Annotated in this window: 49 protein-coding genes and 1 pseudogene (2 of these 50 cut by a window edge); 29 read left to right on the top strand and 21 right to left on the bottom strand. The window is 34.3% G+C overall.

Going from position 1 to position 57,671, the window contains the following annotated elements; translation table 11 throughout:
* The 10 genes from ribA to MKS83_RS05995 all read left to right on the top strand — a co-directional run.
* Positions 1-420, top strand: the 3' portion of a protein-coding gene (gene ribA, locus MKS83_RS06040) for a GTP cyclohydrolase II (protein ID WP_240582420.1). 171 nt of this gene lie to the left of the window's left edge; the window shows 420 of its 591 coding nt (coding positions 172-591); its start codon lies beyond the left edge, outside the window; its stop codon occupies positions 418-420.
* Between the two features lie 37 nt (positions 421-457).
* A complete protein-coding gene (locus MKS83_RS06035) occupies positions 458-1,891 on the top strand; it encodes an SDR family oxidoreductase (RefSeq protein ID WP_240582419.1) in 1,434 nt (477 codons plus the stop codon).
* A gap of 865 nt (positions 1,892-2,756) precedes the next feature.
* On the top strand, positions 2,757-3,290 hold the full coding sequence (locus MKS83_RS06030) for a hypothetical protein (protein WP_240582418.1): 534 nt from the start codon (positions 2,757-2,759) through the stop codon (positions 3,288-3,290).
* Positions 3,291-3,602: 312 nt separating this feature from the next.
* Entirely contained in the window at positions 3,603-4,076 is a 474-nt protein-coding gene (locus MKS83_RS06025) for a hypothetical protein (protein ID WP_240582417.1), read from the top strand.
* A gap of 30 nt (positions 4,077-4,106) precedes the next feature.
* Positions 4,107-4,259, top strand: a complete 153-nt coding sequence (locus MKS83_RS06020) for a hypothetical protein (protein WP_240582416.1) — start codon at positions 4,107-4,109, stop codon at positions 4,257-4,259.
* A gap of 551 nt (positions 4,260-4,810) precedes the next feature.
* Positions 4,811-5,524 carry a hypothetical protein gene (locus MKS83_RS06015; RefSeq protein ID WP_240582415.1) on the top strand — a complete coding sequence of 238 codons (714 nt, stop codon included), beginning with the start codon at positions 4,811-4,813 and terminating at the stop codon, positions 5,522-5,524.
* Positions 5,525-5,759: 235 nt separating this feature from the next.
* Complete coding sequence (locus MKS83_RS06010) at positions 5,760-6,602, top strand: hypothetical protein (protein ID WP_240582414.1); 843 nt, start codon at positions 5,760-5,762, stop codon at positions 6,600-6,602.
* 75 nt (positions 6,603-6,677) lie between these two features.
* Positions 6,678-7,223 (top strand): hypothetical protein, encoded by a 546-nt coding sequence (locus MKS83_RS06005; RefSeq protein ID WP_240582413.1) that lies wholly within the window; start codon positions 6,678-6,680, stop codon positions 7,221-7,223.
* A gap of 21 nt (positions 7,224-7,244) precedes the next feature.
* Complete coding sequence (locus tag MKS83_RS06000) at positions 7,245-7,532, top strand: hypothetical protein (RefSeq protein ID WP_240582412.1); 288 nt, start codon at positions 7,245-7,247, stop codon at positions 7,530-7,532.
* A gap of 21 nt (positions 7,533-7,553) precedes the next feature.
* The gene (locus MKS83_RS05995) at positions 7,554-7,871 is read left to right on the top strand and encodes a hypothetical protein (protein WP_240582411.1); all 318 of its coding nucleotides are present in this window, start codon (positions 7,554-7,556) and stop codon (positions 7,869-7,871) included.
* Between the two features lie 9 nt (positions 7,872-7,880).
* Here the strand turns inward: MKS83_RS05995 and MKS83_RS05990 are convergent, their stop codons facing one another.
* Positions 7,881-8,063 (bottom strand): hypothetical protein, encoded by a 183-nt coding sequence (locus MKS83_RS05990; protein ID WP_123277811.1) that lies wholly within the window; start codon positions 8,061-8,063, stop codon positions 7,881-7,883.
* 544 nt (positions 8,064-8,607) lie between these two features.
* On the opposite strand from MKS83_RS05990, the gene MKS83_RS05985 reads away from it, so the two are divergent.
* The 8 genes and pseudogenes from MKS83_RS05985 (at position 8,608) to MKS83_RS05950 (ending at position 19,129) form a co-directional block, all read left to right on the top strand.
* Positions 8,608-9,264 (top strand): hypothetical protein, encoded by a 657-nt coding sequence (locus tag MKS83_RS05985; RefSeq protein WP_240582410.1) that lies wholly within the window; start codon positions 8,608-8,610, stop codon positions 9,262-9,264.
* A gap of 451 nt (positions 9,265-9,715) precedes the next feature.
* Complete coding sequence (locus tag MKS83_RS05980; RefSeq protein ID WP_240582409.1) at positions 9,716-10,201, top strand: hypothetical protein; 486 nt, start codon at positions 9,716-9,718, stop codon at positions 10,199-10,201.
* Between the two features lie 302 nt (positions 10,202-10,503).
* A pseudogene (locus MKS83_RS05975) lies at positions 10,504-11,243 on the top strand (VIT1/CCC1 transporter family protein).
* A complete protein-coding gene (locus MKS83_RS05970; RefSeq protein WP_240582408.1) occupies positions 11,240-12,685 on the top strand; it encodes a TolC family protein in 1,446 nt (481 codons plus the stop codon). Before MKS83_RS05975 ends, MKS83_RS05970 begins: the two are co-directional and overlap by 4 nt.
* Before the next feature lie 156 nt (positions 12,686-12,841).
* Positions 12,842-13,306: a hypothetical protein gene (locus MKS83_RS05965; protein WP_240582407.1), complete on the top strand. Its 465-nt coding sequence runs from the start codon at positions 12,842-12,844 to the stop codon at positions 13,304-13,306.
* A 101-nt stretch (positions 13,307-13,407) separates the two neighbouring features.
* Complete coding sequence (locus MKS83_RS05960) at positions 13,408-14,493, top strand: efflux RND transporter periplasmic adaptor subunit (protein ID WP_240582406.1); 1,086 nt, start codon at positions 13,408-13,410, stop codon at positions 14,491-14,493.
* A 15-nt stretch (positions 14,494-14,508) separates the two neighbouring features.
* Positions 14,509-17,670, top strand: coding sequence for an efflux RND transporter permease subunit (locus MKS83_RS05955; protein ID WP_240582405.1), 3,162 nt, complete (start codon positions 14,509-14,511; stop codon positions 17,668-17,670).
* Positions 17,663-19,129, top strand: coding sequence for a TolC family protein (locus MKS83_RS05950; RefSeq protein WP_240582404.1), 1,467 nt, complete (start codon positions 17,663-17,665; stop codon positions 19,127-19,129). Before MKS83_RS05955 ends, MKS83_RS05950 begins: the two co-directional genes overlap by 8 nt.
* Positions 19,130-19,261: 132 nt before the next feature.
* On the opposite strand, the gene MKS83_RS05945 is transcribed toward MKS83_RS05950, so the two are convergent.
* A complete protein-coding gene (locus MKS83_RS05945; RefSeq protein WP_240582403.1) occupies positions 19,262-22,312 on the bottom strand; it encodes a DNA polymerase III subunit alpha in 3,051 nt (1,016 codons plus the stop codon).
* 7 nt (positions 22,313-22,319) lie between these two features.
* Complete coding sequence (dinB, locus tag MKS83_RS05940) at positions 22,320-23,462, bottom strand: DNA polymerase IV (RefSeq protein WP_240582402.1); 1,143 nt, start codon at positions 23,460-23,462, stop codon at positions 22,320-22,322.
* 61 nt (positions 23,463-23,523) lie between these two features.
* Here dinB and MKS83_RS05935 point away from each other — a divergent pair, with 61 nt between their 5' ends.
* On the top strand, positions 23,524-24,300 hold the full coding sequence (locus MKS83_RS05935; RefSeq protein WP_240582401.1) for an XRE family transcriptional regulator: 777 nt from the start codon (positions 23,524-23,526) through the stop codon (positions 24,298-24,300).
* Positions 24,301-24,429: 129 nt separating this feature from the next.
* A complete protein-coding gene (locus MKS83_RS05930) occupies positions 24,430-25,041 on the top strand; it encodes an alpha-ketoglutarate-dependent dioxygenase AlkB family protein (protein ID WP_240582400.1) in 612 nt (203 codons plus the stop codon).
* Between the two features lie 126 nt (positions 25,042-25,167).
* On the opposite strand, the gene MKS83_RS05925 is transcribed toward MKS83_RS05930, so the two are convergent.
* Together MKS83_RS05925 and MKS83_RS05920 are read right to left on the bottom strand one after the other, a co-directional pair.
* Entirely contained in the window at positions 25,168-25,617 is a 450-nt protein-coding gene (locus MKS83_RS05925; RefSeq protein WP_240582399.1) for a hypothetical protein, read from the bottom strand.
* Positions 25,614-26,495, bottom strand: coding sequence for an endonuclease/exonuclease/phosphatase family protein (locus MKS83_RS05920; RefSeq protein WP_240582398.1), 882 nt, complete (start codon positions 26,493-26,495; stop codon positions 25,614-25,616). The genes MKS83_RS05925 and MKS83_RS05920 overlap by 4 nt, the downstream gene beginning before the upstream one ends.
* A 302-nt stretch (positions 26,496-26,797) precedes the next feature.
* Here MKS83_RS05920 and MKS83_RS05915 point away from each other — a divergent pair, with 302 nt between their 5' ends.
* The 5 genes from MKS83_RS05915 to MKS83_RS05895 all read left to right on the top strand — a co-directional run bounded on the left by MKS83_RS05915 (position 26,798) and on the right by MKS83_RS05895 (position 32,654).
* Positions 26,798-27,085 carry a helix-turn-helix domain-containing protein gene (locus MKS83_RS05915; RefSeq protein WP_240582397.1) on the top strand — a complete coding sequence of 96 codons (288 nt, stop codon included), beginning with the start codon at positions 26,798-26,800 and terminating at the stop codon, positions 27,083-27,085.
* A gap of 92 nt (positions 27,086-27,177) precedes the next feature.
* Complete coding sequence (locus MKS83_RS05910; protein WP_240582396.1) at positions 27,178-28,626, top strand: DUF3945 domain-containing protein; 1,449 nt, start codon at positions 27,178-27,180, stop codon at positions 28,624-28,626.
* Between the two features lie 20 nt (positions 28,627-28,646).
* Complete coding sequence (locus tag MKS83_RS05905; protein WP_240582395.1) at positions 28,647-30,734, top strand: type IA DNA topoisomerase; 2,088 nt, start codon at positions 28,647-28,649, stop codon at positions 30,732-30,734.
* Positions 30,735-31,030: 296 nt separating this feature from the next.
* Positions 31,031-31,939: a hypothetical protein gene (locus tag MKS83_RS05900; protein WP_240582394.1), complete on the top strand. Its 909-nt coding sequence runs from the start codon at positions 31,031-31,033 to the stop codon at positions 31,937-31,939.
* A gap of 4 nt (positions 31,940-31,943) precedes the next feature.
* Positions 31,944-32,654 carry a CBS domain-containing protein gene (locus MKS83_RS05895; protein WP_240582393.1) on the top strand — a complete coding sequence of 237 codons (711 nt, stop codon included), beginning with the start codon at positions 31,944-31,946 and terminating at the stop codon, positions 32,652-32,654.
* A gap of 95 nt (positions 32,655-32,749) precedes the next feature.
* Here MKS83_RS05895 and MKS83_RS05890 read toward each other — a convergent pair whose 3' ends face one another.
* The 12 genes from MKS83_RS05890 to MKS83_RS05835 all read right to left on the bottom strand — a co-directional run bounded on the left by MKS83_RS05890 (position 32,750) and on the right by MKS83_RS05835 (position 46,652).
* Entirely contained in the window at positions 32,750-33,709 is a 960-nt protein-coding gene (locus MKS83_RS05890; RefSeq protein WP_240582392.1) for a restriction endonuclease, read from the bottom strand.
* Positions 33,710-33,747: 38 nt separating this feature from the next.
* Positions 33,748-35,070: a hypothetical protein gene (locus MKS83_RS05885; protein ID WP_240582391.1), complete on the bottom strand. Its 1,323-nt coding sequence runs from the start codon at positions 35,068-35,070 to the stop codon at positions 33,748-33,750.
* Positions 35,071-35,097: 27 nt separating this feature from the next.
* Positions 35,098-35,613, bottom strand: a complete 516-nt coding sequence (locus tag MKS83_RS05880; protein WP_240582390.1) for a hypothetical protein — start codon at positions 35,611-35,613, stop codon at positions 35,098-35,100.
* The gene (locus tag MKS83_RS05875; RefSeq protein WP_240582389.1) at positions 35,573-36,106 is read right to left on the bottom strand and encodes a hypothetical protein; all 534 of its coding nucleotides are present in this window, start codon (positions 36,104-36,106) and stop codon (positions 35,573-35,575) included. Before MKS83_RS05875 ends, MKS83_RS05880 begins: the two co-directional genes overlap by 41 nt.
* A gap of 125 nt (positions 36,107-36,231) precedes the next feature.
* Entirely contained in the window at positions 36,232-37,353 is a 1,122-nt protein-coding gene (locus tag MKS83_RS05870; protein ID WP_240582388.1) for a hypothetical protein, read from the bottom strand.
* A gap of 62 nt (positions 37,354-37,415) precedes the next feature.
* Complete coding sequence (locus MKS83_RS05865; RefSeq protein ID WP_240582387.1) at positions 37,416-38,618, bottom strand: phospholipase D family protein; 1,203 nt, start codon at positions 38,616-38,618, stop codon at positions 37,416-37,418.
* A 26-nt stretch (positions 38,619-38,644) separates the two neighbouring features.
* Positions 38,645-39,787, bottom strand: a complete 1,143-nt coding sequence (locus tag MKS83_RS05860; protein WP_240582386.1) for a DUF3800 domain-containing protein — start codon at positions 39,785-39,787, stop codon at positions 38,645-38,647.
* Between the two features lie 115 nt (positions 39,788-39,902).
* Positions 39,903-41,747 carry an ATP-binding protein gene (locus tag MKS83_RS05855; RefSeq protein ID WP_240582385.1) on the bottom strand — a complete coding sequence of 615 codons (1,845 nt, stop codon included), beginning with the start codon at positions 41,745-41,747 and terminating at the stop codon, positions 39,903-39,905.
* 2 nt (positions 41,748-41,749) lie between these two features.
* Positions 41,750-43,042, bottom strand: a complete 1,293-nt coding sequence (locus MKS83_RS05850; RefSeq protein WP_240582384.1) for an SIR2 family protein — start codon at positions 43,040-43,042, stop codon at positions 41,750-41,752.
* 207 nt (positions 43,043-43,249) lie between these two features.
* Complete coding sequence (locus MKS83_RS05845) at positions 43,250-44,272, bottom strand: restriction endonuclease subunit S (protein WP_240582383.1); 1,023 nt, start codon at positions 44,270-44,272, stop codon at positions 43,250-43,252.
* 2 nt (positions 44,273-44,274) lie between these two features.
* Positions 44,275-46,134 (bottom strand): class I SAM-dependent DNA methyltransferase, encoded by a 1,860-nt coding sequence (locus tag MKS83_RS05840; RefSeq protein WP_240582382.1) that lies wholly within the window; start codon positions 46,132-46,134, stop codon positions 44,275-44,277.
* A gap of 227 nt (positions 46,135-46,361) precedes the next feature.
* On the bottom strand, positions 46,362-46,652 hold the full coding sequence (locus MKS83_RS05835; RefSeq protein WP_240582381.1) for a hypothetical protein: 291 nt from the start codon (positions 46,650-46,652) through the stop codon (positions 46,362-46,364).
* 671 nt (positions 46,653-47,323) lie between these two features.
* Between MKS83_RS05835 and MKS83_RS05830 the strand changes: the two genes are divergently transcribed.
* Genes MKS83_RS05830 through MKS83_RS05820 form a run of 3 tightly spaced genes read left to right on the top strand, consistent with a single transcriptional unit; the run spans position 47,324 to position 54,241 of the window.
* The gene (locus tag MKS83_RS05830; RefSeq protein WP_240582380.1) at positions 47,324-50,317 is read left to right on the top strand and encodes a SusC/RagA family TonB-linked outer membrane protein; all 2,994 of its coding nucleotides are present in this window, start codon (positions 47,324-47,326) and stop codon (positions 50,315-50,317) included.
* 55 nt (positions 50,318-50,372) lie between these two features.
* A complete protein-coding gene (locus MKS83_RS05825; protein WP_240582379.1) occupies positions 50,373-51,749 on the top strand; it encodes a RagB/SusD family nutrient uptake outer membrane protein in 1,377 nt (458 codons plus the stop codon).
* The gene (locus MKS83_RS05820; protein ID WP_240582378.1) at positions 51,683-54,241 is read left to right on the top strand and encodes an alpha/beta hydrolase family protein; all 2,559 of its coding nucleotides are present in this window, start codon (positions 51,683-51,685) and stop codon (positions 54,239-54,241) included. The genes MKS83_RS05825 and MKS83_RS05820 overlap by 67 nt, the downstream gene beginning before the upstream one ends.
* A gap of 33 nt (positions 54,242-54,274) precedes the next feature.
* Here MKS83_RS05820 and MKS83_RS05815 read toward each other — a convergent pair whose 3' ends face one another.
* The 4 genes from MKS83_RS05815 to MKS83_RS05800 are packed head-to-tail and all read right to left on the bottom strand — an operon-like array spanning position 54,275 to position 56,525.
* On the bottom strand, positions 54,275-54,547 hold the full coding sequence (locus tag MKS83_RS05815; RefSeq protein ID WP_240582377.1) for a hypothetical protein: 273 nt from the start codon (positions 54,545-54,547) through the stop codon (positions 54,275-54,277).
* A 25-nt stretch (positions 54,548-54,572) separates the two neighbouring features.
* Complete coding sequence (locus MKS83_RS05810; protein ID WP_240582376.1) at positions 54,573-56,093, bottom strand: MauE/DoxX family redox-associated membrane protein; 1,521 nt, start codon at positions 56,091-56,093, stop codon at positions 54,573-54,575.
* Between the two features lie 17 nt (positions 56,094-56,110).
* A complete protein-coding gene (locus MKS83_RS05805) occupies positions 56,111-56,278 on the bottom strand; it encodes a hypothetical protein (RefSeq protein ID WP_240582375.1) in 168 nt (55 codons plus the stop codon).
* 16 nt (positions 56,279-56,294) lie between these two features.
* A complete protein-coding gene (locus MKS83_RS05800) occupies positions 56,295-56,525 on the bottom strand; it encodes a hypothetical protein (RefSeq protein WP_240582374.1) in 231 nt (76 codons plus the stop codon).
* A gap of 276 nt (positions 56,526-56,801) precedes the next feature.
* Here MKS83_RS05800 and MKS83_RS05795 point away from each other — a divergent pair, with 276 nt between their 5' ends.
* Positions 56,802-57,671 carry the 5' portion of a tetratricopeptide repeat protein gene (locus MKS83_RS05795; protein ID WP_240582373.1) on the top strand. Its footprint extends 831 nt past the window's final position, so the window shows 870 of its 1,701 coding nt (coding positions 1-870); its start codon is at positions 56,802-56,804; the stop codon falls past the right edge of the window.

Genomic DNA, 57,671 nt, shown 5'->3' with positions numbered 1-57,671 from the left:
GAAGTTTTTCATTCGAGGAAATGTGAATGCGGGCAACAACTTGATGCCGCAATGAAGTTTATGTCGGAAAACGGAGGAATGATTATTTATCTCAGACAGGAAGGCAGAAATATAGGAATCATCAATAAATTAAAAGCTTATGCTCTTCAGGAAAAAGGTTTTGATACAGTAGAAGCTAATTTGAGATTAGGCTTACCGGCGGACGGTAGAAATTTTGATGTCGCAATCGAGATGTTGAAAATTCTTAAAGTTACTGAAGTAAATTTGTTGACCAATAATCCAGAAAAACTGAAAGCTTTCTACAACAGCGGAATTTTGCTTAATAAAAGAATTCCTTTGGAAATTGAATCAAATCCTGTCAATTTGTCTTATCTTACGACAAAGAAAGATTATTTCGGGCATCTTTTAGAAAAGATTTAAAATTCAAAAAAATCTTTAACTGATTCAAATTAATCTCATGAAAAAAATTTTATTAACAGGAGCAACAGGTTATATCGGGAAAAGGATGGTCAGTGTGATTACAGAGCAAGGTTACAAAGTGCTCTGCTGCTGCCGTGACGTTAGCCGGTTTTCTAAACCTGCAGGAATCAAAGATGATTTGATAGAAGTTATAGAAGTTGATTTCTTGAAAGAGGAATCTTTAAAGAATATTCCGGCGGATATTTCAGGGGCGTATTATCTAATGCATTCTATGAGTGCGAATGGTGATTACGAAGAATCAGAGAAAATCTGTGCTCAGAATTTTGTTTCAGCAATTGAAAAGACGGATTGCAAACACATTATATATCTATCAGGATTAGTCAATCAGAAAGAATTGTCAAAGCATTTGAATTCAAGATTTAATGTTGAAAAGATCTTAATTGAATCTAAAATTCCAACAACGGTTTTACGAGCTGGGATTATCATCGGTTCCGGAAGTGCATCATTTGAAATCATTAGAGATTTGGTTGAAAAACTACCGATAATGATTACGCCAAAATGGCTCAATACCAAATGTCAACCCATAGGAATTGCGAATGTTTTAGATTTTTTAATTTTTACTTTGTTCAAAAAAGAAACATACCGTAAAAGTTTTGATATTGGCTGTGATGATGTCTTGACTTACAAAGAAATATTGCTGGGTTTCGCGAAAATCCGAGGTTTGAAACGAACCATTATTACAATGCCGGTAATGACCCCAAAATTGTCTTCCTACTGGTTATATTTCATTACTTCAACCACTTACAGCTTGGCAAGTTCACTTGTTGGAAGTATGAAAATTGAGGTAGTCTGCAACAAAGAAAGTTTATCAGAGATTAAAAAAATAACCGGAATACAGCCATTTTCTTACACACAGGCTTTGGAGAGAACGATGGCAAAGATTCAGGCCAACGAAATTCGTTCCAGCTGGAAAGACAGTTTTATAAGCAGCAGAAATGATTCTTCCCTGAAGGAATTTATTGAAGTTCCACATTTTGGCTGTTTTAAAGACGTTCGAAGTGAAAAATATGACGACCGTGAAAAATGTCTCGACCGTGTGTTTGGTTTGGGCGGCAAAAACGGATGGTACGGACAAAACCTTTGGAAAATACGAGGTTATATGGATGTCTTGGTTGGTGGTCCTGGATTGAGAAGAGGAAGAACGCATCCGCTGCAACTTCACGAAGGTGACGCTTTGGATTTTTGGCGTGTGCTTTATGCCAGTAGGGAAGAAGGTAAATTAATTCTTATTGCTGAAATGAAACTGCCCGGAGAAGCTTGGCTGATGTTCAAGCTATATAAGGGCAAACTCTGGCAGAAGGCAGTTTTTCGACCAAAAGGATTGTGGGGAAGGTTGTATTGGTTTTCTGTATTGCCTTTTCATGGATTGATCTTTAAAGGGATGGTGAGAAAATTGGCTGCGGATCATTAAATGAGTTTGGTTCATAAAAAAACCTTTTGAACATAGGAAAAGTAGATTTCAGCAAAATCCTTTATGATAGTGTTATTGAAGGTAAATAATATTAGAAAGAGACCTTTAAAAATATCATCTATATGGTACATTTAATTGTATAGTTCGTTTTTTTGATTTATACATCTAAATATATTACTGCCATTTCTTATTTCCTTAAAATGGATTTACTAAAACAATAAAAATTCTGATTTGGCTTATTTTGGAATCAAAAGCAAACAAAATGGCTCAATTTGGATTAAATTGAAGCCATTTTGGGTGTTTGTGACCAAGGCGAGTGTATCTTCAAACACTTTTATCGATGATTTAATTCGTTTGAGCCAATTTAAAAGAGAATTGAATCGTTATGCTTTGTAGACAAATTTTGGTACCTTAATTATCCAACTTTTTTACAATTTAGTTTCGGTTTATAATATAAAGTTATATTAGTATCTTGCATTCTTGTTTTGCGTTATCTGTCTGTAATATAGAATTAGAAAATACTGAATTGTAAAATGAAAGTATATAAAATGTGAAGAATATATAGTTGATTTTTTATTATATTTACAAAAAACGCAAAAAATTGAAATTAATTTCTTTTGTTCTAACAATTTTCACTGGATTTTTACTGATTACAGGACTGCAATTACTAGATAGTTTTGATTTAATAATATTCATATTTTCTTTGTTGTACCATATCAGGGTTTATCATCAATTTAAGATACCAGAAAAAGTCAAAAATGCAAGAAATAGGGTGGGGTCTGCTATTGGGTTCGTTAACTTCTATCATCCTGACCATATTTTTATCATTTGGGGATCATATAATTTTCCTTAATAATATTGAAATATGCTAGAAAGTCTATTATTCATACTGCTACTTTCAGTCAGTGCATTATTTATAGTAATTTTATTAATTGTAATGTTGATAGCGGTTATTCAAAAATCTTCTGCGTTAAAAAAAACAGCTCTTAAAATTAGTGTTATTCCTATTTTATGTTGGGGATTAATTGCTGTTTGGTATTTTAAAACATTGCCATCAATCAATGAAAGTGAAATGGAAAATTTTGCGGGTATTTATACTTTAAATTCTTCTGGCAATGAATCATTTAAACCAAGTAAAAGTAAAATAAATGGATATAAATTAATCTTATTTGATGATGGAACCTATTTATTTGATGGTCATGAAAAAATAGGATTAAAAAAGCAGGGAACTTGGAAAACTGGAGGTATTGACGGGCTGTTTCAATTCTATGACGAAAACGGCAATCTATCTCAATGGGCAAGTCCTTATGACAATGATAATAATTATAGTCTATATTTTGAGAATCCAAATAAGCAAAATGCTGAAACTATACGATTTGTAAAAACTAAATCTGAATAATATATTCTAATTTAATATTAAATTAGAGATTCCTTTAATAATTCCATGAAACAACTAAAACTAATAACCCGAATTCTACTCATAATACTTGTTATATTATCTTCACTATCATTCTTAGCCATGATTAGCGTGTGCATTGCGATGATGGTTCCTTATTGGGGGAGAACAATGGGCAATGAGGCTTCCGGTTTTTTTAATGTAGCGCTCATGTTTACATTCTTCATTGGAATAGTCACCTTTATATTGTGGAGCATTTTCCTCAAGCAAAGAAAACAAAAAAACGAAACCAAATAACCAACTAATACCTTTCAAATGAAAACTCTTATTTATTCTATTTTTATGATAACCAGTATGTTATTTCTTTCTGAAAAAGAAATAAATAAAGACATTTCCGGAACATGGAAGCTTAATCTCTATACAATGAATTCAGATACTATTTATTATGAAAATGCTGAAAAATATACCCTTAATTATTTTGAGAAAACATTAGGCAATCTTAAAGATTCCGAGGAAAAGAAAAGAATAGGTGAAAAATTGTATAATCAGTTTAAAACCGCTGAGCTTCATATTAATGAAAACACCATTACAGCCTATAAATTTGATGGAGATCAAACAAAAATTAACTTAAAATATAAACTTGTAGAAGGAAACATAATTCTTGATGAAAAAGGCAATCAGAAATACAAATACACCGTTAATTATAATCAAGAAGCAGATATTCTGACCATAAAACAAGGGGACTCTAGAATGAATGTGGTGAGTAGGTATTCGAGATTAAGAAACTAATCAAAATATAACGGGACAGATCAAAATATTATGAAATATTCAGAAAAGAGAATTGAAAATTTCACCATTATCGAAAAAGCTGGAGAAGTTGTAGTAAATTATAAAAAAACAGCAAAAGACTGGTTTGATGCTTTTGCTACACTCGCTATTGGTTTATTTCTTTCCATAGCTACTTTTTTTTAATAAGTCAGGGATTTAAAACAAACAGTTATATAAGTATTGGAGGTGGACTTATTTTTGCTTTTCAGGCAGTTTTGCAAACAACTTCTGGCATTTCCCGAATTCTGCAGTCTTCAAAAAATATTTTGATTATTGACTGGAAAGAGAAAACCCTTACTTCAAAGAAAATTTTTTTTGTAGCAAAAACATTTCCATTAGAAGATATCAAAGCAATTGTGGTAAAAGGGCAGAAAGAAAAATTATTTGTGGGTAGTGAAAATCAAATGATAAGAACGTACTGTGATATAACAATAAAACTGAAGGATAAAAGTAGTAAACAGCTATTCATTATCATACCAACCGATTTTTCCAAATTTTTTCTAAAAGGCTGGAGACTGAATTATACAATCAGGCAAAACCCTTAGCAGCAGAATTAGATAAATATTTAAAATTAAAAACACGAATGGAAAGGATATAAGGAATAATAATGTGTTAAAACGGATATTAATTTGAAAATTTCGAATATTTTTAGAAAAAAATATAGAATATTCATAACCAATTGGACTGACAAAAAAATGATTATATTTTCGTATCATCTTGTGAAGCTACCATTAATCACTGCTATCAGAATTATGTTTTTCCCCATTAAATCAAAACAAATAGAAGGATTGATTTATGCGGAAACCATGTCTGCGATGATACTAGGTTCACCTATTTTCTCTAAGTCCAGATTTTTTAACAGAGAAATTGTATTTTTTGCTCAGTGGGAAAATGAAAATGACCTAAATGTTTTTTTACAATCCACCTCAAGGGGAAGGCAAATAGCAAAAGGATGGCACGTAAGGTTAGAATTCTTAAGACAATGGGGAAGAATCTCAGGATTTCAAATTCCGAAAAAAGGGATGGAAATAGAAAACGAAAATACTTCTGTAGTAGCGGTTACTATCGCTCGAATGAAGTATATGCAAATACCAAGATTTCTTCGTTGGGGTAGGCCTGTTGAAAAACAAGTTCGAGATGATAATAGGACGACTCTGTCTTTGGCTTCTATTCGATATCCCAACATTATTTCTACTTTTTCCATTTGGAAAACACAAAAAGCAATGACAGATATGGTACATGGTCATAGTAAAATGCCAAAACCCAAAAGACATATCAATGCGATGAAAGAACAGGATAGAAAAGATTTTCATTTTGAATTCACAACATTGCGATTTAGACCATTAGCGGAATATGGTGAATGGAAAAATAAGTCAAATTATATCCTGAGTAAAACTGAATCGTTATAAGCTTATTATATACAAACAAAAAATTATCAAATAGTGTGTATTTAATCAAATAATAATGAATAGATTAAATTTTAAATCAAAACTACTGACATTAATTCTATTATTTTTAATTTTTAACAGTAGTTACAGCCAGAATTTGTTAGATGAGGTTAAAAGCAATTCAAAATTAGTCATTAGACTAAAGGATTGTTATAGAGCCTTTCATATAAACAATATCATTGCTGAGCAAAAAGAAATGATAAACCTTACGATCGATGATAGTTCGGATGAAGAACTGAAAATGTTGCTTGGTGATTATATTAAAGTCTGTGACAGTTTAAAAAAGATTCACTTTAAAAATGATACTCTTAACACTTATATTTCCGATTTTTTAGTGTTGACCAAACAGAGTTACAGCATTTCCCGGAATAAAGGCTTTAATTCACCTGATTTTAAAAAGGATTTTGAAAAGTATAAAGCATTCAGTGACAAATATATGAATTATTTTTACTCAACTTTTGCAACTCACAATTTTATTAGCATAAACGAGGAAATGTATTGGAAAACGATTGATAAGAACAATTATATTAAATCGGCCGATTATGAAAAATACAAAAAATTAAAAACAACAAATTTGAAAGATGCTCTGGTTCTGCTTGAGAAAATTTCAAAACAGACAACAGACTTTCAGGAATATTCTGTTTATCAAATTGAACTCGCAGATCAGTATGTAAGGAACGCTGAAAGTCTTGATGAAAATTCAATTAATAAAGCAATTGAGATTTACAAATCAATTATACACCAAAAAAAGTATAGCATTTATCTTTTTGAAGCTTGGTTAAAATGGAGAATTGTTAGCCAGCAGTTTGTTTATGGAATTTCAAAAACATCTGATATTCCGAATCATACATATGATAAAGTGAGAGAGCAGGCTGCGTTAACTGTTCTTGATTACATCAATACACACAGCAACGATGAAATGGCAATCAATGAGTTTCTTTTATTGGCAACACATGATATTGTAAAACGTTTTGGAGATTACCCTTACGGAAATCAAAACACTGTAGAATATCATGAAACATTTGATGAAGAGAAATAAACTATTATATTTATTAGAATTGTTTTTTTTAGAAGAATACTGAACGTAAAAATTTAAATTACCCTTGAAATATTTATGAAATTCTCATTCAAATTACTGTCGGTTCTTATTCTACTTTTATTATTTTCTTCTGCAATCCATGCTCAGGAATTACCATTTTATGATTTTGACCAGATTGATTATTATTCGATAGATATTAGTACTCAAGATATTTCCGACATAGAATATCAGAGAAAGAAAAACTCATTCGACTATAAAAAAATAAGTAAAAAAGATTCCTTGTTTTTGTCACTATTAAGAAATAACTATCCTGAAACAATACAAGAGGATTTTCCTGAAAAACTTATAAAATACGGTTTTAAGAAAACTGATATTGATAAAAAACGATACCCAGAAATAAATACTATTTTCAGCGAAAAGCCATGTAACGATAATTTAGGAAGTTTTTGCATTCCTACATTTAGAGATATCTTTATTTTCAGAAAAAAAGATCAGATTGTGGGAATTGCTAAGATCTGTTATAGCTGTCATCTTGCGACAATAATAGGCACTGAAAGAAATATCCAAAATTTCGGAAGTTGTGGTGATTTCCGTAAACTGCAGGAACTCATGAATAAGTAAATCCGGTTGAAATCTTTTGAAATGGAAAATGACTTCAAAAATGACACCCAATCTTTAATCAGTGACTTAAAACAAGCTGAAAGGATATTGTCTGAATATTCAGGCGGATACTCAGGTCAATATTTTTCTGCTGAAGAATTTTACAAAGATTTAAAAGATCATATTTTTGAATTGGAAAATGGAAACAAAGCCGTTCTGGAAGATTTATTTATATGGTTTGCTCCAATCTGTCAATGGGATGAATTCGTAGGGGATACAATATTGGGAGAAAAAATTTTTCAGCAGATTATTACCTTAAAAAATAATTAACCTCTTCTTATATGCAATAACATGAAAGTTATAAAGATAAATTTAAAAAAACTTAACAGGATCGTTGTGTGGATACTGATTGGACTTTGTGTTTTGACAATGCTTGGGCTCTTAAACTTTGGTTATGGGCTAGGAAACATTATTTATTTCCCTCCGATTATTTTGGCAACTGTTGCACATGTCTTAATTACAAGACGGCTCAAGAAGAAAAATAACAATAAATATTGGCTTCCACTTATTGTGATAAGCTCCATTATTTGTTTGAGTATTATTTATTATGCGACATGGGGAAGAGGCGGAGAGTTTTCCTGGGATGGAAGAATGTTTTTTATAAAATAAAACTCCTTTTTACACCGGAAAAACGGTAAGAATACTGAGCAAAATAAAGCTCAAAAAACATACGAGAATTGATTTTACAATACTTCTCATTTCATTTTTGAAAACTAAAACTTTTTGATCCTGAAGTTCTATAATTTCTTTATCGCTCACAGACAGAAGGTTCACAATATTGCCGTCTGAACCAAGTGTCATGGACTTATATTTAAGATAAAAAACAAAATGATTTTTTTAATATAAGTTGACGAAACTATCGCTGAAGTAATGCCGAGATAGATTAAAAAAGGAAAAAACAAGAATAAAAACACTATGGGAAAGTAGATCGATAAATGATGTTTTAGAATAATCATAGTTGACGAAATGATGAAAAATGACACCATGAAATACAATATTAATTTATGATTTTTCATGATCTAAAATTAAGTATTATTGATGAAAAAAAGATTTTCTAACAGTATTTTCAATGAAAATCTAAAATATATCTTTGAAAAATTATTTTTTATTATGCTTTTTATTTAAATGAACAATCTGCAAATTGCTATAGAGAACCTTTACGAGACATTCAGTAAATATAATACTGTAGGAATTCATTATTGTGACTGTGGATATATAGATGATGTGAAAAAACTAAACTCAAAACCTCTATGAGAATTAGAAGCAGACGGCTTAATTTCTTAGCCATTCCCTTGCCAATCACGTAGACGTTAGCAGGCTAAAATGAAACTTCAAAACAGAAAAAATGAAAAATACTTTAATTATAATTTTGACATTAATATTGTTGAATAACTGCAATAAAATACAAAAACAAACTGAAGGCGAACATGAAAGAACTGAACTTGTTCCCGAGCCGGACAAAGCAGAAAGGTTAAAATTTGAAGCGATTGAAAAACTAAAAAAATCAAATTGTATTTTTGATGAGCCTGATGTATCACTTTCCGGAATAATTTTAAGAAATTCAGAAAGTGCCACAAAAATTATTGGTTCGGAAAATAATATGGATACATTAGGCCATTATCGTTTTTATTCAAAACTTAAAGGCGAAATTCTAACATTAACAAGACATCCCGGAGATAGTAAAAACCAGATTTCAATAATTAAAGTTCAGAAATCGGATAAACCCAATGGTGAACTTAAAGAATTAAACTTTGATACATTTGCAACAGGAAAAGGAATAAAATTAGGCCTGACAAAAAAGCAAATTATTGAAAAATTGGGGGATTGTTATGCACCAATTGACAGTACAAAAAATTACATAGAACTTTATTATGTCATTGAACAACCGCAAGACAGTAAATCAAAAATTTTGGAAAAGAACAATATGCCCAAATATTTTGCAAGTTATAAATTATGGAATGATAGGTTAGAGCAATTTGAGTTTGGATTTGAATATCCTTGAAAACAAACATTTACAAGGGTAAGAAAACTTTGATCAAATAGGTATGACGAAGAACAATTAAAAGTACAAATTGAGAAAATAGAGATGATGTCAAAATCTTTTCAGTCAAATTCAGAAAAGTATCCGGAATTTTTACCAGAATTTGAAGCTTCTCAATCAATCAGATTCTAGAACGATCAATTACTTTATCGGTTGAAAATTATAATGACATTTTGAAAATCCTGAAAAATATTGACTTAATAAAACATTATGGTGGTTCGTGATGGTATGATTATAAGCTTCATTTAAATTCGGTGTTGAAATATAAAGGGTTTAGTTCTATTAATTAAAAGATTACTGAATTTAAAAAAATCATCAAAAAATACTAATTTGGCTTCTTTGCGTCAACTGAAGTGCTGCTATTTTTCGCCTAGCAGCAACCCAAAATCAACAACCCAAACAAGATAATATTATGGAACAAATTGGAATTGACAGACACATTAATAAAGACGTCATTAAAGGCATTCTATCTGATACTTTTAAAGGATGTAAAATTCATTATTTTGATCAGGGAAACACTTGGGAAATTGAGGATGCAAAACAACTTGATGATTATTCAATTTGTTTCAGTCTTATTAAAAATGAAAGTGAATTTCCCATTATGATTGAAATAGCAGGAACTCCGGATAAAAATGCACTAGAACGGGGACAGTATCTGGCAAAAATTATTTCAGATAAGCTGAATTGCAAGACCATTACAGATTATAAGGAACCGCATGAATCATTGTACTGTCCTTCAGATTCGGTAATTTTTGATAAAGGACACGCTTACTTCGCAGATGACAGTAACACTATTTGGGCTGATGGAGAAGGCGATGAAGTAAAAATTGTAAAAGAAATTTTTCTGGTAAATTATAAATTTGATGATAAAGCTAATTTAATCAATGGCAGTAGTTAACAACTTTCTTTAGTTGCACCATTTGTCTATTTGTCAAGTAACGAGGATGTCTTCAAACACTATTGTAGATTACTTATTTGTTTGAGCCAAGTGAAATAGAAACTACAGACTTTTTTTCTGCTAAGAAACTTTTTAATTGGCTTTGTTTATCTATAAACTGATTGTTTTTCAGTATTATGCTTTCTTCTATAATAGAATCAAATCAGATAATCTTTCCCTTAATTTGAGATTTAAATAAAATCAGTTTAAATTTGACTTGCTAAAGATCTTTGTAAGTTATTTTTAACAAAAAAATAAAGCTTATGCATCATCAATTGGAAAAACATTATGTCAATAGAGTCGGTTGGCTTCGTGCAGCGGTTTTAGGTGCAAATGACGGATTGTTGTCTACTACAAGTATTGTAATTGGTGTTGCTGCAGCTAATCCCGATAGAAATACCATTATTCTTGCTGCATTAGCAGGAATGATTGCAGGAGCGATGTCTATGGCTGCAGGAGAATATGTTTCAGTTAGCTCACAAGAGGATACAGAAAAAGCTGAGCTTTTAAAGGAAAAACGGGAACTTGAAGAAATGCCGGAAGTGGAGTTAGGAGAATTAGCCAAAATCTATCAAAGGCGAGGTGTAAGCAAAGAAACTGCTTTACAGGTCGCCATTGAATTAAGTAATCACGATGCTTTGGCTGCTCATGTTCACGATGAATTGGGAATCAATGAAATTACTCAGGCAAAACCTTTGCAGGCTGCATTTGCATCTTTGGGTTCATTTGCTTTAGGTGCATTATTACCTTTGGCGTTTCTCTTTTTGCTCCGATTAAGGAAATGGTATATTTCCAATACGGATTTTCAATTATTTTCCTAATGATCTTAGGGGTAATTTCAGCTAAAACAGGAGGTTCAAAAATAGGAATTGCTGTGCTAAGAATATGCTTATGGGGAACTGCAGCAGCAGGAGGAATGTTTATCGGTACTGTCTTCGGTCTTATCATCATTCCTGGCCTATACATTTTCTTTGCAACCCTTGAAAATAGAAAAAAAGCATGAAACGAATTCAATTAAAACTTATATTTTGGGGGATTACAGGACTACTTGTGACATCCTGTGCTGTTCCTAAAGTAGCTTCTATGAAGGAGGCCAATAGACTACCGGATGCCGTTGCAGCGGATTCAGCTACCGGCAGATCGGAATTTTCTGGAATAGATCTGAAAGGTTATTTTACGGATCCCCATTTATTATATCTTTTCGAGGAGGTAAAAAAAGCCAATCCTGATTTTAAAATAGCCCAGCAAAGGGTAGAAATAGCCAACAGCTTTTTAAAGCGGTCAAAAACAGAATTACTGCCTTCTCTGGAAGTTGGAGTTCAGGTTTCCGGCGACCGGTATGGAAAATATACAATGGAAGGGGTTGGGAATTATGATACCAATCTCTCCTCCAATATCACAGAAGAACAAAAGATCAATACTTCCTTTACCCTGAATTACTGGATGGGCGCCAGAAGTAGCTGGGAAATTGATGCCTGGGGAAAACTAAAAAATAAGAAACTTTCAGCCCAGAACAAATTCCTGGCATCAACAGAAGGTTTGAAGCTTCTTCAGACCGATCTTTTTAGGGATATCGCCAATTTATATTATGACCTGATCGCTTTAGACAAGCGGTTAAAAATCTACCAGGATAATTACAATCTTCAGAAGCGTGCCTTTGAAATTATCAAAGCACAGCGTGAAGTCGGTAAGGTAACTGAACTGGCTGTACAGCAGTTTAAGGCACAGAACAATAACTGGCTGGCAGAGATTGAACATATTAAAGTGGAAATAGTGACGGTGAAGCAAGCCATATCAACATTAACAGGGGTATATGATGGAGATGTACGGAGAGGCGATATGCTTCTGGCTACGAATTTCAATATCCTGAATTCCAATATCAATGTTGATAAGATAATCCATTCCAGGCCGGATGTGATTTTAAACTACTATTATCTTAAGGCTTCACATGCTGATGCCAAGGCTGCAAGAGCTGCTTTTTATCCTAAAATTGATATTGGAGCAGGATTTGGAATCAATTCCTTTTCTGCCGAAACACTTTTCAAACCAGCCTCTTTGGCGGGACAGATTTTAGGAGGTTTGATGGTCCCTGTTTTTAACAAAGGCCAGTTGCAATATGAATTTAAAGTTGCTGGCGTAGAACAGGAAATTGCATTTCTGAATTATCAGAAGAGTGTTACTACTGCCTTCAATGAGCTGCAGTCTATTCTGAAACAGACTCAAATATTTCATAAAGTTTTAGAACTTAAAGAAGAGGAAGTCAATTATCTTGATAAGGGAATAGAGGTATCCAACGACTTATATATTACGGGTTATGCAAACTACTTTGAACTGATCAATGCCCAGAAAAGCAAGCTGCAAGCCGAGCTAGATCTTTTGAAATTTCAACATGAAAATACCAGAAACAATGTATTGTTATTTAAAGCGTTAGCAGGTAAATTATAATGATATGCTAGTTAGTTGATTTTATATGTTAGTAAGGCTGTCTCAGAAATGGGACGGCTTTTTTGTTTACAGGAGAAAAAAAGAGCGTTCTTTTAACACTTTTTTAATCTCTATTATTTGTAATCATTTTGAAGTTTACTTACATTTGTGCCTGCGATGAAAGGAAAATTTTATCAATATCTATGCAGTTTGTTATTTGCTCTGTTAACCGTCCTGGGATGGTACTACGGGCAACTTCAGCAATATGTATCTGTAGAGAATAATAATGAGTTAGGTTTTCATTTCACGACAGATATTTGTAGTACGTGTGATAAAAGTCCTGGGAAATCATTCGTATTGACTAAAGAGAATGAGGGTGAGGATTTATATAATATTAGCCGTCCCCATTACAATAAACTTCGTGCAAATCTTTCTGAAAATGACAGTGAAAATGACGAAAATCTAGAAACATCAGCGTCTTCAGAATTGGCCATGCTTTTAAGAGGCGATTTCTGGCGTTTAATTTCAGGTTTCGTTATTACGTTTCACGATAAACAAAATGCGGTTTCACTCGCTCATTCCGAACATTTAATTATACCTTACGATGATCTGTATATCCAATACAGGGTCATCCGACTGTGATTTTATACTATTTTTTACGAAACAATTTAAGGTTTTCATGACATGTTCTGAAAACCAATGACTCTATTTTTCAAATTTAAAATATTATAAAATTTATTATCATGGTCAAGAAAAGTCTCATGTATATAAGCTTGTGCCTTATTCTTTTGTGTTTCAGCTGCCAATCTGAGAAAAAAGAAAAAAAAGAAACAACATCTTTCAATGTTACAAGTCCGCTTGTAAAGGATACTTTAATTAACAAAGATTATGTGGCGCAAATCCGTTCTATTAATCACATCGAGCTTCGTGCTCAGGAAAAAGGATATATTCAGGGGATTTATGTAGATGAAGGACAATTTGTTCATAAAGGACAGCTTTTATTTAAAATCATGCCTAATTTATATGAATCTGATGTAAACCGCGCAAAAGCAGAAGCAAAATACGCGGAAATTGAATATCAGAATACTAAAAATCTTGCGGCTAAAGACATTGTGGCTCCTCAGGAAATGGCTATGGCAAAAGCAAGATACGAAAAAGCGAAAGCCGAACTTGCTTCAACGAATACCCATTTGGGTTTCACTGAAATCCGTGCTCCTTTTACAGGAATTGTTGGAAGATTACATGTAAGAAAAGGAAGTCTTGTAGATGACGGAGAGTTGATTACTGAATTATCTGACAACAGCAAAATGTGGGTGTATTTCAATGTTCCGGAAGCTGAATATCTGAATCAGATGAGTGACAGAACAACGAATAATCCGATGCATGTTCGTTTGAGAATGGCCAACGGAAAAGAATTCACACAGGACGGTGTTGTAGAAACCATCGAGTCTGATTTCGATAATGAAACCGGAAATATTGCTTACCGAGCTACTTTCCCGAATCCAAAAGGATTATTAAGATTTGGTGAGACAGGAAACGTGGTTATTACATCATCTTATGCAAACGCCTTGATGATTCCTCAAAAAGCAACTTTTGAAGAATTGGAAAAGAAATATGTCTATGTTATTACAAAAGACAACAAAGTAAAAGCGAGAGAAATAAAGATTGCTGCCGAATTACCGCATCTGTATGTTGTAGCTTCAGGTCTTGGAAAGGACGAAAGAATTCTTCTGGATGGTCTTAGAATGGTTCAGGAAAACCAGACGATCAGTTCAAAATACCAGACTCCTGAAAAAGTAATGTCGAATCTGGATCTGTATGCCGAGTAATTAAAAAGCAAGATTATGTTTAAAAAAGTAATACACCGACCGGTATTCGCTATTGTGATATCGGTTATCATCCTGTTTATAGGAGGTTTGGCGATCAAGCAGCTTCCAACCGAACAGTTTCCTAAAATTGCTCCTACAACCGTTGCTGTTACCATTGCTTATCCCGGAGCGAGTGCCGATGTTTTGGTAAAATCATCATTAATTACGATTGAAAATGCCATCAACGGAGTTCAGGGCATGCGTTACATCACAACCGATGCGACCAGTGCCGGAGAAGCAACAGTAAATGTTATTTTCGATCCCGGAACCGATCCCAATGCAGCCGTTGTTCTGGTGAAGACAAGAGTGGACCAGGTAATGCCGTTGCTTCCTGAACTGGTACAGAAAGAAGGGGTAGTCGTAAACCCGATTCAGCCAAGTATGTTGATGTACGTGAATTTGTACAGTACCAACAAAAGCATGGATGAAAAATTTCTTTATAACTATGCAACGGTCAATATTATCCCTGAAATCAACCGTATTCATGGGATTGCGAAATCTCAGATCCTGGGAAGTAGAAGATATGCAATGCGTATTTGGCTGAATCCTGACAGAATGCGTGCGTATTCGATTTCTGTGGATGAAGTGATGAAAGCAATTGGCGAGCAAAGTATCATCGGTCGTCCCGGAAGAATAGGGCAGAGTTCCGGTATCGCAGCGCAATCCCTAGAATATGTTCTTACTTATAAAGGGCAGTATAATAAACCTGAAGAATATGAAAATATCATCGTCCGTTCCAATTCAGAAGGAGAAAATATTAAGCTGAAAGATGTTGCAAAAGTTGAATTAGGAAGCGAATTTTTTGATATTTATTCAAATCTTGACGGACATCCTTCCGCTTCTATTGTATTAAAACAAAACTACGGAAGTAATGCCAATGACGTTATTAAAGATGTAAAAGCCAAGTTGGAGGAAATGAAAGGAAATTTCCCTCCCGGTGTGGATTATAAGATCAGTTATGACGTTTCACAGTTTTTGGATGCATCGATCGAGCAGGTAATGCACACGTTGAGAGATGCCTTTATTTTGGTGGCAATCGTAGTGTTTATCTTCCTTGGAGATTGGCGTTCAACATTAATTCCGATTATTGCCGTTCCGGTTTCTTTGATTGGAACCTTCTTTGTCATTCAAATGTTTGGCATGTCAATCAATTTGGTAACCCTTTTTGCGTTGGTTTTAGCAATCGGTATCGTGGTCGATAACGCGATTGTTGTAATCGAAGCTGTTCACGCAAAAATGGAGGAAAGTGATATTTCCCCCTATAAAGCAGTGAAAGAAGTAATGGGAGAGATCGCAGGAGCGATTATCGCAATTACTGCGGTAATGGTTGCCGTATTTATTCCGATTTCCTTTATGACAGGTCCTGTGGGAACGTTCTATCGCCAGTTTTCGATTACGATGGCGAGTTCAATTGTAATTTCTGCGGTGGTTGCGTTAACATTAACTCCTGTTCTGGCAGCAATGTTATTGAAAAATCACCACGGAAAACCTAAAAAATCAAATATTTTCACGAAAGCTTTAGACTCTTTCAACAGAGGCTTTGATAAAGTAACAGGAAAATATGCCGCATTCCTTAGGAAAATTGTTACCAGAAAAGTGGTTACATGGGGAATTCTGATTGCTTTCTGTGTGGGAATTTTTGTTGTTAATAAAGCGCTTCCGGGTGGTTTCATTCCCAATGAAGATCAGGGAACAATTTATGCGATTGTTCAGACTCCGCCAGGATCAACTTTAGAGCAAACGAATAAAGTTTCAAGAGCATTACAGAAAATCTGTCAGGGTGTGGATGGAGTAGAGTCGGTTTCGTCATTGGCGGGATATGAGATCATGACGGAAGGTCGTGGTTCCAATGCGGGAACCTGTCTGATTAACCTTAAAAGCTGGAACGACCGTGAGCACAATGTAAAAGAAATCATGGAAGAGCTTGAAGAAAAATCAAAAGATCTTGGCGCTACAATAGAATTCTTCGAACCGCCTGCAGTTCCCGGTTTCGGATCTTCGGGAGGTTTCTCCATGAGATTGCTTGATTTGAACAGAACGACCAATTATCAGGATTTTGATAAGGTGAATAAAGCGTTCATTGCTGAGCTTAAAAAACGCAAAGAATTAACCGGGGTTTTCACCTTCTTTGCAGCCAATTATCCTCAATACGAATTGGTTTTCGATAATAATGCAGCGATGCAGAAAGGTGTTTCCATCGGAACAGCCATGGAAAATCTGAATATTTTAATTGGTAGTACGTACGAACAAGGGTTCATCCGTTTCGGTCAGTTCTTCAAAGTATATGTTCAGTCTTCTCCCGAATTCAGAAGGCTTCCTTCAGATATTTTAGGATTATATGTGAAAAATGATCATGGAGAAATGGTTCCTTATTCAGCGTTTATGACGATGAAAAAAACGCAGGGACCAAACGAAATTACACGTTATAATATGTACAATTCTGCAGCAATCCGTGGACTTCCGGCTGAAGGATATACAACGGCTGATGCGATTCAGGTAATCAATGAAGTGGCGGCAAAAACCTTACCTCACGGCTATAAAGTAGCTTGGGAAGGGTTGTCTTATGACGAAGCACAACGTGGGAATGAAGCAATCTATGTATTCCTTGTCGTTTTGGTATTTGTTTATCTTGTATTGGCGGCACAGTACGAAAGTTTCATTATTCCGTTTGCGGTATTGTTTTCATTACCGGTCGGAGTTTTCGGATCTTTCTTATTGTTAAAAGCAATGGGGCTTGAAAATGATATCTATGCACAGGTTGGTTTAATTATGATCATTGGGTTATTAGGTAAAAATGCAGTATTGATTGTAGAAGTTGCTGTGAAAAGGAGACAGGCAGGAGATTCTATTCTGGAAGCAGCCATCGAAGGATCCAGAGCCCGTTTCAGACCGATTTTAATGACCTCATTTGCGTTTATTGCAGGATTGGTCCCTCTTGTTTTCGCAGGTGGAGCAGGTGCTATCGGAAACCATACCATTGGTGCTTCTGCGTTAGGAGGTATGTTGATAGGAACGCTGTTCGGAGTTATTGTAATTCCTGGGCTCTATTACATTTTTGCCAAATTATCAGATGGCAGAAAAATGATCAAAGACGAAGACGAATCACCATTAAGCGAAGACATGATCTATTATGAATAAGAATAAAATATATCAATATGCGGGAACAGCATTCTTTTTATTAAGCCTCGCCGCATGCAAACCTATAGACATACAGCAACGTACTGAAAACAGAACAGTGCCTGAAAAATACACATTAGCGGAGAATGACACTATCAACACAGGAAAATTAAAATGGAACGAATATTTTAGTGATCCTCATCTTCAGACACTCATTAATCAGGCATTACAGAATAATCAGGAACTCAATATCATCCTTCAGGAAATTGAGATTTCTAAAAATGAAATTAAAGCGAAGAAAGGAGAATATTTACCTTCTGTAGGCTTAAAAGCGGGAGCGGGAGTTGATAAGGTAAGCCGTTATACCAATATCGGAGCAATGGAAGCCAATACTGAAATGGAACCCGGAAAAGAAATGCCTGATCCTTTATTTGATTTCGGATTGGGAGTACAGGCAAAATGGGAGACCGATATTTGGGGTAAACTTCACAATGCAAAAAAAGCTCAGGTTCAGAGGTATCTGGCAAGTGTAGAAGGAAAAAATTTCATGATCACGAACCTTATTTCTGAAATTGCCGATTCTTACTACGAACTGCTTGCTTTGGATAATGAGCTTGTTATTCTAAATCAAAATATTAAGATTCAAAATGATGCACTGGATATTATTAAAGAATTAAAAAAGAATGCCCGTTCCAATGAACTTGCCGTGAAAAGATTTCAGGCACAGGTTCTCAAAACACAGGGAATGCAGTATGATATTCAGCAGAAGATCGTAGAAACTGAAAATAAGATCAATTATCTGGTCGGAAGATTTCCTCAGCCTGTGGAAAGAAGCCAGGATTTTAATTCGATTGTACCACAGGCTGTGTACGCAGGAATCCCTTCAGAGCTGTTGGAAAACCGTCCGGATATCAAACAGGCTGAATATGAACTGGCAGCTTCAAGACTGGATATTAAATCTGCAAAAGCAAGATTTTATCCTTCTTTAGATATTGGTGCAGGTGTTGGATTACAGGCCTTTAATCCGACCTATTTGATTAAACCTGAATCGTTTCTGTTTTCTTTAGCAGGTGAACTGACTGCTCCGTTGATCAATAGAAGTGCCATTAAAGCTGCATATTATAATGCCAATGCAAAGCAGGTTCAGGCGGTTTATCATTATGAGCAGACTGTTTTGGGAGCTTATATTGAAGTGGCGAATCAGCTTTCAAAAATTAAGAATCTGAAAAACAGTTTGGATATCAAAACGAAGGAAGTGGATGCTTTGACAAAATCCATCGACATTTCTAATGATTTGTTTAAATATGCCCGTGCTGATTATATGGAAGTGCTTTTGACACAACGTGATGCTTTGGAATCTAAATTTGAATTGGTTGAAAAGAAAGTTAACCAGTTGAAGGCAAGTGTAGCGGTATATAAAGCTCTTGGTGGAGGTTGGGATCAGAATCTACCGGCTTCATCAGATGTTACTTCTCACTAATACTTTATTGCTATTTCAGATTAAAGGAGTTTATCGAAAGATAACTCCTTTTTTATTTAAGACTAATCAAAGTCTAAATAGATACTGAAAAGCAATTAAGTATATGTTTTTTTTAAAAAGTAATTTCGGATGCTACATCTTTTGTCTTGGCAATCCAATTTCATGTTCCTGAGGATACGGTTTCCTAAAAGTCATACTGACATCCTCATGCAAATTACGTTGGGCTTCCAATGACTTCTCTTTATCCATTGAATATCTTGGATCCGGAATAAAAGGCATTTTGGCCATTTTATGAATGGTAACAGTAGGAAAATGGAAATCGACCTCTACGGTTCCCAATAGGAGATAACAGCCACCACCCTGAAAAGGATATTCTTCAAGGCAGTTTGGAAAATGAGCGGTATCAAAATATTGTCCTTCAGCATCAATCCAGGTTCCGAAATACATCGTTCCTTTCTTGGTAGGTACATGCTTTCTTGAAATCAGATAGGCCAGCATTTTAACCTGATGTTTATGAAACTTCAATAAATCTTTTACTAAAACGGAACCTCTGTACCGGGTTTGTAATAAATCAAAAGGGCTGAAAGAAACAGGAAATCCTAATATCTCTATTTCATCAAAAGCATCTTCAAATGGATTTCTTTCTATGGTGGGAAGTTGATAATCTTTCTGAGGTTCGTCCAGTAAAGTCAGATGCCTGAAAGCAACTTTATGAGTTCCCAACAGAAATCTTGATTCAATGAGCAGCTCATGCTTCTGTTTTCCGGTAAAGCGGAATGCTCCGATAAAGATTAGAATCTGCAATGTTTCGATACCGATAGGAATCCTTTTAACAAAGTTTTCAAGAGAGGTGTACTCTCCATTCAGGGTTCTTTCTTCAGGAATCAGTTTTGCTAACCTTGTTTCCAATCTTTCAATATGCATGAAGCCTAAATAAACATCCGAACCATGAACCGTTGTTTGATATTCACTTAGATTAATACAGGGATTATGAATTGCAGCTCCCGACATTCTGGCCTCATGAATGTAGACTTCGGTTCTATAGAATCCTCCTCCGTTATTGATAGCAGAAACCATAAATTCGATTGGATAATAGACCTTGAGATATAAACTCTGGTAACTTTCTACGGCATAGGAAGCAGAATGTGCTTTGCAAAATGAGTATCCAGCAAAGGATTCGATCTGCCGGTATACTTCCATAGATAACTGTTCAGGGTGTCCCAATCTTTTACAGGACTCAAAGAAGTTATCTTTTACTTTCTGTAATGCAGATAAAGAACGGCCTTTACCGCTCATCGCTCTTCTTAGTACGTCACCATCAGGGGCGGATAATCCTCCGAAGTGAAGGGCAACCTTAATGACATCTTCCTGATACACCATGATTCCATAAGTTTCTCCTAATTCCTTTTCAAAAACCTCATGGAAATACTCAAATTTTGTAGGGTTATTATGCCTGAAAATATATTCCCGCATCATTCCGCTTTGAGCCACCCCGGGCCGGATAATGGAGGAGGCAGCAACCAATACTTTGTAGTTGTTGCATTTCAGCCTGCGGAGTAATCCACGCATAGCAGGAGATTCAATATAAAAACAGCCGATGGTTTTTCCGGAACTTAAGAATTCATTGCATCGGGCTTCGTCTTTTGAGAGCGAAGTATCCCGGATATCAATATCAATTCCTCTTTTTGCCTTAATCAGCCTTACAGTGTCATCTATAGTTCCTAATCCTCTCTGTGAGAGAATATCAAATTTTTCAAGACCAATTTCTTCGGCGGTATACATATCGAACTGTACGATCGGAAAACCTTTGGGAGGCATTTCTAATGCGGAATAATTGGTGATAGGTTCTTCGGAGATCAGGATTCCACAGGAATGCATACTTCTCTGGTTAGGAAACTTTTCCAACAATTTTCCGTAGTAATGAACCTGTCTGGATACCGAATTAGTATCATGTTCCTGGATGGGTTTTGTTGCCAGTATATCAAGCTCATCTTTCGGAAGTCCGAAAACTTTTCCTACTTCCCGGAAAATAGAACGGTATTTAAATTCAACATTAGTTCCACAGAAAGCAACATGGTCTTTACCATATTTATCAAAAATATATTCCAAGATGATATCCCTTGTTTGCCAGCTCCAGTCTATGTCAAAATCAGGAGGCGTTTTACGGTTGAGGTTGAGGAACCTCTCAAAGTACAGATCCAGCTCCAGAGGACATATATCGGTAATGCCGATGCAGTAGCTGACAATGGAATTGGCACCGCTTCCTCTTCCTACATGCATAAATCCCATCCGGTTGCTGTACTGTATAATATCCCAGGTGATCAGGAAATAAGCACAGAAATTAAGCTGGTCAATAACCCCCAATTCTTTATCTACTCTTGCTTTGGCCTGCAGGTTATCCCCGGCGTATCTTTTTGAAAGTCCCTGATATGCTAACTTTTTTAAAAGCTTAGAATCATTTTCTTTGCTGTCTGTGAAATTCTTTTTGTTTTTAGGGGTTGAAAAATCAAAATCAAAATGACAACTATTGACCATATATTTTGTGTTCTCAATAATCTGTGGTTCATATTGGAACTTAGCCAGAAGCTCTTTTTTATCAGTAAACATTTCGTTGTCTTTACAGTAATCAGCTTCTGTAAGCTTACTGATCAATGTATTGTGATCAATAGCCCTTAATATCTTATGAAGCTCATATTCTTCAGGGGTTGTAAAGGTAACCGGATGAAGAATAACCATTTTATGAATGAATTGTTTTAATTCCGGTTGAATCAAAAGGTTGAGCTGGTTCTGTCTGATGCCTATAAATTCATGATCTGCTAATTTTTCAGGAATATTCTCCAGTGGGTAAATAACAAAAGTATCTGTAAAATCAGGATTGGCTTTAGGAATTTCAATGTCTTCACAGTTGTATGCGGTTAAAAGCCTGTTAACTTCTGCAATGCTTTTTTGATTTCGGGCCAGGCAAATATAATACAGTTCATTCTGAACCCGTATTTCCACTCCAACAATCGGTTTGATATTATACTCCTGGCAAAGCTTATAGAAATCATAGATCCCGGTAATGGTATTGATATCTGTAAGGGCCAGGGTTTTAATATTAAAATGTACGGCCTGCTCAACCAGTTCTTTAATAGAAATGGTTCCATACCGAAGACTGTGATAAGAATGACAATTCAGAAACATCTTGTAATTATTTTAATAGACCTGAGGCTCTTCCTACACTTGATGCTCCAAACCTGTTCTTGATTTTATCCATTGTCTGATACAGAGATATCAACTCTTCCGTATCTTCAAAGAGATCCATTTGATGGCACCCGTGAACCAGTCCGGTAAACTTTACACCAACCAGCCTTATTCTCATACGTCTAGTATATACTTTTTTAAAGAGTTCTAAAACATACCTGAGCAGGGTATGGTCAGCTGAGGTGTAAGGAATCCTGCATTGTTTGGTTTCCGTATCAAAATTGGAATAGCGGAGTTTTACCACCACTACCGATACCAGCCATTTCTCTGCTCTGAGCTGATAACAGAGTTTTTCAACCATTCCGGAAAGAATACTTTGGATACCCTGAATATCGATGCTGTCTTGAGCAAAGGTATCTTCTGTAGAAATGGATTTTCGTTCCGAATAAGGAACCACAGGATTTTCGTCAATTCCGTGTGCTTTTTTCCAAAGTTCATTTCCATTTTTACCAATCAGCTGCTGAAGCACATCAACAGGCATTTCTGAAAGGGTTTGTATGGTTCTGATCCCCAGTCTTGAGAGTAGCTGAAAGGTTACATCGCCGACCATAGGAATCTTCTTTACCGAAAGTGGGTTTAAAAACGGCTGAATGTCATGCTGTTTGACTTCTAATCTTCCGGTTGGCTTTGATTCTCCGGTTCCGATTTTGGATACGGTCTTATTGGTGGATAAGGCAAAACTTATCGGTAATCCTGTATTTTTCTGTACGCTTTCTGCGATTTCATGGGTCCATTTATAGCATCCGAAAAACTGATCCATTCCGGAAAGATCAAGATAAAATTCATCGATACTTGCCTTTTCAAGAACAGGAACTTTTTCCTGGATAATTTCAGTCACCATATGGGACATATTGGAATACATTTCCATATCTCCTTTTATGACTTTTGCTTCGGGACATAGCCGCAGAGCCATTTTGATGGGCATGGCACTCCTAACTCCGAAAAAACGGGTTTCATAAGAGCAGGACGCCACTACACCACGGTCTCCACCTCCGATGATCACAGGCTTTTTCTCCAATTCGGAGTTTTTCAGCCTTTCACAGGAAACAAAGAACGTATCCAAATCCATATGTACAATTGCTCTTTCCATGTGACAAAATTAGTCACGTTTTGAAACATATTTTGTATTTTTGTTGTCTAAAATTGTAACAATGTCGAAATTCTCTGATAACATCGTGTTTTTGAGAGGAAAGAAAAACATGACTCAGCAAGAACTGGCAGATCTATTAATTCTTACCCGATCCAGATATGTCGCCTATGAATATGGCAGAACAGAACCTCCAATTGAAATATTGCTTAGAATTTCAAAATTCTATAACATCAGCATCGACTTATTGTTGACTGTAGATCTCAGTAAATTTTCAATTGATGAGATTATGGAGCTTCCTGACAATCGAATCGTTCTGCCTATAAAGGTTGATCAGGATGGAAACAACCAGATTGAGATAATCCCCCAAAAAGCTTCTATGGGCTACCTGAATGGTTATGGAGATCCGGAGTACATAGAAAGTCTGGAGACCATATCATTACCTTTTTTAAAAGGGGGTAAGTTCAGGGCATTTCCTGCTGACGGAGATTCAATGCCCCCCTATAAGAACGGAACCTATATCGTGGGAAAATATGTAGAAAATCTTTCGGACCTGAAAACGGACAGAACGTATGTTTTCATTACCACCAATGATGGTATCAGTTACAAAAGGTTTCAGTTTCATGAAGCAGATGGTATCTGGGTTAAGGCTGACAATCAATTTTATGAGCCTTATAAAATTCCATTACCTGAAATTAAAGAAATCTGGGAATTTGCCTGTAGTATTACTACCAAAGAATATGAGCCTGATGAATTTGCAGAACATCATATTCAAAACTTTATCACAGAAATTAAAACCGATATCAAACAGATCAAAGAAAAAATGGGAGATAAGAATTGAATTTATTTTGAGTACATAGCATAATCAAAAAACTTCCCCGAAGGGAAGCCAAAAACACAATTGATGAAAAAAAATTATTCCTGTAGAAACGGAATAAGACAAAGTTAAATGATTTAAAGAAAAATTACAATGAGTCAGCTTAGTTTATTTGATGCAGAAGATTTGTATGAGTTTCCCAAAGATCTTTTGGAATACAGAGAGAAGTTCCTGAGTAGGGAAGAAGCTGATCTGCTTAAAAATAAATTGTTAGAAACGGCTCCCTGGGAACAGCGTACCCAGAAAATGTACGATAAGATGGTGCTTACTCCACGGTTGACTGCTTGGTATGGCGATGCAAAATCCTACGATTCTGCCGATAATAATACCACTAAAAGAAATGAATGGACTCCCGAACTGTATGCTTTAAAAGAAAGAATAGAAAAAGAGTTCGGTTATCAATTCAATGGCGTATTACTCAATCTTTACCGTGATCATAATGATTCCGTCGCCTGGCATCGGGATAAGGAAAGCAGATATGGAAAACGTCCTTTCATTGCATCTATCAGCCTTGGCCAAACCAGAAGCTTTGATTTCAGGAAAAAAAATCATCATGAAAGCAAATATAGTTTGCCACTTCCTAATGGCTCACTCCTTATTATGAAAGGTGATCTTCAGGAAAGTTGGGAGCACCGGATCGCTAAGTCTACTGTTCCAATGAAAGAAAGAATTAATCTCACATTTCGATTAATAAAGAATTTATAGCTTTTAATTAGCGAGTTTTTATAATCTATATTCAAAAAATGAGTGAGTAACATTAAACAACATTTTACACTTTGATAAGTTCTATTTGAAAGGCTTTATTAGATATAGGTGGAATTTTCTTCTAGCTTATTTTCCTTTTCCAGATTCTCTATTATATTTTTCCAATGCCTCTTCCTTAAGTTTCACCAAGCTAATTAGGTGTCTAAAAGTAGCTTGAACTAAACTAGAATTAAGTATCTCCTCAATCTTATCGGTTAGATCTTTAAGCCCATTTTTTATATTTATAGTGAAATCTGCTCTTTGATCAGTTTTTAATGGAATATAGGTTAAAATAATCTCATCTAAAGAATCACCTAAATTAATGTCGAGTATTTTATATTGATTACTTATTTCAGGAACAATAATGTATAAAGATGCACCTAAAAATTGCCCCTCGGTTGAGGTGGTAGTAACTAAATGGTCAAAATATCCTTGAGAGTAATCTGCTATTTCTTTTCCGTAGGAATATAAGACTTTTGTCAGTTCATGATCATATCCACTGTCTTCGTCTAAAAAATTTAAATTAAGTTTATTCATGATATAGTAATTTGAATTGGTAAATGATCAAATCCATGATTTAAAAAATTTGATGCTTGCTCTTTTGCTGAATCTACAAATATATGAGATTTTGTTTGGGTGATAACTTTAATATTTGTGGAGCAATTTTTAGATGACATTACATAATCGTACAATGCCCAACCATAGTTTAAACTGTAATATGTGCCACCTAAATTAGTTTGATCATTATGGATTAAATGTTCTAAGAGAGGATTAAAGTAAAACTCTCTTCCTTGAGATTTATGTAAACGTCTTTTTTTCTCTTGCTCAAAATGGTTTGTAAAAAAATAACTATTAATAGATTTATTGTGATCTCGTCGTAAAACATGATCCCAAGGTTCAAGATTAAAGTCGCCAATAATTGAATGTTTATGAGATTTCTTGACAATACCTCCTTTCAAATGAATCCATTCGGATAGATTGGAAATAAAACTTATCTGATCACTTGTAACCACCTTATCACCATTTTTTGAATAGTTATGAACAAATAATAATGTAACTATTTCTTTATTTAACACTGTATGAACAGCTACAATTCTTCCATATTCTTTTTGTAAATCAAAAGTAAAAGGGACGTGCAAATCTGATTTGTTTTTAATAAAAATTTTAAGACCTTCTGGCTTATATGGGTAATTTAAGTTATATTCTGGATCGCTAGTGAAAGTTGGACTGTAATAAACAATATATCCTAAACTAGTAATTGTTGAAATAAGATTTTCACAATCGTCTTTACTTCTAGTTCCTTCGGCTATGCACAAAACATTTGGTTTAATTTCATTAAGTAAACTTTCAAGTATTTTGTGTTTAAGCTTTTCAGGTCCTACATCTTTGCCAATATTCCAATAAATAATTTCCATTCTAATTTGACGAGCTTATGGTATTAAGTTTTTTCAAATTTACAAATTTTATTATTAGCTCATAATTTTGCAAATATTAGAAATCTGTTAGACTTTTCTGGCATGTACTATTTTAATTGTAAAATTAAAAATTCCTCAATTATGTATTGTGTTGAATCTTTTTTTAACAATAATTCATGAGTCTTGTAAAAACAAATTTTTGAGTTTATTACAAATAATCTTCGTTACTACGAAAAAGTAGTGATTTTATATCATTCCTGTTGTTCAATTTTACATCACCAACAATCATAAAAATCACAGTTATGAATATTGAGAGAACAGAATTTATAGCCTGGATGGATAGAATCATGGAAAGATTTGACATTTTGAAAGAACAGATGATTAAGAACCAGTCCAGATTTATAGAAATAGACGGGGAGCAACTCCTGGATAACCAAGATGTTTTGCAGCTATTAAAGATAAGTTCCCGATCATTACAGCGGTATCGGACTGATAAAAAGCTGCCATACTATACCATCAGCGGAAAACTGTATTATAAACTTTCGGATGTTCATCAACTGATCAGAGAGAGCTTGAGCTCTTCATTATGATCAAGACTTTAGCAGCCAAATACACTACTGTAATTCCAAATTTTATGAATTCCTGATTGAGTAAATATCTTCATTCCATTAAATAAAATACAATGGAAAATGAAATAATAAACTCTCAGGAAACCAGTGAAATCAAACCATCAACAGACACACTCATTGTTTTGAACATTCATACGAATCAGATAGAAATGGTCAAAGGAGTTGATCAAGAGGGAAATCTGCAAAAGTTTCCTCCCGAGGATAAAAAGGAAAATGATCAATTGATCAGAGTTGATAAGCACGGCGATATCTTTTCCAACTTCTTTTCCAATTTTTACCGACAGCTCAGAAATCCCTTTCATTTCAACTTTTTCAAGGTTTCGGAATATGATGCTGTCAATACCGCCAAGGATCTTCAGAAGTATGTTGATCAGGCATCTCCTGAAGAAAAAGAAAAACTGAAAGACTATGAAGTTTTGCCTAAAAATAATAATAATCCTAAAAATCAAAATACAATGGACAACAACACAGAAAATCAGGAATATCGTTTTCAACCAGAACAGATCGACTGGAAAACGATGGAAAAGTTCGGACTTAATCAGGAGAAGCTTGAAAAGATGAACGCTATGGATTCATTACTCAGAGGTTTTAAAACCAATACATTGATTCCCATTACCATTAATCTGGGAACAGCCATCAGCAAAATGGATGTCCGATTATCTCTTCAAACAGGAGATACAGGACAGGTTGCTGTTCATTTGCATGGCATCCGCAAAGAGCCTAATTTCAATAATAAATTCTTGGGTCATGAGTTCTCTGATAAAGACAAAAAGAACCTAAAAGAAACCGGAAATATGGGAAGGGTAGTAGATCTGGTTAATCCTAAAACCGATGAAATCATTCCATCAGTGATCAGCCGTGACCGTTTAACCAATGAACTCGTGGCCTATAGAGCGGAGTACATGAAAATTCCTGATGAAATTAAAGGAATTAGGCTTGATGAACATCAGAAACAAACCCTACTGGAAGGAGCACCATTGTATCTTGAAGGCATGACCTCTAAAAAAGGAGAATCCTTCGATGCCACTGTACAATTCAATGCAGATAAGCGGTATGTAGAATTTCTGTTTGGCAATAATCAGGCACCGCAACAAAGCCGACAACACGATCAACAGCAAAGTCAACCTACGGATAAAGAAGCTCCCAGAGTATTTAGAGGTAAAGAGCTGGATGATTCACAGTATGAAAAATTCAAAGCCGGACAAACCATTTATATCGATGGTCTTCAGGATGCTAAAGGCAAAGCCTATCAGGGGTATATTACTTTCAACAAAGAAACTTCCAAAACCGATTTCTCCTTCAATAACCCCAACAAACTTAAAGAAGAGGCAAAACCTACAGAAGATTACAACACCCAAACTGCAGTTAATTCTCAGGGTAAAACCAATGAAGCTACAAAAAATGTGAAAGAGCCTTTAGAATTAAAACAGCAACAGCCTGCCAATAAACAGCAGGAGGATCAGCAAAAAAAGGTTAGAAAGCCAAGAGGACAAAAACTATAATAATCATCTAAATCCATAATATGAAAGCAATCATCGCAGAAAAACCGAGTGTAGCAAGAGAAATCGCACAATTGTTAGGAGCCCATGAAAAAAAAGATGGTTATTTATCCGGTAACGGCTATTGTGTCACCTGGGCATTAGGACATCTGATTGCGTTAGGAATGCCGGAGGATTATGGTATAAGGGGCTTTAATAAAGCCTCTTTGCCTATCTTCCCGAATCCTTTTATCCTGACTCCCAAAAAACTAAAGAAAGCAAAAGGCTATGAGCCTGATCCTTCGGCTTTAAAACAACTCAACACCATAAAACAAGTCATCAATCAATGCAGCAGTATTATTGTGGCTACAGATGCTGGAAGGGAAGGAGAGTTGATCTTCCGCTATATCTATCATTACATAGAATGCAACAAACCTTTCGAAAGACTCTGGATCAGTTCCCTGACCGAAAAAGCCATACAGGACGGTTTTAAAAAACTGCAACCAGGCGATGCCTTTGACGGTTTGTATCAGGCAGCAAAAGCCAGAAGCGAAGCGGACTGGCTGGTGGGAATTAATGCCACCCAGGCATTAACCATCGCAGGAACCCAAGATCTTTATTCATTAGGCAGAGTGCAGACACCAACTCTTGCTTTGATCTGTCAAAGATTCCTACAAAATCAAAACTTCACCAAGCAAAAGTACTTTCAAATCCAGCTGAGCCATAGAAAAGAATATACAGACTTTAGCAGTCTTTCACAATTACAATGGGAAGAAAAGAAGCAGGCAGAACAAATCCAAAAATCCATAGAACGGGAGGGAAGAGCTGTTGTAGAAGATGTATCCATTACAACAGTACAGGAACAGTCTCCGTTACTTTTCGATCTCACAGAATTACAAAAAGAAGCCAACCGAAAATTGGGACTTTCTGCCGATGAGGTTTTACAGATTGCCCAAAGTTTGTATGAAAAGAAATTCATTACCTATCCCAGAACCGGTAGCAAATATATTCCTGAGGATCTTTGGCCAGAGATCCCAGAACTGGTCAGAATCCTCAATACATCAGATCAATTTAAATCAGCCATATCTACTTTAAAGTTCGGAAACTTCAACAAGAGAATCGTTAATGATGTAAAAGTAACGGACCATCACGGTTTACTTATCACTACGAAAGTTCCATCTGCACTTACAGCTACTGAAAAAGCCATTTATGATACGATTGCTTACCGTTTATTGGAATCCCTATCCCATGCCTGTACAAAACAAGTCAGCCACATCATGATAAAAGTACATCATTATGAATTCCAGATCAAGGGATCAAAAATACTCAACAATGGCTGGCGAGCCATCAAAGGAATTCTATCTGACAATGAAAATTCCAATAATAAAAAAGAAGTCCTTACTGAACTTCCGGAACTCAAAATAGGAGATGAACTGAAGGTTTCAAAAACTGAATTACTGGAAAAAGTAACGCAACCTCCCAAGCTTTATACAGAAGCTGACCTTTTATCAGCCATGGAAAATGCAGGCCGATCTGTTGAAAACAAAGAAGAACAGAAAGCACTCTCCAATATCGGCATCGGAACTCCAGCTACCAGAGCCTCCATTATCGAAACGCTGCTCAGCAGAAACTATATCATCAGGAAAAGCAAAACCCTACATCCTACAGAAAAAGGCTTGCAGGTTTACAATCTGGTCAAAGACAAAAAAATAGCCAATGTCCAAATGACCGCAGAGTGGGAAATAGCACTGGATAGAATTGAAAAAGGTGAACTCAATAAAACCCAATTCATAAGCGACATTCAACACTATACAACTGAAATCACCAACGAACTCTTATCACTTCATATTCCCCAAGAAAATGTTCCCCAACTAAAATGTCCCAAATGTCAACAAAATCATCTTATCATCAAAGGCAAAATTGTAAAATGCCCAGATGAACAATGCGGTTGGATTCTCTTTAGAACCATATGCGGAATACAACTCAGTATTAAAGATCTTACTTTACTATTAACTCAAAACAAAACATCATTAATCAAAAACATGAAAAGCAAGAACGGGAAAAAGTTTGATGCTTTTATCATTCTAAGAAGTGATTTCAGTACATCATTTGAATTTGGAAATAAGAATTAATTTCAAAAAAATAATAATTTAAAGAAGCAGCCAATGAGCTGCTTCTTTATTCTACATCTTATCCAATTCTTTTTATTTCTTAAAATAAAGTCTAAAATATTTACTACTTTTTTTTGAATTTTGTTAGCCATTATGATAGTGATATAGTAGGAAATTAGATTATAATAATGTAATACAATTATTTAAAAAGTATAGTTAAGTATTATGGCGTAATGATTAAAAAAAACTTAATAATATTTTTTTTATAGTATTGTAAAGTAAGATTTATTATTTAAATTTAAGAATATTTCAAAACCATGAAGACATTTATACAAATCAAAATTAACTTTTTGAAACTTTGCTTTGTTATTGTATTTTCAACTATTTCATGTATCAAAACATACGCCCAAAAATTTGAAGATATATTTTTAGCTAACGATTTTGTACTTTATAAAAATACAAAGGTAAAATTAAAACAAGATCTCATTGGAGTCAACTTTAGTCACAATTTTTATGGTGATCTAAAAGATCTTCAAAAAGATTATGATAATAAGGTATTATATCCCTCAGTAGCATATAATTTTCAAACGGAAAAAGATTCTTTAAAAAATAGAGTTTTCATTATTGAAAATATTATTGGCAAAGACGGAAAAACATTTAATACAGAAAACTCAGGTTATTTTGATTCTCCTATTTTTATCTTGAAAGATGAAGTAAAAGCCCAAACCATTTACTATAAATACGATAAAAAGTTTGAACATAACTTCCCTTTTTTAGTTGCTGATATAAATTACCCGGTAGATTTTTTTTGCTCCCAACTCTCAGAAAATGATGATGATTTTACCAATGAAAAAACTATTAGAACCCCAATGACGGAAGGCAACAACTTAGCTCCCGCATCTTTAACAAAGGTTTCAAAAAAAGGAAGACCATCTGCTTATTACCTAAGTTTAAGAGCTTATGGCAATACGGTTAATGTAAATGAACGAGGGGTAATTCTAATATTTGAAGACAATACTAAATGGATTAAAAACGCAGAGATAGATGTGGAAGCAGATAAAGATAGTTATGAATACTCAGTATTTATAACTTTATCTCAAAATGATCTTAAGCTGTTTTCGACTAAGCGAATAAAAAAATTTAGACTGTACATATATGATGCTACCCTTAATGCAGGTTTTGCCAGTAAATTTTTGAATTATACAAAGTGCTTGTTAAAAAGATAATAATATGACAAATGCAGAAAAATTTTTAGATATTTATAATCAACTTGATAAATTTCTAAAAAATGGTAACAATCAGAATCATGAAACTTTTGCCTCAAAAATAAAAAGTAGCAAAAATTCAATTATAAAATCGTACCGAGATAAATTGATAGATTATGGAGAACTTAGAAACGCTATAACACACACACCTAAATTAGGTGGCAATTATATTGCAGAACCTCTGGGAGAAGTTGTTAATGAGTTTGCCATGATTTTACAAAAATTATTAAATCCACAAAAGGTTATTCCTTTATTTTCTTTTGAAGTGATTGGAGCTAACGAAAACGAGAGACTAGATAAAATTTTGAACTTAATGAGGGAAAAATCTTTTTCGCAATTTCCTGTATTTGACGAAGGTGGAATGGTTGCGGAGCTAATTAATACAAATACAATTTCAAGATGGTTAGGAAAAAATATTAATCAGAATGAAATCATGGTGGAAAATCCTATTATCAAAGAATTGATAGTCGATATTGAGTTTAAGAAAAATTTTAAATTTATATCGAGAGACTGCGATATTTATACTGCCTATGATTTGTTTATTGATCAAATAAATATCCATAAAAGAAATCTCGATGTATTATTTATTACAAACAGCGGTAGTGAAAATGAAAAATTATTAGGATTAATTACTATAGAAGATATTGCTAATAAAGTTAAGAACGTTCACTCATAATAGAGTTCTGAGCACGATTGCAGCATAGTGAAGAAATTGTTTAATATTAAAGCGTAAGATTTTGAATTACTGTATTCAACTATTCGTTATGGTTTTTAAAAAGTTTGTTCATAAAGAACTTCCTGCAAATCCTGTAAAGGGGTCCAGATTCCAGATTTAACTTTCAGGTAAGTATTGCATAGTGAGACGATTTTTTGTTGATCTCCAAATCTAATTTTTTTTCTTTCTAACTCTGTTAAACCTTCGAAAGCATTTGAGGTAAAGCCGTATGTTGATAAAAACAAACCGCTCTCTCTTTTTTCATTGCAAATTACTTTTAAAAATTCTTTTACAGATTTTTGTCCTACCAGTTGTTTGGATTTCCAGTGCTTAATCTCGACAATATATTTCATGGATATTCCTTTTTTGACAAGCTCCAAAATAATATCCTTACCTCCATCTTTGCTTGGTGATGTAAGGGTCACATCAAATGCCAAGCCTTCAAATAACTCGGCTATTGTTTTCTCGAATTCTCTCCATTCTATTTTCAACAAAAAGTTGGGATCTTCCGCTATCTTTTCTATAAATGTTTTGCTTACAATTTTGATGATATCTTCATATTCATGGGTATTTAGGTTAGACTCTATTTCTATTTTAGATGTCCAAGATTTCAAGTCATCTAAGGTTAATAGTTCCACTTTTAATGGATCAGTACTATTTATAAAATGATAGCATGCTGAAGTGAAACCATGAGGCGCAAACAAAATAAGACGGTTATAAGGATAGTTGAAAGCAAATGATACCCTCTCGTGTACTCGCTCTTCATGAACACTTTTACCTGACTTTTGAAGAGAAATACACATTCTGTCTCGAGAATCTTGCTTTGTGCACATGAAATCAAATTTACTTGTATCAGGACTTGGATTAAGTATAGTTTTAAAACCATCATTTGATAACAATTTTGAAATGACTTGATGAAATGTAAAGCAAATTTCCCGATCGTCTCTTGGACTTGTTATAGAATGTTCTAAAACAAGAATATCACGTACAAGTTGATCTTTTATTGAGGGAGTCATAATTTTAATGGTTAACGAAAGTTATAATCCTAGAAATTTCAGTCCAGCATATCTATTTTATGAAAAAAGAAAGAATCCATATATTTCCAAATACCTCCGATCTGACCATACACCATATTTTCCCCTTGTTCATTCTGATAAAGCATGCGCAAAGCTATTTCTTTTACATATTCTGTTTCATTAAATAAGACAATCACTTTTACTTTTACTTCTGCAATTGCTGGTGCCTGATGTTCGACGGATAATATTTCAAAAGATTTTAAGTTCTTTTTTTCAAAGACTTTTCGAATTCTTCCCGCTTCCTTACCTATATTAAATTCATTTGAAAATGAACAAATCTGTTTAGCCATCTGCCCATAGTTGTTTTTCTTCCAATTTATTAAAAAGCGGACAGCATCTCTTTCCGGAGTATATTCTTCATAATCTGCTTCGTTTCCTTGAGCTGGAAAATCTTGGTTTACTATAGGTTTTCTATCTTTCCAGTAATCCATATGTTTATCCATATCTTTCATCTTCAATTTGTGTTGTTGATAGTTGGAAATGGTATCTTTTAGATCTGAAAAAGTTTCTTTTAAAGTAGGAGTGTTTTTTTCTTTAAGGGGACGTTCTTTATTTTTCTTTAGAGCTTTTGCCCAATCATTAATGGCAAATAATGTTAACCAAGCTTTCCCTGCAACATATTTATTAGCATATGAAAGATCCCTTCCATGCAAAATACCATTACGGTAAGGAAAGAATATTTCTTCAGTGGTCGTGGCCTTTCTTGTTACATTTAATATATCTCTAAGTTTAGAGAGGCCTGAACTATGAGCAGCAATAGAATCCCAAGCCGTTAGATCAGTATTTTCCACGAAAAAACCTTTACTTTTGCTAATGTCATTGACAGTACCATCAATAATCATTAATAGTAAGGGGACAGCTGAATAATATCTTTGAGCTTTTGTATCTTCAAATGCGGCTTTAATCAAGACATTACGCAATCTAAATTCTGGAATACCGTAGGTTGAACTTATCATCCATTGCATCGCTTCAGATGTGTAATGATCGGCAAGCTTTTCCTCTGCTTCATTTATATTTCCTGCTTCTGCCAAAGCAATGCACTCCAAGATCAAATCATGATTTCCGGACTCATGTGCAATCCAACCGCGTTCGCTAAAATAATGGTTAAACTGATCAGGACTTTTTGAAATTTCTTCAAACTGCTTTTCAATCTCATCAAAGTTTTCAAAAGCATCCAAAATTCCTTTGGCTCTTGAACTAAAGGGAGCAAAGAATGATGCGATCTTTTTTACTGATTTTCCTCCCTTGAGATTATTTCTAAATTCTTCAAACGAAGAATTGTCTTCAATTCTATCACTCATATTATTATGAAATATATTTAGATATTTTTAAAATTTTAAATTAAAACTATTTCTGAAAAAACGATTAACGATTTCTGTGATAGATTTGTTTATATAATCGTAATCCACGTAATTCTTAATTTTGAAAAAATGATACAGAAAATCGTTGTAGTTCTCATCTAAAATGGGATATGCCACCAAGTGAAAATTAATATCAGTAGAGTTTTCTATAAACGTACGATCAAATGAAAACATTCCCTTTTGAGCATAGGATATGAAATCTATCGTATAAAGTTCAATATTAAACTCTTTGTCAATTTCCCGTTTAAAAGATAATATCTCTCTTAGATTTGGATTTAACTCATACTTAAAAGGAGGTACAGATAAATTTTTCAGAAAATACCTAAAGTCGCTATGATTATTTTCAAAGAAGTTTTCGTCACTAATTTGCAATCCTGCTGTAGCAAAATGCATCAAGAAAAGTTCGCTTTTAAAAAACAAGTCCAAGTCAAAATCAGAAGAGTTATTTATTCTCATCACCAAAAATATAAGTACAGTTTTCACATCTAGAAATTTTTTCCATTGTCCTTGGACGTATTGCCTTAGTAAAACTAATATCCGTGACAATTAGTTTAGGTTCTACGCTGTAAATATTATTTACAGCCTTTATCTCCGCACATTTACCAATAATATTAGTACTTGTTGTCTGTGACGATTTTTTACCAATTTCTCCTAAAGATCTTAGAAGAATCCTTGTGGGTTTCAAATAACTATTAATTGACAAAAGTCTATGTGAGGTGCCAAAACTTGCATACTTCACACCCTTAGCTGCAATGCAACAAGCTACCAGTTCGTAGTTTCTATGATCTAATTTAACTCTAGTTTTTTTAGATGAGTAGAGCTCCTGAATCGTATTAATTCTATCTTTATATTTCTCTGAATTATAGATTAAAGTTTTTTCTAATGAATTTAAACTTCGTTTCTTTTTTATGACATAATGTGTCTTATCGAAATAGAAATTTAAGCTATTAATGAGTTGTCTAATATCCTTTTTCATGGTTATATAAAGATGTTAAGTTAGTATTTTCTACGTTAATGAATTGTTACTTTGAGTCAGAATGTTTAGGCTTTTTTAGTGTTATTGCAGTAGAACCCAGATTTCGATAAAAGCAATAGAAATTTCTAACTATTAGATTTCAACTCAATAGATACCTCTTCAAGATTCTGGATATATAATTTTGCTTTATTCATAAAAATATCATAGTCTAGTCTGCCAATATAATCAGGATACGGTCGTTCTGGATAGCATGATCTCCAGAACTCTAAAGCCACTTGGAGTGCCATTCTCGAAAAACGTTCTGCCTTCTCAATCCAATCTGCAGGCTTCAACCAAATTTGTTCCTTTGTAGGAGAGAAATGTACTGCTGAGTTTCTAAGACTTTCATAGATATTGAAAAATGAAATAAAAGGTTCTTTGATTTGATTTTCATCAGATGTTATAATAATAGTTTTACCATCATTTCTTATTAGCCTATGGTATCGTTCAATCTTCGATTTAAGCTGCAAAAATCTCCCGTTCTTTTTACCATTCAGTATTTCGGAGTCCATTTCAGATAAAACCATAACATTTCTTTTAGCATGACTATACCCCAAACTGTTGACAAAACATTCAACAAATGCGTAAAATGAAATAACTGATAGTCTCGAGTTAGCCGAAACTTCATACTTCAGATCTGTTATTTTTCTGATCGTATGTTCATCAAAGTCCTCCTCTCTTTCTTTTTCCAATAATTTCTGCTTAAAGTCCCCATAATTATTAAGCTGATCAAAAGCTTTTTGAGCTTTTACAAGTATATTAAAGGCATCTTTAAGCAAAAATTCTTCTTCAATTCCAAAATTACCCTTATGCGCATATAATCCGATCCTAAAATGATAGGGAATATGGTTGTATAATACAAGCCCTTTAATATTCATCCGATCTTCCAACCATCCATATTCCAATCCGTAAGAATAAATTTCAGAATCATTTTTAAAAAACTGATCCCAGTCTGCAACAATTTCATCTAAGCTTTTCTTGAGAGGAAAACTTTTTAAAAGCGGTGCCGCCATTTTTTCCAAATTAGATCTGATGTATGGAAGTTTTTCTAATATATCATCTTCCTTGGCAGATTTAAAAAAAACATAAATATCGCTTACCATTTTGTTGACCTCCTCAAAATTCGCATCAGGCAGAAATGAAGCCATCATCTTCAGGTATACGGCAATATTAAAAACCGAATTTACTTCTCTCTCTATATTGTTCATTTAACTTAATTCTTGCTGAAAACATAATTAAATATAAAGTCTTATCCTTTAAATATAAAGTCTTATCCTTCGTAGTGCAAACTGTCGAGAAATGCGGAACGCGCTAAACTAATTTTTGTTTCCATTTCATTTTTGGGATTAGGCTTTTGCCACCATTCACTGTCATAGATTCTTAAAATGATTTCATTCCAATATCTCTCGTTGTCCATTCTATTTCTAGTAATCCTAAAATCTTTACAGAGTCCATAGTTGTTTTTGCTGTCATAGCAAATAAATATGTCAGGTCTCTTCATGGCAAGTAATCTTGTACTGGTTGCTAAATAGTTTCCAGGTAATGCCATTTGAAAGTATTCCAGAAAATTGTCATAATTCATTTTAGTAATTTGCCCATTGAGCGGAATTTGATCTAAGGCTCTTGATATCAATTCACTGTTATCATTTATCTGTTTTTTAAACTTGCCTGCACCTTTCATACTTCCGAAGAATGCCCAATCTTCTGCTCCTTCAATTTTTAACAATAAATTATTTGGAATTCCTGCAATAAATTTTCTCTCGTCATCATCCAGTTCGTTGAAGTGTTTGGCTTTACTAAATAATTCTCTTGCTATCTCAATCACTTTAATTCTTCTTCGTACATCCCTTGAACCTTTTTTGTAGACATCAACAACAAATTGATCCCAAGATTTTGTTTGTAACTCAATTTTATGGATAGGCTTAGGTTTATCTTTGGATGCCCCGTATTGCCCAGATAAACTGTTTAATTTGGATTGTTGAATATTCCAGATCTTATTATAGTTTTCCCAATCTAATTCACTGAATGTTTTTCCATATTCAAATGATTCATCAATAAGTTGTAATGTGGTTTTATAAAGTTCATTGGCATTACTATCTTTAGATGTAACCAAAACACAAACCTCACAATTTTTTGAAAAAGCACTTGTTGTAAAATTGGCACTACCTATAATAAGTTCCCAATTATTTTCATCATTTGAAAACAAATATACTTTAGGGTGAAATGTTCCATCAGGCTGTTCTAAAAAATGAACCGCTGGGTCTTCTATAAATTCTTTGATAAAATTAGGATGAGTTTGATAGAAGTGTATTCCAACCGTAATCTTCACTATTTTGTGCCTGTTTTTGAGCAATTCATATGAAATTTCATTTCCCGCACTTGCCCACGCAGTTGCCCATTTAAAAAAATTGTAGTTTTTTATTAATCGTTTAAAATTATTATTTAAATCTTTTGGTGTTGTTATTAATTTCATTGCAAACCTGTAATAAAATCTCCTAATTATTTAATCATGCCTGAAATTATATCTTTCAAGGTCTCAAATTCTGGTTCATCCAAAATATCCAAAGAGTTATTTGTTGCTAATAATATAGCTTCCCTACATACATTAATTCTTCTTAAAAGTGGTATAACTATAGAGTTTCCGTGCTGCACATATTTTTTAATTTCATCGTAATTTGTAGGGATTTTATAACCTTCACGACTGCTACCAATAAGAATACCCTTATCTCTCAAACCTCCAACCATGTTTACAAACTGTTCTTTACTGAGTTTAGAATCTCTGTTTACATTGAGATGTTCAATAAATTCCTGTCCGGTTGTATAATTTTTGTAATGATTAGATTCGTGGTATCTAACTAATACCTTCAAAAAATTAATGGAATCTTGCTTTTGTTGAGTATCGGAAGAAGTTGTATCAAGATAATCAAAAATGCTTCTTAAACTGAGATCTGTAATTGCTTGACTGTAAAACTCATCGACCTTAGACTCATTATATTCATTAAGCTTATAAATCTTAGGAAAGTGGTTAATACTAATAATTTTTCCAGATAATGCTTTTAAAAATTGTACAGAATATTCACTTTTTTTATGTTCATCAAAAATATATCCCAAAGTTCCCGCAACAAAATCAGCAATCTGTACTCCTAGTTCTTTATCACTTTTATTGACAAAAAACTCTGAGCCTTCAAATAAAGTGCGAATGTGGTTCTGTCTTACATATTCTTTAAATTCAAGCATAAATTCATTCCCTCCGTGTTCGTCTACTTTCAGTTCAAGTTTTGGAAATGTCTTGTATAATTCTTTGTACAAAATACCGTTTAGATATTTGTAAAAAGATTTTTTATATTTAAAACCTTCGCCATATAATTTCGTCTTGTCGACTACAACAGAGTAAATATTAAACTTGAGTTTTGAAAGCTCACTTAAGACAAGCAGCCTCCTTTTGTGATTATCTTTTACTTTAGATGATTTGATTTCTCCCGTCTGAAAATATTTTGACCGGATTTTTTCAACTTCTATATAAAATTCTTCCAGATCTTCATAATTTACAATTACACTGGCAATAATAAAGTGAGAACTTTCCGTAGAAAATTTAAATGAATTATTCCCGAATTCGTCGGCAAAGGCAATAACCTGTTTCATGATTATAAAGTATTGCATTAAAAATACAGAAAATATAATCTGAATTTTTAATTTTGAAGAATAATTATAGTTTGGATAAATTTTAGAGGGAATTGTGGAGTTTTTTACTCCCTATCTAAATCCAATTTTCAGTTAATCTAATTGTCTTATTATCTGGTTCATTTGCTTTATCAATAGAAGCAATGTCAACCATAATGGGTATTTGTAAGCACTGTCCAGCAATTATACATGTGCCAGTCGGCAAAATGGGTAATGATTCAAAAGAAACTTTATCCAAATATGATACAGTTCTCTCAACAGCAATAATATCATTATTATTAATTAATCGGTGTAAAATGAAATTATGCAGTTGTGAAATAATAGTTGCAGAAATATCCGAAGGCCTTTGACTGGCTATTGTCATAAAAACACCAAATTTTCGCCCTTCTTTTATTATTTCTTCAAATGTTTCTAGTCGATAGTCTTTCCATGTTTCACTTTCTCTTTCGGAAATGTATGAAAGAATATTGTGAGCTTCATCAACTATTATATTTAAGGATTTTTCTTTTTTTCTATTGTGTTTTTTATGTTCCGAGTAAAGTTTTTGTGACACAAGTAGCGGAATCATTTTCTTTATATGTGTGTTAGTTTTATGTAAATTAATAACACAAAAAAAGTTATCATCCCAAAAGTCTTCTTCATCTAAATCATCTACAACTTTAATTACAGCATCAATATCTTTATGGAAACTTTTTAGCTTATTTATTACAGGAGAAATATGTTCGTTTGCAGCTCTATTGCTAAAGATATCATGTATTAATTGTAAATAAAGGAAATGTATAATTCTCGAAATAAAGTCTTCGCTAAATTCATATCGATTTACTTGTTGATAAAGTAATGTATCTTCTATACTTTCTGGGTTACTTCGTAAATATGTGCCGTCAAATACAAATTCACCAAATTTATTGTTGAAATCAACATCGCTCGCTAAATCAATTTCGATATTATCATCGTCGTATAGCGAAGGTAAAATTTCTCTAAAATAATCAAGGAGTAGCTCAGCTTTAATTTTATCAGCCATTTTATATACATCTTTGACCCTTTTTCTAAGGATATTCTGAAAATATTCTAAAGGATCTTCTGAATAGAAAATTTTTTTATAAAACTCTAATGTTCTTGCTACAAACGGTTTTTGCGTCTTTTCCGTCGCATTTGCAATTATACTGAACAGATCTTTATCTAGTAAATCGCTTTCGTAAAAAATCAGTTTATCCTTCTTTTTTATAGCACGAGTACTTAAATTATAAACTTTTTTTTCTTCAATTATACTGTATTTTGATTCATATTCTCCGTTAAAATCAAATAAAAGAAATTTTGCATTTTTTTTAAACTTTTCTTCGTGTTTAAATTTCGTGAAAAGTTCATAGTATATTTTTGCCAAAGTATATGATTTACCACTTCCTGTGTTTCCAAAAATACCAATATGGCTGGCAAAAAGTTCATTGATACCAATTTCCACACTTTGGTTGGGCTCATGAGTTAAAGTTCCAATATTTAATGGTAAATCTGCTTTTCCTACAAATTGGTGTACATCTTGAAATTCTTTTTTATCTAGCAGAAAACATTCATTATTAATCAGAGGAAGCTCTTTGATACCCCTTTCAAAGCCACGTTTCGTAAAGAAGCCTAAGAGTTTTACTATTAAAATACGCTTGATTTTCTTTTTTTCATTTGTATAATTCTTATCAGTAAAATAAGAATCTTCATAAATATATTCGCCGTCAACTTTACCAATAATACGATTAAATCCTTTTGTAATTTTAATATAGCTGTTTACCGAAATATTTCTAATTATTTCACCATTGTACAATAGATGTGAACTATTCTTACTTTTATCAACTTCAATTTTTATTGTTCTTCCTTCAACAGAAACTACTTTACCAACTTTAAAAATAGAATCTTTTTGTAAATCTTTTTCCATTCTTACAAACAATTAATATTATCCAACATTTTTTTAAAGATGGTTTCATTGATGACGTTAAGATTAAAATTGTCAATCTCATTTAATAATTCCACATTATGAAAATCTTTTAAATCAATATTATCCAATTTAAGATTATTAACTATATCTGTTGCAGCTTTGGTGTAAGAAGAAATAAAAACTTTTAGAGTAGGATTAGATCTTATGGCACGAAAAGTAATATCTCGGATATGCTCGTCTGCCATTGAAAAGCCGAAAATAAATAATACACTATTTTCTTTTTCTAGTTCATTCGCATAAAGCCTTAACATTTCATAATATGACTTGTTGAATGTCGTATCTTTGAATTTTGCTTTTGTTGGATTTACAACTTGAAGTTTTTCATACGCTGAAACGAAATCTTTAGTATCTATAATTGTTGTTTTTTGTGCTTCTTTAACAATTTCTTTAAAGGGAATATTTTTTTTGTGTTTATTCCAATAATCATTATCTAACTTAATTATGTCTAAAAATTTGATTTTATTGTACTCTTTTTCAATTGAATATATTGTATCAATATTATTGAACATTAATTGATTACCTTCAAGTTTCCACGTAATTGATCCATGTATTTTTAATAGATTATAAACAGGGATTTCGGCAATATTATCGTAATGAAGACTTTTCTGATAAAAAGATTTTTTAAAATTACTCAAGCTAAAAGTTTTCTTGAAAACACCATTAAACCCATCATTAAAATGCAGATTTAGATCTTCGATCACTTTTTCTAAAAATATATCGATATTTGTTGTAAATAAATTTGTCTGTTTATTTACTGTATTACTCCTTCTTTGATAAACTATTTGATTAATTAATCGAAGAAAATCCTTGTAACCTTTGTAAGTGTTTTGAAGTTTTTCAATATCGTTTTTTGGTGCTGAAATTAACTCATCTTTAATTGAAACTTCATCATATAAGATAATATTTTTTTGCATTGCTACAACAAAATAACTTGCATATAAACTCGCTTTAATATAATCTCTTAAATCTGCTTTTAATGAATTATCATTTTCTAATTCAGTGAGCCAAATTTCAATATTTCCTAACGTTCCAAAAAAAGGATTTGAAAGGCCAGAACCTATTAAAAAATTTACATTACAATCTTGGATTATATTTTGCCAAGTCTTTAGCTTTTCATTAAATGGATTTGGGGTAGAGCTCATTTTTCTATGGTTATTAGTGTCAATCTGTTTATTTAAAGAACAGATTTTATCAAAATTAAAAAAAAATTCTTTCGTTATATTACGGTTTACCATACTTAATTAAAAGTCACACTGATTTTAATTAAGTCTTCTTGCTGATTTTAATGTTTATATTGATTTTAGATAATTTAAAAAACTCACATGAAAAACTCCAAAGCAAAATGCTTTGGAGCTTATAAAATTGTTATTAAGTAGCTACTTCTTAAGAAAGTATACCTTTCTTATCCAATGGAAAGATATTTTACTCTACAGTTGATGAATTTAAATTGAAGAGCTGAAGTTCAGACTCTTAATGTAGTTTTCCATAAATAACCAATCTGGATTACCATCTTTATTAATTGGTAATTTTATTATTGAATTAGGCATTCTAATAGGTCTCCATTTTCTACCATATCCCCATCTATATTTTTCTCTCCTAATTAATGTACACAAAAACATTGCAATATATTTATTAAGAGTAATAGATTTATCTTTTAAGTAGATTGGATTTACATCGTGTGAACAAGTAAATCTTTTTTCTTGAAAGAATGCCTCACCGACTGAACCATTATTACTAATGGTTATGCAATTTCCCTCAAATATTTTGCCGCTAAAATCTACATCAGTAATTTTCCCTATCTTGTTATATATTGCAACATCTGAAATTTTGATGTGGGAGGTTATTCCATTTGATTTTTCTGTAGCTCCAATAAACGGAATAGTATCTGGTGATTTTTCGGAAACAGGAGGTTTTTTGTTATAAAAACCTTTACATATTTCAAAAATCTCATCGTAACGAAAAGATTTCCAATTTTCAGGTTTTAATTGTAAATCAACATTTTTTATTATTGGTTGACTATTGGAATCAAACGATTCATTATGGTAGTTGGTTACCCAAGTTGGAACCTCAGTTAAATCAGGAACTAATAAACTTTTTAAAGTTCGATTTGCTTGTCGCCCCCAGCTATATTTATATCTGTTTTTAGTTATACATAAGCAGTAATATAGTAAAACTGATTGATCCATATTATACTTCGGTTTTAATCTAGCAACATGATAACCAGTATAGAATTCGCGATTTTGTATAAATGTAGACAATACTCCATTTCCACTTAAAGCACAGGTTAGTTCTCCAGCAGGTGCCGGTTGAATTTCAGGAATTTGTTTCACATAGGCTGCTATACCATTTTCACCAGATTTTCGTGAAACAAATGCAATACCTTCAGAAGGATTGCATTCTTCTAATTTATTTAATTCAAGTGAGTGCCCATACTGTATATCAAAAATTTTATTTAATGGTACCATTATTAAAGTTTATTTAACATTTTAAAGACTGAGTAGTCTTTTACTACTTTGGCAAATTCATCTTCAGTGATTTTTGAGTAATCAGTTTGAAGGTAAGCCTCTGCAACCCACTCATCATTTGATGTAACATATTCCATAACTGATTCACCCGCTTTAACTTCTTTGTTCCTATACTGTTCAATCCAGTAGTCTCTAATGCCAGCCCACCTATTATTTAAATCAACTCTGCCTAAATGTTTAGTTTTTTCGAAACCGTCCTCTCTCCAGTATCCAAACCAAGTTTTTTTATTTGATGTTTTGTGTGGTATATGTGCTTCGAATACAACTATACAAGTAGGCGCACCAACAGGATAAAATAGCTCAATAGGCATAGTCATTACAGCCAGTAATGTATGTTTTTTTAAAAGTTCTTCTTTTGCAGAATGTGGTGATATTACTGTATTCATTGGAATTATAGCAACTCCAGTAGCACCTTTTTGCAAGAGATCCAACATGTGTTTTACAAAATATAACTCATGAAGTTCCACATCACTTTTAGCTTGTGAATAAGGAGGGTTTAATAAGCCTATTGTTGGTTTAGTCTTTTTTATTGCACTTGTTATTGCATTATCAAAGCAACTTCCTTGGTGTAAATTAGCTTTGCCATCACCGCGAAGAATCATATTACTTGCAGCAAGTGAAAACATTTTAGGTGAATTTTCAACTCCAATTAAACGATTTCTCTTAATGTCAATTCGTTCGTCATCAGTAACAGCTTGTTTCAACATCTGTTGCATGGCTGAAATTAAAAATCCACCAGTTCCAGCACATATATCTAGGACGACATCTGTTTTTTGAACATTTGCTATTAGAGAAAATAATTCAGCTATATGTTTTGGAGTTAAAACTATTCCTAGAGCTTTCTTATCTCCTGCTGTATATTTCAAAAATTCTCCATAAAATTGGCCTACTACGTCAAAATCGTGATATATACTTATAAAAGGCCATACATTATCATTTATTCTATCAATTACCTCTTTAAAAACACCATCAGGGTATTCTTTTTCAGTACGACTATCCGGTTTACCTAAATTTGGATGAACTGCAATAGTGGTATAGGGCTGAATCATTGTGTCCTTTTTCCCTTGTTGAATTTCAGCTTTATTTAACTCCTTTTTTATGGCATTGATCCAGGCTTCTTGAACGTCTTCAGCATTTAAATATTTATATGACTTTTGGAACGCATCATTCATTAAGGCAATTAAAGTACCACTAACTAAAAGAGGTTTATCTTCTTCAGATACTTTTGCTTTTGCCCAAATAAATTCATGCAATTCTCTTGAAAAAGAGATTAGATCCGAGTACCTTTTTTTTGAAACCTCTGGGTCAAAAGATGCTAATCTATAATAATCTTCAAATTTAAGTAGCATTTCAATTTCCAAGCCATGTTCATTAACTAAATTTCTATAGGAATCTTGCTCACTAGGAAATAGAAAAGTTGAAATCTTTAAATTATCCTTGCTATATCCGCTTACTGCTATTGCTAAAACTGTATATTTTTTTGATAAATGCTTTGCATAATGAATCACTCCATCAACTGCAAAACCAACTGGTCTATCGTAATTTTGACTTTCATGTTTTTTAATATCAGACTTACATTCAATAATAATAATGAAATTTGGATCCAATTTATTTGATATAATAAATTCAGGGTAACCAATATTTCCTTTAGAATTTTTACTAGCTTTTGACAATAAATTCTTAACTTTTATTATTTCTGACTTTTGCTCTTCTATTGTTATTCCATTATCAGGGTTGTAGTAATCTAAATCTCTAAGATTATCGCGGACGATATTTTCTGTTATTCTTTCATTCTTGGACATCTAATTCCTTTTAAATCTTCTGCAATTTACAATTTTCATTTTTAGGCAGAAAACACCTTTTAATACTACATATTACCTTTTATGTTTTAGATATCAATTTTAAGTAAATGATTTAGAAGTGTCTAGCAGAGTAATAAGTTTGATATAAATTTTTAAGATAAAAAAGTCTTAATATAGAAGTAATTAAGCTTTTTGTAAATTATGAAATTACAATTATAGTTGGTATTTTATTTGTAATGCTTTTCTTGAAATTCTGTAATTTCTTCATTTGATATATTGCAGTATTGATGACCAAAATCTGACATTGTAAATCCCATTGATTCGACAATAAGAGTTATTGTTACCATTGATGATCTTTTTTTACCACTAAAAGCATTTGTTACAGTTGCTTTTCTAATATCAGCATTAGAATTTATAGCAATTTTTTCATAACTATCAATGATGTCAAAATCATAGCTTTGAGAATGACTTTTATTGCGGCTAAGTAATAGCCGTAATGCAATAGCAGTCTTTATCATTATGATTTTTTCAACATCATCAAACATGAATGCAATTAAAAACTATTCAAATTTTTATTCGGTACGCTTTTGTTTACCAATTAAATTTTTATTATATTTGTAAAATAAGTTACAATAAATGTAACTTTGCGATACTTCAAAGAAATATAGAAGCTATTGCTTAGAATCTTGTAATAGAAAACTGGTAATTTTAAGGAAACAAGAGGATAAGTATTAAGCTCACGACCTAGGCGTGGGCTCTCTTATCTGTTTCCAAGGTATACCAGTACCCCTATTACGGATAATGTAGAGTTCCCACGCCGTCTTTTTTCAATGCTGTTCGCCTTATCTCTACATAAAAATCTAAGCCCGCTCTACGCATAAAGTATCAGACTACACGATACAATAGGAGGGTACAACCTATTGCGGCTTTAAAAAGCTTACACGGGAACACAGATTTCATTCATATTACATTCTTTCCGGTGCCTTAAGGTCACTGCTTACAGAACCTCACCAGTCCTTTTTCATACCAAAGGGCATCAGGAAAGTCTTTATCTAAAAAATGAATCAAAAAACTACTCAACTTAAAAATCAGAAGAAAGAAAAAAGCCCTTCCCATAGAGTTTGCAGACCAACGGGAAAGAGCGTAGTTCAGTAATTAATCTTTAAAAATTAAAAACCTTTACAAATTTATGAAAAATTCCTATTACCATATAGGAGGCATTTTCTTTGGGCTTATGTTTACCACTGTAAGCATCCATACAAAAGCCCAGACACGCACCATTTCCGGTACCGTTACCACATCCGGCAAACCTTTACAAGGAGTCATCATCTCCCAAGATGGTAGTGATCAGGTAACCACAACCGGCAACAACGGAACCTATACCTTACAGGTTTCGGCAGAAAATCCCATCCTATTGTTCAGACACCCTGATTATGCAGAAGAGAAATTTACCTTCACTGATCAGAAAGTCGTTAATATCAGCTTAGAACAAAAAGTAAAGGGAATCGAAGAAGTTATTCTCAACGCTGGCTACTACAAGGTTAAAGACAAGGAAAGAACTGGTAGTATTGCCAAGGTTTCAGCAAAAGATATAGAAAATCAGCCGGTCAACAATGTCCTGTCAGCAGCGCAGGGAAGAATGGCAGGAGTCAGTATCACCCAAAATTCAGGAACTCCCGGAGGGGGATTTGATATTCAGATCAGAGGCAGAAACAGCCTTCGGACCCGAAGCAATTCTGTCATTGATGGCAATCAGCCACTCTATATTATAGACGGTGTTCCGGTGGGTACGGGAATCAGTTCCTCCTATGCAGGAAGTATCCTTCCCAATGCAGATATCAATCCGCTGAATAGTATCAATCCTAACGATATTGAAAGTTTCGAGATCCTGAAAGATGCGGATGCTACTGCTATCTATGGCTCACGGGGTGCTAACGGAGTGGTACTGGTGACCACCAAAAAAGGGAAAAGGGGAAAGGTAAAACTGACCCTGAACTCTTCATATGGACTGAGCCATGCCATTTCAAACCTTAAAATGATGAATACTGCTCAGTATCTTGATATGAGAAAGCAGGCATTTGCCAACAGCAATATCTCTGTCTACCCCGCTAATGCCTATGACATCAATGGAACCTGGGATTCCAACCGTTATACGGATTGGAGAAAAGAACTGATTGGTCATTATGCCGCCCTGTCTAATACCCAGTTGTCACTCAGTGGGGGAGGCGAAAATACTAACTTCCTGCTCAGTCTTGGTCATCATGAACAAACCACGGTGTTCGGCAGGGATTTCAGGTACAGAACCAATACCATTTCAGGAAATATCAGCCATAGGTCTGCTGACAGGAAGTTCAGTTTCAACTCATCGAATATTTTTACAGCAACAGACAATAACCTGATTACCTCTGATGCAACAAGACAGTCGTATATTCTGGCTCCCAATGCTCCTGCTCTCTATGATTCAGAAGGTAACCTTAACTGGGAGAACAATACGTTTACGAATCCCGCAGCTGCCTTTGAGAACTCTTATTCCAATAACAATCTGCAATTCCTTAACAACATCAGCATGGAATATGAAGCTTTTAAAAACTTTAAGCTTAAGCTCAACGGTGGCTTGACTTATCAGACTTTTGAAGAATGGTCACTTCGTCCGAGTACGGCGTATAGTCCTTCTGCAGGAGCAACATCCCTCAATTCGATGTCTTCAAAATCCAATCAGAACAGACTGTCTATGGTGATAGAGCCACAGATAAGCTGGATGTACAAAACAGGTAACCATAAATTTGATGTACAGGTGGGAGGGACCTATCAGAGAGATGTTTCAGACCGGGGTGAAATTCAGGGATCAGGTTTTGAAAGTAATGCATTAATCTATAATATAGGGGCTGCAATCAATAAAGTCGTCCTTGACCAGATCAGTACAGAATACCGATACGGTGCTTTTTTCGGCAGAATCAACTATCAGTACGATAAAAAATATATCCTCAATCTTACAGGAAGAAGAGACGGCAGCAGCAGATTCGGTCCGAATAATAAATATGCAATATTCGGTGCCATTGGGGCAGCATGGCTGTTTTCGGAAGAAGACTTTATGAAGAACATCTCATGGCTCAGTTTTGGAAAGCTGAGAGGGAGTTATGGTTCATCAGGAAGTGATAATATCGGAGATTACCAATACCTGGATACTTTTGCCACCGCCAACCTCATCTATAATGGCAGCACCGGACTGGCTCCAACAAAACTCTACAATCCTGATTTCAGCTGGGAAAGAACCATCAAAACAGAAGCTGCTCTTGAACTAGGATTGTTCAACAACAGGCTTAACCTAAGCGCTGCGTATTACCGAAACCGTTCCGGAAATCAACTGGTAGGCTACCAGCTTTCCTCGGTAACGGGATTCAGCAGTGTACTGGCTAATCTGGATGCAGTCATTCAGAATACAGGACTTGAATTTGAGGCCAGCGGCAAAATTATCAGTAAAGGAAATTTTTCATGGAGTAGCTCATTCAATATCACCATTCCACGAAACAAGCTGATTTCCTTTCCGGGACTTGAAGGTTCATCCTATGCCAATACCTATGTTATCGGACAGCCTGTGAACATTGTTAAAATCTACCAGCTTCAGGGGGTAAACCCCAATACCTTCGTCTATGATTTTACCGATTTCAATGGCGATGGAAAGATCGCATCACCGGATGACAGGCAGGTAATCAGAAACCTTGGACAGCAGTTTTACGGAGGACTAAGCAATGAATTACGTTACCGAAACTGGAACTTGTCTTTTTTGCTGCAGTTTGTAAAGCAACAGAGCCGAAACTATAATTCTGCAATGTCTTCTCCGGGCATCATGGCGAATCTCCCTGTAGAGGCATTGAATGTATGGTCGCCTTCGAATCCCAACGGACTTTATATGCCATACCGCTCCACGTCCAATTCTTCCCACAGCCTTTTTCAAAATAGTGATGCCAGTGTTTCTGATGCTTCATTTATAAGGCTTAAAAATGTGCAGCTTACCTATAATCTTTCTTTGGATTCAGGTGTTTTCAGGGAAGTCAAGCTTTATTTTCAGGGGCAGAACCTTTTGACGTGGACGGAGTTCTTTGGAATTGATCCCGAGATGACCACATTTGGATTCCTGCCTCCCTTGAAAACGTACTCATTTGGTATTCAGCTTACGCTGTGATGAATACTTAACGGAAACCGAAGACCGTCACATTATTTAATCCAATATAAAAGCAATGAAATCAATATTTAATATTATAATAACGGCAGCGCTCATTTATCTGATGAGCATCGCCGTATCGTGTGAAAAAATTCTTGAAGTGGAATTGCCTGACAACCAAATACTGTCAGAAACCGTCTTCAGTGATACCCAGACTGCCAACGCAGTATTATCAGGATTGTATGCCGGATTGTGGGAATCATCGCCTGTTACGGGTGATCAAAGCGGAAGGCTTTTGGGTCTCTACACTGATGACCTGACCTACTATGCAGTCAGTGCCACCAATGGATTGCCTGAACTGTCCAATAATACACAGATTGATTCCAATCAGTTTGTAAGTTCGTTCTGGAATGCTGCGTATCAGAAAATATATGTCAGCAATTCCATACTTGAAGGGCTTAAAGAAGCGCATCATATTCCGGAAGCTGATAAAGCAAGGATAAAAGGGGAGACCCTGGTCATCCGTTCTTTACTCTTTTTCTACGTTCAGCAGGTTTACGGGGATATTCCGTATCCTGTGACAACCAATTACATGATCAATCAGAGCATTTCAAAAACATCTTCTGCAGAAGTGTTGATGAGAATTGAATCTGATATAAAAGAAGCTATTGAACTGCTTTCCGATACCTACCGTCATAATGAACGCATCTATATCAATAAAAAAGCAGCGCAGCTTCTTCTCGGCAAGGTTCAGATGCAGCAGCTGAAATGGACGGAGGCAGAAGCCACCTTGAAAACAGTTGTTCAGAGTCCGCTCTATCAGTTTCAAAATGATATTACTAAGGTCTTTCTTAAAAATGGCAGCCATATTATCTGGCAGCTCAGACCTAAAAACAATGGGGATGCGGTAAGGGAAGCAACGATTTACTATTTTGCTAATGTTGCTCCGACCTCTATGGCGCTTTCCGCATCTTTGGTCAGCTCATTTCAGAATGGAGACCTTCGCAAGCAATATTGGATGGGAGTGGTTACTGTAGGGGGTAACACCTGGTACAGAGCAGAAAAATACAAAGCAAGATCTGCCAACTCCACAGAAAATTCCATTGTCTTCAGACTGGAAGAAGCCTATTTGCTTTTGGCAGAGGCTCTGACACAGCAAAATAAAACGACGGAGGCTTTACCGTTTATTAATCCGATCAAACAAAGAGCGGGACAGCCATTGCTTGGCAGTGCTGTTACACAACAGCAGCTTCTTGAAGAAATCCTTAATGAAAACAGAAAAGAGTTTTTTACAGAAATGGGACATCGCTTTCTTGATTTGAAAAGAGCAGGAAAGCTTAATGAACTACAGCAGACTAAGCCCAACTGGCAGGATAAACACAAAGTATGGCCTCTTCCACAACAGGAACTGCTGCTCAATACCCATCTGAATCCTCAAAATTTAGGTTATTAATGAGAGTGTATTGTTTTATTATTCTGCTGTGTTCTCTGCATTGCTATAAAGCGCAGAGAACGATTAAGGAATTGGACCAGTGGATGTCACGGTTCTCAACAATGATTGGTCAGATGAAAGTATCCGATGATCAGCGATTCGTTTTGCTGACCAAAATGTACGCGAATAATTCTGATTCAGTTTTTGTATTTGACCGTCAATCAGCAGTAAGCCCATCCGATACCATTTTAAAAAAGAGCAACATCAGTTTTCTGAATAATCATGCTGTTTTTGCTTCAGGACCGGGCAGGGCTGAATTCATTGATCTGAAGTCAAAAAAAAGAGAAATTTATGGTAGTGTACAGCGCTGCAACGCCAATGAACCCCTGAAGCAATATGTAATATTGGGTACTGATAAAAACCTGAAAATTTATAATTCCCAAGGAAAAGTGCGTCACGATGAGGCAGGAACATTGAACTATACTATTTCGGAGCAAGGACAGGTTTATATTCTTGCTAAAAGTGGAGGATTTCATAAAATATTGAAATGGAATGGCAGCGCTATGAAACTGCTTTATTCTACTGCAGCTAACATTGTTGCGATGGATCTTTTAGAATCAGAGAGATTTATTGTCCTAAAGGAAAAAGAAAAAACAGATTCCAATGGAAAGATCAGGGCAAGATTGTTAAGAATATCAGACGGACAACTGTTTTATAACGACCAGATCAGCCTAGGAGAAGCCCAAAGCATTAAAGTAACTGAAGCAGGTCATTCCGAAACTTTTTTGATTGATATTTCCGTCAAGAAAACTCCTGAGAAAATAGAAAAACTAGAAATATGGTATGGGGGAGACAAGTATCTGCGTAATAAGGACCAAGAATGGACCGATCATCAGTATAGCCTATGGAATGTTAAAAATAATCAAGTTCGTTCAATTCCTCATAATGCAATGCAGGTCTATATAGCGACAGACAATCCACGCTATTTTTGGACGTATAATCTTAAAGAAGATAATGATTACCGGGGATTCCGAAGCCTGAATATATACCGATATGACCTTTTCGAAAATAAATCTGAACTTGTTTTTGAGAATGCTTCAGAAATGGTGATAGGAAAGGATGGTCGTTACACCATTGGATTTCTGATGTATAAGAATCAATGGATGGTATACGATCATCAATTAGAGCAGAAAAAAATTATTGATTATAATACAACACTGAGCTATCCGATCTTTATGTCGGATGACAGTTTGCTCTTTACAGGAGGAGACCGACTGATCAGCTATCATCTGGAAACAGGTGTGGTAAAAACAGTTTTCAAGCAAGAGAACAGCAAAATCAGCTTTCATGAATACACTGGAAAAATGATTCATCAGATGGAATCTTTTAAGATAACACAACGAACTATTGAAATGTCTCAACCGTTGATGCTTCATATCAGGAGAGAAGACCATAATGATTCAGGATATTATTCTTATGATAAAGGTAAACTCAAAGAAATGCTGCCGTACAGCAGCAACAGGATCAAAATGTTCTCGTATAAGGATAGGCATGATTTAATGTATTCGATCGAAGAAAACTACAACCTTTCTCCGAAGCTGTACAGCAAAAGCAAGTCATCAGGTCAAAAGAAGGTACTTTATGCAACCAACCTTCATGATAAAGAAGCTATAGACCTACAGCAGGATGTTATTTCATATACCAATAGTGAAGGTAAGCATCTGAAAGGGGTTCTATATTATCCCATTAAATTCGACAAGACAAAAAAATATCCTTTGGTGGTACAGGTATACAGTATTCAGCATGATGAGTTCAACAAATACCTGTATCCCGCCTGGGGACCCAGTGGATTCAATATCCGCCTATTGCTTGAGAACGATTACATGGTTTTTCGGCCAGATATTGTTTCAGACCACAGGGGTCCAGGAATTTCGGCGCTTGATTGTGTTCATTCCGGACTGGATGCGATTCGGGGAAATGTCAATATTGATTTCAGGCGTATTGGTTTGACAGGACATTCATTTGGTGGGTATGAAACCAACTTTATCGCTACCCATTCGGAAAGGTTCGCAGCCTATGTCTCAGGGGCAGGTCTCAGTGACATTATGAATACTTACTTTTCATTTAATGAACTGTTTAAAATAGCAGACTATTCAAGATTTGAAACCGGGCAGTTTTCAATGGGAATTCCTTTTTCAGAAGATAAGGATCTGTATTATAGAAATAATCCCATCAATTATATTGAAAAAGTAAATGCACCGGTATTGCTTTGGGCAGGTAAGAGAGACACGAATATTCCACCAACACAAACCATGAGCTTTTACATGGGATTATTAAGAAACAGAAAAAAGGTGGTGGTACTGATGTATGAAAATCAGGAACACACGGTCAGGAAAAATTCCGATGACATCAAGGATCTTAATACTAAAATCATAGAGTGGTGGGACTATCACCTGAAAAACCGGAAAGATATAGCATGGATTGATAAAGAAATGAAAAGGGACGCTGAATAGCGTCCCTGATTTAATACTTAATACAATAAAGCACTAAGGAATTTTATAAAGCGGTGTTCCGCACATCGTGCCTGAACCGATTCTATGCAGTTCAACACTGGTGTCCAGTGCCCATTCACAGACATCTCCGGAAACGATATTGCTGCATTCCTGATCAGCATCCTCGCATTGGAACTGACCTCCGCCCAAGCTTACTATTCTGTAAGCCGGCTCTAAAGCTTGTGTACTCTTCTTTGCCAGCATGGTGGCAAAAGCTGACCCTGTTCCCAGTGCTACTAGGATGACAGGAAAAAGAATTTTTTTCATAATAAAAAAATATTTGATTTGCTGCCTACTCTGAAACACGGTTTTCGGCTTCCCCGTTTTTAAAATGTTTTTTCAAGGGCTGGGTAAGTTTATATTGTACCAGCTGATCACCAACAATTGCATACAAATGCTCATCGGTAACTCTAAAATCTGACATACTGTTATTTTGAATATTGTCGATATACATGCTGCCAATATATTCTTGAGATGCTGTATTATAGATGTCGATGACTTTGCTTTCCTTCCACCTGTTTAAAGATTCATGTTTTCCTCTTAACTGAGCAGGGTTAAATAACAGACCTCTGTATACTATTGCATGTCCATTGACTTTTAATGCGGGTTTAGACATTTTAGATTTTCCATTGGAGAGCGGGGATACTTTGATCTGTGCAATTTTAGTCGTGTCAATAGTTCTCCATCTGTGAATAAGCTGCATGGAATGGTTCATTACAAGAAACTGGTTTCTATAACTGTAGATATAGCTTACAGTCGGTGTTGTAGGATCAGATGACAGATAGCCGTCAGAATCAAAAAAACCGTCCAACTGCTTTTCAAGTAAACCAGGATGCAGTGTCACTTGATTTTTGACATTGTTATTGATTAAAATGGTTCCTAGCGTTAAATTATTGGTTTTAGATGAGAGGGTACGGATCGCAATTTTATTACTGTCAATAATTTCAAGTTGGCTAAAAAATGCATCGTTAAGACTGATGACTTTATTTTGCGTACCACCCAACTTACCTTTTAATATGATGGGAACATTTCCATCATAGATATAATAATTATGATCTTTAACCTTAATCTCTATTTTTTTAAATGGATATTTGTTGAGTTCCAGATCAATTTTGGTGTTTTTAACTTTATTTAAAAGTGAATCAACTAATAATATATTTTGAGGGAGACTTCGGTTGGCTAAGTAAAGTTCTTCATTTTTTGCACCGGCAAAATAAAATGAACCGTTATCTAAATTCATACTTTTTATTTTTAAAATGGGATGCATCAGAAACCTTCTGGTAAAATTGTTTTCCTGTTTTATTATGTGTTCTGACTTAAAAAACAGGACAATGACAAGAATACAACTCAAAATATTGGAAACTCCTAAGATTAATGCTATTTGGCGGTGAGTTTTATGAACTGCTTTTTCAATGATGAAAACTGATAAACCTCCCATCATTACACAAAGAATATTAAAAATCAGATGTTCAGTCCATCCCATCTTTTCCAAAATTCCTCCACAGGAGCAGGGAACAAATTCGCTATAGTTCAATATGAGGAAAATGTAAATTGTAAATGCTGACATGAGTGCTGTTGATGCGTACAATCCCAAAAGATTGGTTCTCGTAAACATTAGCAGTAATACAATTACGAGTTCTAAAGCAATAACTCCGTAAGAAACAAGTCCAGCATAAGCGCTTAAAAGCGGAGATTGACCGATTTGAACCTGAAAGTTTTCAAACTCTAAAAGCTTACTTACACTTGCGTAAATGAACAGGAGAATAAAGAAATAGGATATACCTTTTACTAAGATGCTTTTATAATCTTTCATGGCTGATGTTTATAGTTTTAACAGGCAATAATTAACTTCCATTTGGCTTTCTTTCCACAGTACTCAGGCATCATTTCACCTTTCGATAGGGTTACAGTTGTTTTGAAATTCCCCATACTTTCCCAGATGCCACTTTTTGGACATGGTAAGCCTGTAACAGCTGATATGGAGGTATGAGGAATCATGGATTATGATGAAGGATTAATTATTTTTGTACAGCCGCCAATTATCTCCGTCTCTTACTGGCGGATCAGGAGGATTAGGATCTATAGTCCCTTCTATTGATTTAGCAGAATCCTGCCGCATCATCATGGTCTTCTGAGCCTCTGGGGACACTCTGTAATCTGACTCAATATCTTCGTCTCGATTTATACAGTTCTGTAAACAAACTGAGCCTATAGCAAGGCTTAAAATTGGGATAAACTTTTTCATAGTAATGATTTTAATTTGGTTATCCCGGCCGGATTGATTTAGAATTCTTAGCCAAAGGTATCGGGCTGCGAAGTCAAAAAAAACTGCTCTACGGTGCAATTTTAAAATAGGTACGTCTCAATTTTAAAATTGATACATTTTTATTTGTTGTGTAATTTGTTGATAATCAAATTGTTGTTTAGTATTTGTTTTTAAGAAATTTGATTTCTCTAAAATTTGACTTATTTCAAAACAAAATGTCTATTTTTGAGATGGTGAGGTTCTAATAATCAGTATATGAAAAAGTTAAACTACTTTCTCGTCCTCTTTTCTGCTTTTTCCAATTTTGTATTTTCACAGCAAAACGAACGGACTTTCAATGAAATAAGAAAAACGTATGAAAGAATGACGATCGATGACAGGGATGCGCTACCTGCTGTGACGCTATATATTTCAAAAGCCAAAAAAGAGGGAAATTATGTAAAACTGATTCAGGGTTACCGGGACGGAAGACAGTTTGATTACAATAATAAAATTAAGTATGCTGACAGTGCTATCAGTATTAGTCTTACCCATGGAACGAAAGATGATATCAGCAGAGATTATCTCAGCAAAGGAATCATCTATTATTTTTATCAGAAAAAATATAAACTAGCCTTAAACGAATATTTAAAGGCATATAAGTATTCAAAAGATTCCGACGATCAATATCTTCATTACAAGGTCTTGTACCATTTGGGAATTGTTAAAGGACATCTGGGATATTATGAAGAAGCTCTTGAGCATTTTGAAGACTGCCTCGCTTATTATGACAAAAAGTTAAAAGAAAAACATCATGTCAATGAGCAGTTTAACTACAATAAAGGTTATCTGAACACCCTTCATCAAATCACGATTATTAATCGTTATTTAATGAACTTTACTAAAAGCGACAGTCTGAGCCAGCTAGGGTATAGTCTTACTGAAAAGGACAACGATTTTGCTCTGGAGAATAGTTACTTTTTAAAATGTATGGGGATTTCAAAATTTCAAAAGAAAAATTTTAAGGAGGCGAGGGTTGATTTGGAAAAGGCTCTGCCCACTATTTTAAAACGCAATGATTTTGCCTGGTCTACGGTGATCTACTATTATCTGGGTAAAATTTCCGAAGCTGAAAATGATCCGGAG

The organism is Chryseobacterium sp. Y16C (assembly GCF_022488405.1).
GTDB lineage: Bacteria > Bacteroidota > Bacteroidia > Flavobacteriales > Weeksellaceae > Chryseobacterium > Chryseobacterium geocarposphaerae.
The sequence above is the reverse complement of the archived record's forward strand: the minus strand, read 5'-3'. Positions and strand labels throughout refer to the sequence as shown.

Excerpts from the sequence above, each read along its gene's own strand:
- MKS83_RS06035 (WP_240582419.1), top strand. The coding sequence starts at position 458 with ATGAAAAAAATTTTATTAACAGGAGCAACAGGTTATATCGGGAAAAGG.
- MKS83_RS06030 (WP_240582418.1), top strand. The coding sequence starts at position 2,757 with ATGCTAGAAAGTCTATTATTCATACTGCTACTTTCAGTCAGTGCATTA.
- MKS83_RS06025 (WP_240582417.1), top strand. The coding sequence starts at position 3,603 with ATGAAAACTCTTATTTATTCTATTTTTATGATAACCAGTATGTTATTT.
- MKS83_RS06020 (WP_240582416.1), top strand. The coding sequence starts at position 4,107 with ATGAAATATTCAGAAAAGAGAATTGAAAATTTCACCATTATCGAAAAA.
- MKS83_RS06015 (WP_240582415.1), top strand. The coding sequence starts at position 4,811 with ATGATTATATTTTCGTATCATCTTGTGAAGCTACCATTAATCACTGCT.
- MKS83_RS06010 (WP_240582414.1), top strand. The coding sequence starts at position 5,760 with ATGATAAACCTTACGATCGATGATAGTTCGGATGAAGAACTGAAAATG.
- MKS83_RS06005 (WP_240582413.1), top strand. The coding sequence starts at position 6,678 with ATGAAATTCTCATTCAAATTACTGTCGGTTCTTATTCTACTTTTATTA.
- MKS83_RS06000 (WP_240582412.1), top strand. The coding sequence starts at position 7,245 with ATGGAAAATGACTTCAAAAATGACACCCAATCTTTAATCAGTGACTTA.
- MKS83_RS05995 (WP_240582411.1), top strand. The coding sequence starts at position 7,554 with ATGAAAGTTATAAAGATAAATTTAAAAAAACTTAACAGGATCGTTGTG.
- MKS83_RS05990 (WP_123277811.1), bottom strand. The coding sequence starts at position 8,063 with ATGACACTTGGTTCAGACGGCAATATTGTGAACCTTCTGTCTGTGAGC.
- MKS83_RS05985 (WP_240582410.1), top strand. The coding sequence starts at position 8,608 with ATGAAAAATACTTTAATTATAATTTTGACATTAATATTGTTGAATAAC.
- MKS83_RS05980 (WP_240582409.1), top strand. The coding sequence starts at position 9,716 with ATGGAACAAATTGGAATTGACAGACACATTAATAAAGACGTCATTAAA.
- MKS83_RS05970 (WP_240582408.1), top strand. The coding sequence starts at position 11,240 with ATGAAACGAATTCAATTAAAACTTATATTTTGGGGGATTACAGGACTA.
- MKS83_RS05965 (WP_240582407.1), top strand. The coding sequence starts at position 12,842 with ATGAAAGGAAAATTTTATCAATATCTATGCAGTTTGTTATTTGCTCTG.
- MKS83_RS05960 (WP_240582406.1), top strand. The coding sequence starts at position 13,408 with ATGGTCAAGAAAAGTCTCATGTATATAAGCTTGTGCCTTATTCTTTTG.
- MKS83_RS05955 (WP_240582405.1), top strand. The coding sequence starts at position 14,509 with ATGTTTAAAAAAGTAATACACCGACCGGTATTCGCTATTGTGATATCG.
- MKS83_RS05950 (WP_240582404.1), top strand. The coding sequence starts at position 17,663 with ATGAATAAGAATAAAATATATCAATATGCGGGAACAGCATTCTTTTTA.
- MKS83_RS05945 (WP_240582403.1), bottom strand. The coding sequence starts at position 22,312 with ATGTTTCTGAATTGTCATTCTTATCACAGTCTTCGGTATGGAACCATT.
- dinB (WP_240582402.1), bottom strand. The coding sequence starts at position 23,462 with ATGGAAAGAGCAATTGTACATATGGATTTGGATACGTTCTTTGTTTCC.
- MKS83_RS05935 (WP_240582401.1), top strand. The coding sequence starts at position 23,524 with ATGTCGAAATTCTCTGATAACATCGTGTTTTTGAGAGGAAAGAAAAAC.
- MKS83_RS05930 (WP_240582400.1), top strand. The coding sequence starts at position 24,430 with ATGAGTCAGCTTAGTTTATTTGATGCAGAAGATTTGTATGAGTTTCCC.
- MKS83_RS05925 (WP_240582399.1), bottom strand. The coding sequence starts at position 25,617 with ATGAATAAACTTAATTTAAATTTTTTAGACGAAGACAGTGGATATGAT.
- MKS83_RS05920 (WP_240582398.1), bottom strand. The coding sequence starts at position 26,495 with ATGGAAATTATTTATTGGAATATTGGCAAAGATGTAGGACCTGAAAAG.
- MKS83_RS05915 (WP_240582397.1), top strand. The coding sequence starts at position 26,798 with ATGAATATTGAGAGAACAGAATTTATAGCCTGGATGGATAGAATCATG.
- MKS83_RS05910 (WP_240582396.1), top strand. The coding sequence starts at position 27,178 with ATGGAAAATGAAATAATAAACTCTCAGGAAACCAGTGAAATCAAACCA.
- MKS83_RS05905 (WP_240582395.1), top strand. The coding sequence starts at position 28,647 with ATGAAAGCAATCATCGCAGAAAAACCGAGTGTAGCAAGAGAAATCGCA.
- MKS83_RS05900 (WP_240582394.1), top strand. The coding sequence starts at position 31,031 with ATGAAGACATTTATACAAATCAAAATTAACTTTTTGAAACTTTGCTTT.
- MKS83_RS05895 (WP_240582393.1), top strand. The coding sequence starts at position 31,944 with ATGACAAATGCAGAAAAATTTTTAGATATTTATAATCAACTTGATAAA.
- MKS83_RS05890 (WP_240582392.1), bottom strand. The coding sequence starts at position 33,709 with ATGACTCCCTCAATAAAAGATCAACTTGTACGTGATATTCTTGTTTTA.
- MKS83_RS05885 (WP_240582391.1), bottom strand. The coding sequence starts at position 35,070 with ATGAGTGATAGAATTGAAGACAATTCTTCGTTTGAAGAATTTAGAAAT.
- MKS83_RS05875 (WP_240582389.1), bottom strand. The coding sequence starts at position 36,106 with ATGAAAAAGGATATTAGACAACTCATTAATAGCTTAAATTTCTATTTC.
- MKS83_RS05870 (WP_240582388.1), bottom strand. The coding sequence starts at position 37,353 with ATGAACAATATAGAGAGAGAAGTAAATTCGGTTTTTAATATTGCCGTA.
- MKS83_RS05865 (WP_240582387.1), bottom strand. The coding sequence starts at position 38,618 with ATGAAATTAATAACAACACCAAAAGATTTAAATAATAATTTTAAACGA.
- MKS83_RS05860 (WP_240582386.1), bottom strand. The coding sequence starts at position 39,787 with ATGAAACAGGTTATTGCCTTTGCCGACGAATTCGGGAATAATTCATTT.
- MKS83_RS05855 (WP_240582385.1), bottom strand. The coding sequence starts at position 41,747 with ATGGAAAAAGATTTACAAAAAGATTCTATTTTTAAAGTTGGTAAAGTA.
- MKS83_RS05850 (WP_240582384.1), bottom strand. The coding sequence starts at position 43,042 with ATGGTAAACCGTAATATAACGAAAGAATTTTTTTTTAATTTTGATAAA.
- MKS83_RS05845 (WP_240582383.1), bottom strand. The coding sequence starts at position 44,272 with ATGGTACCATTAAATAAAATTTTTGATATACAGTATGGGCACTCACTT.
- MKS83_RS05840 (WP_240582382.1), bottom strand. The coding sequence starts at position 46,134 with ATGTCCAAGAATGAAAGAATAACAGAAAATATCGTCCGCGATAATCTT.
- MKS83_RS05835 (WP_240582381.1), bottom strand. The coding sequence starts at position 46,652 with ATGATAAAGACTGCTATTGCATTACGGCTATTACTTAGCCGCAATAAA.
- MKS83_RS05830 (WP_240582380.1), top strand. The coding sequence starts at position 47,324 with ATGAAAAATTCCTATTACCATATAGGAGGCATTTTCTTTGGGCTTATG.
- MKS83_RS05825 (WP_240582379.1), top strand. The coding sequence starts at position 50,373 with ATGAAATCAATATTTAATATTATAATAACGGCAGCGCTCATTTATCTG.
- MKS83_RS05820 (WP_240582378.1), top strand. The coding sequence starts at position 51,683 with ATGGCCTCTTCCACAACAGGAACTGCTGCTCAATACCCATCTGAATCC.
- MKS83_RS05815 (WP_240582377.1), bottom strand. The coding sequence starts at position 54,547 with ATGAAAAAAATTCTTTTTCCTGTCATCCTAGTAGCACTGGGAACAGGG.
- MKS83_RS05810 (WP_240582376.1), bottom strand. The coding sequence starts at position 56,093 with ATGAAAGATTATAAAAGCATCTTAGTAAAAGGTATATCCTATTTCTTT.
- MKS83_RS05805 (WP_240582375.1), bottom strand. The coding sequence starts at position 56,278 with ATGATTCCTCATACCTCCATATCAGCTGTTACAGGCTTACCATGTCCA.
- MKS83_RS05800 (WP_240582374.1), bottom strand. The coding sequence starts at position 56,525 with ATGAAAAAGTTTATCCCAATTTTAAGCCTTGCTATAGGCTCAGTTTGT.